Origin of the sequence: Staphylococcus sp. HMSC36A10, from assembly GCF_001838845.1 — a bacterium.
Taxonomy (GTDB): Bacteria; Bacillota; Bacilli; order Staphylococcales; family Staphylococcaceae; genus Staphylococcus; species Staphylococcus aureus.
Genome location: NZ_KV839117.1, coordinates 151,746 through 209,031, shown reverse-complemented (window position 1 = coordinate 209,031; position 57,286 = coordinate 151,746). Strand labels below are relative to the sequence as shown.

The window sequence follows — 57,286 nt, the reverse complement described above, 5'->3', positions numbered from 1 at the left end:
TACTGCTGTTTATTAGGGATTTATGTCCCAGCCTTAACATAATTCTAACCTAGACAATTAAGATTAGATTGAATCGCATGATTCATTTATTTAGCTTTGTAACCAATCATATTGATTAAATCTTTAGGGTGGCTATATGGTGGTGCATAAGCCACTTCAAACTCAGTTAACTCATCTACAGTTAGATGGTTCATCATTGCCATCGATAGTACATCAATACGTTTATCTGCACCTTCTTTTCCTACTGCAGCTGCTCTTAAAATCTGACGGTTTGAAGTGTCATAATATACCCTTAAGTGTAAAGGGGAATTTCCTGGGTAATAATTCGCGTGTGCACCTTGAGTGACTTCTACCATTTTATAGTCAAATTGCTTTAGTTCATTTGGTTTAACGCCGACACTCGCAAATGTATAATCAAAGAACTTCACAATATTGTTGCCTAAGAAGCCTTTGAATTCAATAGTGTCATTTCCAGCAATTTGTTCGGCAACAATACTTGCTGCACGGTGAGCGCCCCAAGCTAAAGGAACACTAGCCGGTAGATCGACATGTCGATAATGTGATGTTGCAATATCGCCTATTGCATAAATGTTTGGAACATTTGTTTCAAATTTATCGTTTACCGGTATGAAACCTTTTCGATCAAGTTTGATATTTGAACTTTCGATAAATTTTGAATTGGGGTGAGTACCGACACCTTCAATAATCATATCGTAATGTTCAACTTTTCCTGATTTAAATGTAATTTCATTTCCATTGATAGCATCAATTTCCTCATTTAAACGGTATGGAATCTCCCGCTTATCTAATTCATCAAGTATAGGTTGATTCATGTCAGCATCCATTAATTTATTTATCTTATCAGATCGATGAATTAAAGTAGGGTGTAAACCACGTTCGTAAAGATTTTCAAGAACTTCTAATGAAACATACCCTGCACCTACAACTAATACTTTATCAACTTGATTTGCTTTGATGAATTGATCGATAGCATCAGTGTCTTCTAAATTTCTAAGTGTAAATGTAATATCACTTTCAAAGCCAAGGCTATTTGCACTTGCACCAGGGCTTAAAATGAGTTTATCGTAAGATTCTTCAAATTGTTCGTTGGTCTTTCTATTTAATACAGTTACAGTTTGTCTTTCATCATTGATTGCAATAACTTCATGATAAGTTTTTACTGTAATTTGCTTTCTATCATAAAATTTTTCAGGTGTATACGCTAAAGCATATTTTCTATCTTCAACAACTTCGCCAATGACATAAGGCAATGCACAATTAGCAAAGCTCATATCACGATCTTTTTCAAAAATAATAATGTCACTTTCTTTATCTAAACGTCGAATTTGGCTGGCACATGTTGCACCGCCAGCGACTGCTCCGACTACGACTATTTTGGGCATCGTAACTTACCTCCTATTGTTTTAAAATATTATAAAATGATTAGTTATAAATTAACAGTAATATCTAATATTTAAATTAAAGAAATCATTCAAATATCGACCAATGCCATCTTCATTATTGTTGAATGTAATATTGTTCGCTACATCTTTAAGTTCTTGCAAACCATTTTCCATAGCAACACCATGGCGGGCGTACTCAATCATTTCAATATCATTATCTTCATCACCGAATGCAATAATATTATTTCGGTCAATATTTAAAAATTGTCTAACTTGCTCAATGCCTCTTGCTTTATTAATACCAAGTTTTACAATTTCAATGACAGGGAATGGTGCGCCCCAGCGTCGATGCTCAATATGATCGGCATAAAAATGAGTAAGCATATTTTTGATTTCAGGTATTTTACTTTCTTCGGCTTCAATTAAAATTGAGGTAGGGGATTCTTTCAAGTGGACAAGTAAATTACCAGTTTGAATTCTTGGATTACCCATTGAAAAACCTTCAAATAATCTTGGATCATGATTGTTAATGAAAACATAATCTTTCACTTCTGCTATAATATTCGATACTTGATATTGTTGTAATCCTTGAATAATGTTTTGTGCGATGCCTAAATCTAAAATTTCATGGCAAGTTTTGAAGTTTTTATCTTTAGGGTGATGTACGTAAGCGCCATTAAAATTAACAATTGGTGTCGTTAAATTTAATTCATGATAATACATTTGACTTGCACGATAAGGTCTGCCAGTCGCAATCATAATTTGGTGTCCACGTTGTTGTAATTCATTTAATACTTGTTTAGTATATGATGAAATTTCTTTGTTATCGTTTAATAATGTTCCGTCTAAGTCTAGACATATTAAATGTGGTTGCATATCTCTCTCCTCATAAGTTGCTTAGTTCATATAGATACATCATAGCATTTTATTGGCGTTTTGTCGGATATTTGATATATTATGAATAATATGACATTAAAGAGGTGATATGGATGGAAGAGGCATTGAAAGATAGTATCTTAGGTGCATTAGAAATGGTAATTGACCCTGAATTAGGAATTGATATCGTTAATTTAGGTTTAGTATACAAAGTGAATGTTGATGATGAAGGCGTATGTACAGTTGATATGACTTTAACATCAATGGGATGTCCAATGGGACCTCAAATTATTGATCAAGTTAAAACAGTATTAGCAGAGATTCCTGAAATTCAGGATACTGAAGTGAATATCGTATGGAGTCCACCTTGGACAAAAGATATGATGTCACGTTACGCTAAGATTGCACTTGGTGTGAGCTAACATAAACGTGCATTGCCTGTAGAATTTCTTTTAGAAATTCTCTGTGTTGGGTCCCCGCAGTCAATATAACATTGTAGAGTATAATTCATTGTGAATAAGCTCCCTTCAAAGTAGACATTGAAAAATGAAAATTTTGAAGGGAGCCTTATTTATGTTCTAGGTTCTGATTTCATTTTGAAAATTTATATCTAACTTGTTTCAAAAAATATGAATTAAGACAGTGACTTGCACTTCCAAGAGTGCACAATTCATTTTCTAGTTGAATATTTTCTTGAAAATTTTTATAATAAATTGAATTTATATTACAGTTATATTACAATACATAATACTTCATAGTTTTTAAGTTGCCGAGTTGCATTACAAATTGGATTTCGAAGTAAGAATCATCATTGGTAATTTTTTTAATTTAACAGTATTTTAGTCAATATGATTTTGATGATGTCGTAATTCAATAATATACATATGCATTTCAATATTCTTTTAAACAGCATAACTAAATTTAATTAAGCATCTAAGAAGAACAGTTTTAAAAGGGAAGAATGCAAAAATGAACAAAACAAAGGGTTTTACAAAGTATAAGAAAATGAGATATATGCCAGGGCTCGATGGTTTGAGGGCAATCGCTGTTCTAGGAATTATTATTTACCACTTAAACAAGCAATGGTTGACAGGTGGCTTTTTAGGTGTGGATACATTTTTTGTGATCTCTGGTTATTTAATTACAAGCTTATTACTCAAAGAGTATGATGACACAGGTATCATTAAATTGAAAAGCTTTTGGATACGTCGTTTAAAACGTTTATTACCAGCAGTCATAGTTTTATTAATGGTTGTAGGGACAGCAACCTTATTATTAAAATCAGATAATATCATTAGGGTTAAACATGATATTATTGCTGCGATATTTTATGTATCAAACTGGTGGTATATAGCAAAAGATGTTAATTATTTTGAGCAATTTTCATTTATGCCATTAAAGCATTTATGGTCTTTAGCAATTGAAGAACAGTTTTACATATTTTTCCCAGTTATTTTGGTTACATTATTGTTAACAATTAAAAAGCGATACAAAATAGGATTTATTTTTTGGGGAGTATCAATAATTTCTTTAGGGTTAATGATGTTTATCTACAGTATTAATGGGGATCATTCACGAGTGTATTTTGGTACAGATACTAGATTACAGACATTGTTACTGGGTGTTATTTTAGCTTTTTTATGGCCACCGTTTAAATTGAAAAATGATCCACCTAAAGTTGTAAAATATGTTATTGATAGCATAGGTAGTTTATCATTTATAGTACTTATATTATTATTTTTCATTATTAATGATGAGACGAATTGGATATATGATGGTGGTTTCTATTTAATATCCATATTAACGTTATTTATTATTGCCAGTGTCGTTCATCCATCTACATGGATAGCGAAGATATTTTCAAATCCAGTGTTAGTATTTATCGGGAAAAGGTCTTATAGTTTATATTTATGGCATTTTGCAGTAATTAGTTTCGTACATAGTTACTATGTAGATGGACAGATACCTGTATATGTGTACTTTATAGATATAAGTTTAACAATTATATTTGCAGAGCTATCATATCGCTTTATAGAAACTCCATTTAGAAAAGAAGGTATTAAAGCTTTAAATTGGCGACCTTCTTATATACCACAATTTATAAGAATGGCAATTGTAGTAACCTTGTTAATTCCATTTATGTTGATTTTAGTAGGTGCATTCAATAAATATGGTAAAGACATTATTGGAGAAAAAGCGAATAGCTTTGATACCACTATTGAAGATAATTATTTAATGCGGATAGCACCAATTGATAACATTCACATTGATGGCTTAGTAAGTGAGAAGAAAAAGGAATCTTCCGACGTATATAATAATATTAAACCTCTTTTAATCGGTGATTCAGTAATGGTTGATATCGGTGAGTCATTTAAGTCATCAGTTCCTAAGTCTAGAATTGATGGAAAAGTAGGGCGTCAATTGTATCAAACCTTACCTTTAGTTAAAGCGAATTATTCACAATATAAAAAATCATCTGATCAAGTCGTATTAGAATTAGGTACAAATGGCGACTTTACTGTCAAACAGCTCGACGATTTACTTAATCAATTTGGAAAAGCCAAGATTTATTTAGTTAATACACGTGTTCCAAGAATTTATGAGGCAAATGTAAATCGATTATTAGCTGACGCGGCGAAACGAAAGTCCAATGTCACATTAATTGATTGGAATAAGCGATCACAAGGACATAGTGAATATTTTGCACCAGACGGTGTACATTTAGAGTACAAAGGAGTCCTAGCTTTAAAAGATGAAATATTAAAAGCACTTAAAAAGAAATAACATATGTTTAATAAGTCTAGTTAATGTGTAACGTAACATTAGCTAGATTTTTTTATTCAAAAAAATATTTACAAATATTAGGAAATTTAAGTGTAAAAGAGTTGATAAATGATTATATTGGGACTATAATATAATTAAGGTCAAAGAAAGTCAAAGTCAAAAGTGCAACTTGACCAACTCTACAAATTAGAGGTGAAATTATATGGATATAAATAAAATGACATATGCTGTTCAAAGTGCTTTACAACAAGCAGTTGAACTGAGTCAGCAACATAAATTACAAAATATAGAAATTGAGGCAATTTTAAGCGCTGCCTTAAATGAAAGTGAAAGCTTATATAAAAGTATTTTAGAACGAGCAAATATTGAGGTAGATCAATTAAACAAAGCTTATGAAGACAAACTAAACACGTATGCATCTGTAGAAGGTGACAATATACAATATGGTCAATATATTAGCCAACAAGCAAACCAATTGATAACTAAGGCTGAATCATACATGAAAGAATATGAAGATGAATATATTTCAATGGAGCATATTTTACGTTCGGCAATGGACATTGATCAAACAACAAAACATTATATAAATAATAAAGTAGAAGTTATCAAAGAAATTATTAAAAAAGTAAGAGGGGGAAATCACGTGACATCACAAAATCCAGAAGTTAATTACGAAGCATTAGCTAAATATGGCCGCGACTTAGTAGAAGAAGTTAGACAAGGTAAAATGGATCCTGTTATAGGAAGAGATGAAGAAATTCGAAATACGATTCGTATTTTAAGTCGTAAAACTAAAAACAACCCTGTGCTCATTGGTGAACCAGGTGTTGGTAAAACTGCAATTGTTGAAGGATTAGCGCAACGTATAGTTAAGAAAGATGTGCCAGAATCATTATTAGATAAAACTGTTTTTGAGTTAGATTTAAGCGCATTAGTAGCGGGCGCTAAATATCGTGGTGAATTTGAAGAGAGATTAAAAGCAGTCCTAAAAGAAGTTAAAGAGTCTGATGGTAGAATTATATTATTTATTGATGAAATCCATATGCTTGTAGGTGCTGGTAAAACAGATGGTGCCATGGATGCAGGCAACATGCTAAAACCAATGTTAGCACGAGGAGAGTTACATTGTATTGGTGCAACAACTTTAAATGAATATCGAGAATATATTGAAAAAGATTCGGCATTAGAGCGTCGTTTCCAAAAAGTAGCAGTTAGTGAGCCTGATGTTGAAGATACAATTTCAATTTTACGTGGTTTAAAAGAACGATATGAAGTGTATCATGGTGTGCGTATTCAAGATAGAGCCTTAGTTGCTGCCGCTGAATTGTCTGATCGTTACATCACTGATCGTTTTTTACCAGATAAAGCGATTGATTTAGTTGACCAAGCATGTGCAACAATTCGTACGGAAATGGGATCAAATCCAACTGAATTGGATCAAGTTAATAGACGTGTCATGCAATTAGAAATTGAAGAAAGCGCACTTAAAAATGAATCTGACAATGCGAGCAAACAGAGATTACAAGAACTACAAGAAGAGCTTGCCAATGAAAAAGAGAAACAAGCAGCACTTCAATCTCGTGTAGAATCAGAAAAAGAAAAAATAGCAAATTTACAAGAAAAACGTGCGCAACTAGATGAAAGTAGACAAGCGTTGGAAGATGCACAAACAAATAACAATTTAGAAAAAGCTGCTGAACTACAATATGGAACAATTCCTCAATTGGAAAAAGAACTTAGAGAATTAGAGGATAATTTCCAAGATGAGCAAGGTGAAGATACAGATCGAATGATTCGTGAAGTTGTAACAGACGAAGAAATTGGCGATATTGTCAGCCAATGGACAGGCATACCAGTTTCAAAATTAGTTGAAACAGAACGTGAAAAATTACTTCACTTAAGTGACATCTTGCATAAACGTGTTGTAGGTCAAGATAAAGCGGTTGACCTGGTTTCAGATGCAGTAGTTAGAGCAAGAGCAGGTATTAAAGATCCAAACAGACCTATTGGTAGTTTCTTATTCCTAGGTCCAACTGGAGTAGGTAAAACTGAATTAGCTAAATCATTAGCTGCATCATTATTTGATTCTGAAAAACATATGATTCGTATTGATATGAGTGAATATATGGAAAAACATGCAGTATCAAGATTGATAGGGGCACCTCCAGGATATATTGGACATGATGAAGGGGGTCAATTAACTGAAGCGGTTCGTCGTAATCCATACTCAGTTATTTTATTAGATGAGGTTGAAAAAGCGCATACTGACGTCTTTAATGTATTATTGCAAATTTTAGATGAAGGCCGTTTAACTGATTCTAAAGGACGCAGCGTTGATTTTAAAAATACTATTATTATTATGACAAGTAATATTGGATCTCAAGTTTTATTAGAAAACGTAAAAGAGACTGGTGAAATTACAGAATCAACAGAAAAAGCTGTTATGACAAGTTTAAATGCATATTTCAAACCAGAAATTTTGAATCGTATGGATGATATCGTATTATTTAAACCATTATCTATTGATGACATGAGTATGATTGTAGATAAAATCTTAACGCAATTAAATATAAGATTATTAGAACAACGAATCTCAATTGAAGTTTCTGATGATGCTAAAGCTTGGCTAGGTCAAGAAGCTTATGAACCTCAATACGGTGCAAGACCATTAAAACGTTTTGTACAACGCCAAATTGAAACACCATTAGCACGTATGATGATTAAAGAGGGATTCCCAGAAGGTACAACGATTAAAGTTAATTTAAATTCAGACAATAACTTAACGTTTAATGTTGAAAAAATTCATGAATAAAATTGAACCAAGAATGTGATGATTAATCGCATTCTTGGTTTTTTAGATTTGAAATTTATTATAATTGTTCATTGGCAATATACTTTTTAAATGATTTAATAAACACCAATATTTCTGGGCTTTCTTTTTTGCTGTATATATATGTAAATGAAATAGGTGCTTGTAAAATTTTCGTGTTAATAACCGAAATATTGTAATCACTATTTGTTGTTATATAAAGAGGCAGGAATGATATACCTTGATTCATTTCGATTAATTTAATTGAAGTATGCACATCATTGATAGATAGAAATTGTGCTTTTTCATAAATATTTAAAATATTATTTTTAAGTGATGACCAATATTCTGGATGGTTATCACTTATTATTTTGTATTTTTCAAATAAAGATGCCTCAGTTAGAAGATGATTATTCTCTTTATTGGGAGCAATCAATACAATTTTACCTTCGCATACTTTTTCAGAATGAACTTCTCTTAGTTTAGGTTGATTTCTGCTAATCCCGATGTCATACGTATGATTATTAATATCTTTTTCAATATTTTCATTTTTGACATGAAGAGAAACATCGATAAAAGGATGCTCGTTAAAGAAAGATTTTAAAAATTTGGGCATAATGAATGTCGCGATATATGAAGACACGACAACATTTAATTTCGATTGAAACATCGTTTTTTTAAGTTGGATATGTTTGATGCCACTTTCATATTGTTCAATAAAACTTTGCGCAATTGGAAGAAATGTATGACCATCTTCAGTCAAGATAATTTGATTTTTATAAGTTTCAAATAGTTTCACATTGAGATGCTGTTCTAAATTTTTAATTTGCTTATGTATAGAAGGTATAGTGAGATTAATTTCTTCACTAGCTAATCGATAGTTTAACGTCTTCGCTAAAATGACAAATGTATAGTACCAATCTAAATTCATGAACTTACCTCTTTCAAAAAAGTTAATAATTCATTAGATAATATTTAATTTTTATTGCATAAAAATAATATTAATATTATATCAGAGGTTATCGAGGGGGTGAAGTAATATGATTCGAATTCAAGATAATACAATAAGGGATGGTATGCAACAAAGTAATGTTCGAAAAAGTCTAATTATAAAAAAAGAAGTATTGAAACAAATTAACAAGTTAAATATAAATTCTGTTGAAGTAGGCATGTGTACAACTATCGAGGATGAATTTAATATTCATCAATTCAGAGACATTTTAAGTCCTGAAAAAGAATTAGTAGTATTGACTAGGCTTAATGAAAAAGAAATAAAAAAAATAGTCAAATTAAAAATTCATAATTTAGTGGTAAAAATACTATTGCCAATATCTGACTTGCATATAAAAGAAAAGCTTAATTTTTCAAATAAATATTATATTCAGAAAATCAAAGACTGCTTGGATATATTAAAGAAAGATAAAAAAAGGAGTAGATATTTGTTTTGAAGATGCAACAAGGACTTCTAGAGAAAAATTGAAGGAATACATGGAAATTATTTCAAAATATCAAGTTAGAACAGTTACCTTTGCGGACACTGTAGGATGTTCGACACCATTAGAATACGGAGATATTTTTAATTACTTTGTAAAAAAATATTCTAACATAATTTTTTCTGCTCATTGTCATAACGATCTAGGGTTGGCTACTGCAAATACATTAGCTGCAATTTTAAATGGTGCGAAACAAATAGAAACTACATTTTTGGGAATTGGTGAGAGAGCGGCTAATGCTCCTATTGAGGAAATAATTACTATTTTGACAAAAAAACAAATAAAAAGTACGGAATTCACTTTACCCGACGTATATAAAACTAGTATTAATATTTCTAAAATTCTCGATTTTCAAATATCAGAAAACAAACCTATAATTGGTGAAAATATATTTAAACATGAATCAGGAATTCATCAAGATGGTACTAAAAAAAATATAAATATGTATCAATATTTAGTTCCTAGTGATTTAGGATTGAAAAATTCACAAGTTGTTCAGTTTCCAATAAGTAATATTTCTAGTAAGAAAATCTTGCACAATAAATTTAAATCAATAGTTAACACTGAAGAAATTGATGAAAATATTTCTTTCTATAAACTTGTGAACAAGTTTTCACCTGAAGTAGCACCTGAAGATACAGTGGATTTACTTCAGATAATAAAAAGGAGGAGTAAAGATGGAAATTTTAAATGATTCTGTAAAAAGTTTTGAAAAACTTTATTTACAATTACAAGATGGTTTTCCAGTGATTGTTCCTACTGATACTAATTATAATTTATGTAGTTTACCTAACAACGATCTTTGTATCGATAAAATATTTGAATATAAAAAGCGATCGAAAGATAAGCCATTATCATTATTTATTGATAAGCCAGAGGATTGGAAATTGTATGGAGATAATCAAAATACGGAAATAGTTGATAAACTAGTTGAAATATTTTGGCCTGGACCATTAAATATTATTTTAAAAAATAAAACAAGCTATAATTATATGCTCAATAATTCAGATAGTATAGCTATAGGATGTGTACAAAATAAAACGATGAGAAGATTTATTTCATATATTAATTCACCTATAGCAATTACTTCAGCAAATATATCTGGAACTGCCGATGATATTTTAATAACTGAAAATGAAGCAATTAAGCACATGGGCGAAAATGTAAGATATATGCTAAGAAGTCAAAATAAAACTAACTATAAAACATCTAGTACGATTATTAAAGTGACAGATAATAAAATTGAATTATTAAGAGAAGGAGATATAAAGTTTGAAGAAATAAAAGAAAGACTAGGTACAGGTATTATTTATGAATAAGTTAATACTTGGGATTTATTTATACCGAATTTTTTCACGAGCATACTTTTATTTACCGTTTTTATTAATTTACTTTTTGATTCAAGGTTATTCCATAATACAATTAGAAATATTAATGGCGTCTTATGGCATTGCAGCATTTTTATTCTCTCTATACAAAGAGAAGTGTTTTAAAATTTGTAACTTAAAAGATTCTAATAAATTAGTTGTTAGTGAAATATTCAAAATCATCGGTTTATTGTTGTTATTATATCAAAATCAATATTTAATTTTAGTAGTGGCACAAATATTATTAGGGTTAAGTTACTCAATGATGGCGGGTGTTGATACCGCAATAATTAAAAGAAATATAACAAATGAGAAATACGTACAAAATAAGTCAAATAGCTATATGTTCCTATCATTATTAATTTCAGGGATTATAGGTAGTTATCTTTATGGAATAAATATTAAATGGCCTATAATAATGACTGGTATATTTTCAATTCTAACAATTATAATTATTCGATGCACATTAGTTGAAAATAGGGAATTAAATTTAATAGGAGAAACAAAGGGAAAGATAAAGAAATTTCTACCAGAAGAGAAGTTTTGGATATTGCATTATTCTTTTTTAAGAGCGTTAATATTAGGATTTTTTATAGGATTTATTCCAATTAATATATATAATGATTTAAAACTGAATAATTTACAATTTATTTCAGTATTAACTTGTTACACAGTTATGGGTTTTGTATCTTCACGTTATTTAACTAAATACTTGAATTATAAGTTTGTGTCAGAAATTTGTTTAGTAATATTTTTAATAATATATACATATCAAAGTTTCATAGCAGTTACTATTTCTATGATATTTTTAGGTATTTCTTCAGGGTTAACTCGTCCACAAACTATAAATAAACTTTCTAGCAGTAGTAACTTAAGAGTGATGCTTAATTATGCAGAAACGTTATATTTTATTTTTAATATCGCATTTTTACTTATGGGTGGTTACTTATATACAATAGGAACTATTCAATACTTAATATTATTTATTTCGTTATTAATTTTTATATATTTAATAATAATATTTTATTTTACAAGGAGAGAGCAACATGAAAATAAAAACTGAATTTAAAGGGAACAATATACCATATGAATACGCAGCAGGTGCAGATGTGAGTGATTCTATTAACGGGAATCCAATTAAGTCATTTCCATTTGAAGTAATTGAATTACCGGAAGGGACTAAATATCTTGCTTGGTCTTTAATTGACTATGATGCAATTCCTGTGTGTGGCTTTGCATGGATTCATTGGAGTGTTGCTAATGTAAGTGTTAGTGGCAATTCAATTTCTATAAAAGCAGATTTATCAAGAACAAAGGGTGACTATGTACAAGGTAAAAATAGCTTTACTAGTGGGTTATTGGCTGAAGATTTTTCAGAAATAGAAAATCACTATGTAGGACCTACACCACCTGATCAAGATCATCAATATGAATTAACAGTTTATGCGTTAGATCATTCTTTAAATTTGAAGAATGGGTTCTACTTGAATGAATTTTTAAAAGAAGTAAATCAACATAAAATTGATCAAACAAGTATTAACCTTATAGGAAGAAAAATTTAATACTAAATATCTCATCAATATAAAAATGTTCAATTAAAAGTACAAAGAAACAAAGGTTTTAATTTATATATTAGGTACGGCGTTCGCTATAATGCAAAGAAGTAATTAAATTTAAGAAATGTAAACTTAGTTATTGTAATGTGAATTTATTTGAAAAAATAGAAAGTATTAACAATTATAGCTTTTACATTAATTAAAATTTATTTTTAAAAACAAGTAAACAATTTACATACTTATAATTTTTGAAACTTTTCAATTTGTGTTATATTGATTTTGTAAGATACTTTAACTCACAAAGGAGAGAGATTATATGAAATTAAAATCATTTATAACTGTAACTTTGGCACTGGGCATGATCGCAACGACTGGCGCTACTGTGGCAGGTAATGAGGTATCTGCAGCAGAAAAGGACAAACTACCGGCAACTCAAAAAGCTAAAGAAATGCAAAATGTTCCATATACAATTGCAGTAGATGGCATTATGGCTTTCAATCAATCTTACTTAAATTTACCAAAAGATAGCCAATTATCATATTTAGATTTAGGAAATAAAGTTAAAGCTTTATTATATGATGAACGCGGTGTAACACCTGAGAAGATTCGAAATGCAAAATCTGCCGTTTACACGATTACTTGGAAAGATGGCAGTAAAAAAGAAGTGGATTTAAAGAAAGATAGTTATACAGCAAACTTGTTTGATTCAAATTCAATTAAACAAATTGATATTAATGTAAAAACTAAATAAACACTTAAAATTATCAAATTCATCATGAAGCATTTAATTTTACAGTGATGATTATAAAATAATTGCCTTGATACAAAGATTACTCGTAAATGACATCTTTGTATTAAGGCTTTTTCTAAATTTAAAAGTGATGGGTTAGAGGTCATTGAGCTTTAAAATATTCAAAATACAAAACATTAATGGCCAAAAATAAAAGCCGCCTTTATCTGGGCAGCTTCAATAATAAGAAAGACATATTTCATTTTATACTAAATAGTTATTGTGATGAATCTTTCGGCGGTTTAATTACTGCAGCAAAAATTGCTGTGAAAATCGTGAACAATACTGCCATGATAATTGGATTCACTACATTTAAGCTGTCTCCACCTACTAGGCTATTAAGTACAAAGTTAACCATTTGCATTAATAATAATGCCCAAAAGAATGTTACGAGGTGTTTCATGTCATTCTACCTCCACTTTAATTATATATATTTTATTTTAAGTGAAAGTTAGAAATTTGTATAGTAACATCTCATATATTTTGACCATATTATACAGTTTAAATAAATGATTTTATCTGAATGGCTATTCTAATTTAAGCGCATTAAAACCAATTTCATACTGAAATTTGACGATAATAAAGCATTAAAATTTTATTAACTAGTCAATATTCCTACCTCTGACTTGAGTTTAAAAAGTAATCTATGTTAAATTAATACCTGGTATTAAAAATTTTATTAAGAAGGTGTTCAACTATGAACGTGGGTATTAAAGGTTTTGGTGCATATGCACCAGAAAAGATTATTGACAATGCCTATTTTGAGCAATTTTTAGATACATCTGATGAATGGATTTCTAAGATGACTGGAATTAAAGAAAGACATTGGGCAGATGACGATCAAGATACTTCAGATTTAGCATATGAAGCAAGTGTAAAAGCAATCGCTGACGCTGGTATTCAGCCCGAAGATATAGATATGATAATTGTTGCCACAGCAACTGGAGATATGCCATTTCCAACTGTCGCAAATATGTTGCAAGAACGTTTAGGGACGGGCAAAGTTGCCTCTATGGATCAACTTGCAGCATGTTCTGGATTTATGTATTCAATGATTACAGCTAAACAATATGTTCAATCTGGAGATTATCATAATATTTTAGTTGTCGGTGCAGATAAATTATCTAAAATAACAGATTTAACTGACCGTTCTACTGCAGTTCTATTTGGAGATGGTGCAGGTGCGGTTATCATCGGTGAAGTTTCAGAAGGCAGAGGTATTATAAGTTATGAAATGGGTTCTGATGGCACTGGTGGTAAACATTTATATTTAGATAAAGATACTGGTAAACTGAAAATGAATGGTCGAGAAGTATTTAAATTTGCTGTTAGAATTATGGGTGATGCATCAACACGTGTAGTTGAAAAAGCGAATTTAACATCAGATGATATAGATTTATTTATTCCTCATCAAGCTAATATTAGAATTATGGAATCAGCTAGAGAACGCTTAGGTATTTCAAAAGACAAAATGAGTGTTTCTGTAAATAAATATGGAAATACTTCAGCTGCGTCAATACCTTTAAGTATCGATCAAGAATTAAAAAATGGTAAACTCAAAGATGATGATACAATTGTTCTTGTCGGATTCGGTGGCGGCCTAACTTGGGGCGCAATGACAATAAAATGGGGAAAATAGGAGGATAACGAATGAGTCAAAATAAAAGAGTAGTTATTACAGGTATGGGAGCCCTTTCTCCAATCGGTAATGATGTCAAAACAACATGGGAGAATGCTCTAAAAGGCGTAAATGGTATCGATAAAATTACACGTATCGATACTGAACCTTATAGCGTTCACTTAGCAGGAGAACTTAAAAACTTTAATATTGAAGATCATATCGACAAAAAAGAAGCGCGTCGTATGGATAGATTTACTCAATATGCAATTGTAGCAGCTAGAGAGGCTGTTAAAGATGCGCAATTAGATATCAATGAAAATACTGCAGATCGAATCGGTGTATGGATTGGTTCTGGTATCGGTGGTATGGAAACATTTGAAATTGCACATAAACAATTAATGGATAAAGGCCCAAGACGTGTGAGTCCATTTTTCGTACCAATGTTAATTCCTGATATGGCAACTGGGCAAGTATCAATTGACTTAGGTGCAAAAGGACCAAATGGTGCAACAGTTACAGCATGTGCAACAGGTACAAATTCAATCGGAGAAGCATTTAAAATTGTGCAACGCGGTGATGCAGATGCAATGATTACTGGTGGTACAGAAGCACCAATTACTCATATGGCAATTGCAGGTTTCAGTGCAAGTCGAGCGCTTTCTACAAATGATGACATTGAAACAGCATGTCGTCCATTCCAAGAAGGTAGAGACGGTTTTGTTATGGGTGAAGGTGCTGGTATTTTAGTAATCGAATCTTTAGAATCAGCACAAGCTCGAGGTGCCAATATTTATGCTGAGATAGTTGGCTATGGTACTACAGGTGATGCTTATCATATTACAGCGCCAGCTCCAGAAGGTGAAGGCGGTTCTAGAGCAATGCAAGCAGCTATGGATGATGCTGGTATTGAACCTAAAGATGTACAATACTTAAATGCCCATGGTACAAGTACTCCTGTTGGTGACTTAAATGAAGTTAAAGCTATTAAAAATACATTTGGTGAAGCAGCTAAACACTTAAAAGTTAGCTCAACAAAATCAATGACTGGTCACTTACTTGGTGCAACAGGTGGAATTGAAGCAATCTTCTCAGCGCTTTCAATTAAAGACTCTAAAGTCGCACCGACAATTCATGCGGTAACACCAGATCCAGAATGTGATTTGGATATTGTTCCAAATGAAGCGCAAGACCTTGATATTACTTATGCAATGAGTAATAGCTTAGGATTCGGTGGACATAACGCAGTATTAGTATTCAAGAAATTTGAAGCATAACTATAAAAATCTTCAGTAACGTTGTTTTAGTTACTGAAGATTTTTTCAGTTTCTTTATACTAAGATGAGCGACAGCACAATCGTCATAATAAAATATAAAATATTTATTAATAATAAGGGGATTATCCATGTAGAAACAAAGTAATGCTCTTTTTTTACCTCTTGTGGGTTGAAAAATGGATCATCAGAGATAGACTTCTTCTTTTTCGAAGATGACATTTGATACTTTAATCTTCTAAAACCATAACTTGTCGCATCAAAAATGCCTTCTTGTACAAGTAAAATCAAAAATATGCTAATAAAAATAATTAATGAAACATAAAACAATATATTTAAATATGTAATGATAGTATGGCTATTAAAAAGCCATATAATAAACGTTAATATTGGCGTTATTAGTGCCATTCCAAGCCATTTTTTCAACATTTGATCACTCCCACTTATAGAAAACTCTTACGCATAGTTTACATTAAAATCAGACATTGAGGAATGATTTTTTAATTTCTTCAGCTTTATTGAAATTCTAAAATCAATCATTCTTCATTAGTTTAAAGCAAAAAAATATTGATATATAGTAAATATTGTATATATAATATTAGTTAAGATTTCAGAAAATTTTGAAGGGAATGGAAATTTAGAAATCGGAATTTGTTAGAGGAGGGGATTAGATGGGGAAATATATTTTCAAACGATTTATTTATATGCTTATTTCTTTATTTATTATTATTACAATTACATTTTTCTTAATGAAATTAATGCCAGGTTCGCCATTTAACGATGCTAAATTAAATGCTGAACAAAAAGAAATTTTAAATGAAAAATATGGATTAAATGATCCTGTAGCTACGCAGTATTTACATTATTTAAAAAATGTTGTTACAGGCGATTTTGGTAATTCATTCCAGTATCATAATCAACCTGTGTGGGATTTGATTAAACCGAGACTACTACCTTCTTTTGAAATGGGTCTTACAGCAATGTTCATCGGTGTGATACTGGGACTTATTTTAGGTGTTGCAGCAGCTACTAAACAAAATTCTTGGGTTGACTATACAACTACAGTTATTTCAGTTATTGCAGTATCTGTACCATCTTTTGTACTTGCTGTACTTTTACAATATGTATTTGCAGTTAAATTAAGATGGTTCCCAGTAGCTGGATGGGAAGGTTTTTCGACCGCGGTATTACCGTCACTTGCATTATCTGCAGCTGTTTTAGCAACTGTCGCCAGATACATAAGAGCAGAGATGATAGAGGTATTAAGTTCAGACTATATTTTATTAGCGAGAGCTAAAGGTAATTCGACAATGCGTGTACTTTTTGGACATGCACTTAGAAATGCTTTAATTCCAATTATTACAATTATCGTTCCCATGTTAGCAAGTATTTTAACAGGCACTTTAACAATTGAAAATATTTTTGGGGTTCCTGGATTAGGGGATCAATTCGTACGTTCAATTACAACAAATGATTTCTCAGTAATCATGGCAATCACACTATTATTTAGCACACTGTTTATCGTTTCTATTTTTATTGTAGATATTTTGTACGGTGTGATAGATCCACGAATTCGTGTTCAAGGAGGTAAAAAATAATGGCTGAAAATAAAAACAATTTGTCGATTAACGACGATCATTCTAATGCAGCTATGACGCATACCTCTGACGCTATCGCATCATCTGATTTTATTATTAGAGAATTAGATTTGAATCAGGAACCTGAAATGCAACGAGAAAGCAAAAACTTTTGGCAAGATGCTTGGGCTCAGTTAAAACGAAATAAGTTAGCTGTTGTCGGTATGATAGGTTTAATTATCATTGTAATATTTGCTTTTATCGGTCCAGTTATAAATAAACATGATTATGCTGAACAAAATGTAGAACATAGAAATCTTCCGGCAAAAATACCTGTATTAGACAAAGTTCCATTTTTACCTTTTGATGGTAAAGATGCAGATGGCAAGGATGCTTATAAAGCAGCAAATGCTAAAGAAAATTATTGGTTTGGTACTGATCAGTTGGGTCGAGATTTATGGACAAGAACATGGAAAGGTGCTCAAATTTCATTGTTTATCGGTGTTGTTGCAGCGATGTTAGATATTTTTATTGGCGTTGTATATGGTGCGATTTCTGGATTCTTCGGTGGACGTGTCGATACGATTATGCAACGTATACTTGAAGTCATAGCATCTATTCCGAATTTAATTGTCGTAATTTTATTTGTATTAATTTTTGAACCATCCATTTGGACAATTATATTGGCTATGTCTATCACAGGCTGGTTAGGCATGAGCAGAGTTGTACGTGGAGAATTTTTAAAATTAAAAAATCAAGAGTTTGTCATGGCTTCGAAAACATTGGGGGCTTCAAAATTCAAATTGATATTTAAGCATATTTTACCTAATACATTAGGTGCTATCGTGGTTACATCAATGTTTACAGTACCTAGTGCTATTTTCTTCGAAGCATTTTTAAGTTTCATTGGTATAGGTGTACCCGCACCTCAAACATCGTTAGGGTCATTAGTAAATGATGGGCGAGCAATGTTATTAATTTATCCACATGAATTATTTATACCAGCAATGATTTTAAGTTTATTAATTCTATTCTTTTACTTATTTAGTGATGGATTACGTGATGCATTTGATCCGAAAATGCGTAAATAAAAGGGGGCATAGCATATGACTGAAAGAATATTAGAAGTAAATGATTTGCATGTTTCCTTTGATATTACAGCAGGGGAAGTGCAGGCAGTGAGAGGTGTAGATTTTTATTTAAACAAGGGGGAAACATTGGCAATTGTTGGTGAATCAGGTTCAGGTAAATCTGTAACAACAAAAGCAATTACAAAATTATTCCAAGGGGACACAGGAAGAATTAAAAAGGGAGAAATTTTATTTTTAGGGGAAGATTTAGCAAAAAAACCTGAAAATGAGTTAATTAAATTACGTGGCAAAGATATTTCAATGATCTTTCAAGATCCAATGACATCTTTAAACCCAACGATGCAAATTGGTAAACAAGTCATGGAACCATTAATTAAGCACAAAAATTATAGTAAAGCACAAGCTAAAAAGCGCGCATTGGAAATACTAAATCTTGTAGGTTTACCAAATGCAGAAAAAAGATTTAAAGCATATCCACATCAATTTTCAGGTGGACAAAGGCAAAGAATTGTTATTGCAACCGCATTAGCTTGTGAACCTAAAGTGCTCATTGCTGATGAACCAACGACTGCATTAGACGTAACGATGCAGGCACAAATTTTAGATTTAATGAAAGAACTACAACAAAAAATCGATACAGCAATTATTTTTATAACGCATGATTTAGGGGTTGTTGCGAATATTGCTGATAGAGTGGCAGTTATGTATGGTGGTCAAATGGTTGAAACAGGAGATGTTAACGAAATATTTTATGATCCAAAGCATCCATATACATGGGGATTATTATCGTCAATGCCTGATTTATCAACAACAAATGACACACCATTACTAGCGATTCCTGGAGCGCCACCTGATTTATTACACCCACCTAAAGGTGATGCATTTGCGAGACGTAGTCAATATGCATTAGATATTGATTTTAAAGTAGAACCACCGTGGTTTAAAGTTTCACCGACACATTTTGTGAAATCTTGGTTATTAGACGCACGTGCACCAAAAGTTGAACTACCCGAGCTGGTAAAACAACGTATGAAACCGATGCCTAATAATTATGAAAAACCACTCAAGGTAGAAAGGGTGTCGTTCAATGAAAAATGATGAAGTGCTATTATCCATTAAAAATTTAAAGCAATATTTTAACGCAGGAAAGAAAAACGAAGTGAGAGCGATTGAAAATATTTCGTTTGATATATACAAAGGGGAAACATTAGGTTTAGTAGGAGAATCGGGGTGTGGTAAATCTACAACTGGTAAATCAATTATTAAACTTAATGATATTACAAGTGGAGAAATTTTGTATGAGGGTATTGATATACAAAAGATTCGTAAACGTAAAGATTTGCTTAAATTTAATAAAAAGATACAGATGATTTTTCAAGACCCATATGCGTCTTTAAATCCTAGGTTAAAAGTAATGGATATAGTAGCTGAAGGTATTGATATCCATCATTTAGCAACTGATAAGCGTGACCGAAAAAAACGTGTCTATGATTTACTTGAAACTGTTGGATTAAGTAAAGAACATGCCAATCGCTATCCTCATGAATTTTCAGGTGGACAACGCCAACGTATTGGAATTGCCCGTGCATTAGCCGTTGAACCAGAATTCATTATCGCGGACGAACCAATATCGGCATTGGATGTTTCAATCCAAGCTCAAGTAGTTAATTTATTATTAAAATTACAACGTGAAAGAGGGATTACGTTCCTATTTATAGCTCATGATCTATCAATGGTGAAGTATATTTCAGATCGTATTGCAGTCATGCATTTTGGGAAAATAGTTGAAATTGGACCGGCAGAAGAAATTTATCAAAATCCATTACACGATTATACTAAGTCTTTATTATCAGCCATTCCACAACCTGATCCTGAATCAGAACGCAGTCGCAAACGATTTAGTTATATTGATGATGAAGCAAATAATCATTTAAGACAATTACATGAAATAAGACCACAGCATTTTGTCTTTAGTACTGAAGAAGAAGCGGCACAACTACGAGAAAATAAATTGGTGACACAAAATTAAGGGGAAGGGGGAAATACAATGACGAGAAAATTTAGAACACTTATTTTAATTTTGATTGCTACAATTGCATTAAGTGGTTGTGCTAATGATGATGGTATTTATTCAGATAAAGGTCAAGTATTCAGAAAAATTTTGTCATCAGACTTAACATCCCTTGATACATCATTAATAACGGATGAAATATCTTCTGAAGTGACTGCGCAAACATTCGAAGGTTTATACACATTAGGAAAAGGTGACAAACCGGTGTTAGGTGTTGCGAAAGCTTTTCCTGAAAAGAGTAAAGATGGTAAAACTTTAAAGGTTAAATTAAGAAGCGATGCTAAATGGAGCAATGGTGACAAAGTGACTGCGCAAGATTTTGTTTATGCTTGGAGAAAAACAGTTGACCCTAAAACAGGTTCTGAATTTGCATACATTATGGGGGACATTAAAAATGCGAGTGATATTAGTACTGGTAAGAAACCTGTAGAGCAATTAGGTATCAAAGCATTAGATGATGAAACATTACAAATTGATTTAGAAAAGCCGGTTCCATATATTAATCAATTATTAGCACTTAATACCTTTGCACCTCAAAATGAAAAAGTTGCCAAAAAATATGGTAAAAATTACGGTACGGCAGCTGATAGAGCGGTATACAATGGTCCATTTAAAGTTGATGATTGGAAACAAGAAGATAAAACCTTACTATCTAAAAATCAGTATTATTGGGATAAAAAGAATGTAAAATTAGATAAAGTGAATTATAAAGTTATTAAAGACTTACAAGCCGGTGCATCATTGTATGATACTGAATCAGTAGATGACGCAGTTATTACTGCAGATCAAGTAAATAAATATAAAGATAACAAAGGATTAAACTTTGTGTTAACGACTGGGACATTTTTTGTAAAAATGAATGAAAAACAATATCCTGATTTTAAAAACAAAAATTTAAGACTGGCTATCGCACAAGCAATAGATAAAAAAGGATACGTTGATTCAGTGAAAAACAATGGCTCAATTCCTTCCGATACACTAACAGCCAAAGGAATTGCGAAAGCGCCTAATGGCAAAGATTATGCGAGTACCATGAATTCGCCTTTAAAATATAATCCTAAAGAAGCAAGAGCACACTGGGACAAAGCTAAAAAAGAGTTAGGTAAAAATGAAGTGACATTTTCAATGAACACAGAAGATACACCAGATGCAAAAATATCTGCTGAATATATCAAATCGCAAGTTGAGAAAAATTTACCAGGAGTTACTTTGAAAATTAAGCAATTACCGTTTAAACAAAGAGTATCACTAGAACTGAGTAACAATTTTGAAGCATCACTTAGTGGTTGGTCTGCAGATTACCCTGATCCTATGGCTTATTTAGAAACAATGACCACAGGTAGCGCACAAAATAATACAGACTGGGGTAATAAAGAATATGATCAATTACTTAAAGTAGCAAGAACCAAATTGGCACTTCAACCGAACGAACGATATGAAAACTTGAAAAAAGCAGAAGAAATGTTCCTAGGAGATGCACCGGTAGCACCAATTTATCAAAAAGGTGTTGCACATTTAACAAATCCTCAAGTAAAAGGATTAATTTACCATAAATTTGGTCCAAATAACTCACTTAAACATGTATATATTGATAAATCGATAGATAAAGAAACAGGTAAGAAGAAAAAATAATATGCTTTGTAAATTAGGCTGGAGACATATCTCCAGTCTTTTTGTGTTGGATAAAAACTTTGGGAATAAAAATTTAAAATAAGTCGTTTTTTAAATTACTGAAATTGATTAAATGCATAAATAACTGAATATTCTAAAAATAAACTTGTAATAATTTTTTCTATGAGTAAACTAAAAAGAAAAAATTAGATTGAAAGTAGGAGGCATATGTATGGGGAAGCTAATTAAATATATTTCAATACTTCTTATTGTCGTTTTAGTGTTGAGTGCTTGCGGAAAAAGCAGTAATAAAGATGAAGGAGTAAAAGATGCTACTAAAACGGAAACCTCAAAACATAAAGGTGGTACCTTAAATGTAGCATTAACAGCACCGCCAAGTGGTGTTTATTCTTCGTTATTAAATAGTACACATGCAGATTCTGTAGTTGAAGGATATTTTAACGAAAGCTTATTAGCAACTGATAAAAAAATACGTCCTAAGGCATATATTGCTTCATGGAAGGACATCGAGCCGGCTAAGAAAATAGAATTTAAAATTAAAAAAGGTATTAAATGGCATGATGGTAATGAATTGAAAATTGATGATTGGATTTATTCAATTGAAGTCTTAGCTAACAAGGACTACGAAGGTGCTTATTATCCAAGTGTAGAAAATATCCAAGGTGCGAAAGATTATCATGAAGGAAAAACTGATCATATTAGCGGATTGAAGAAAATAGATGACTACACTATGCAGGTTACATTTGATAAAAAACAAGAAAATTACTTAACAGGATTTATTACTGGACCTTTATTAAGTAAAAAATATTTATCAGATGTACCAATTAAAGATTTAGCGAAATCAGATAAAATCCGAAAATATCCTATTGGTATTGGACCGTATAAAGTTAAGAAAATCGTTCCAGGTGAGGCTGTTCAACTCGTTAAATTTGATGATTATTGGCAAGGTAAGCCTGCACTAGACAAAATCAATTTAAAAGTTATTGATCAAGCGCAAATTATTAAGGCAATGGAAAAAGGCGATATTGATGTTGCGAATGATGCTACCGGTGCAATGGCAAAAGATGCTAAGTCATCTAATGCTGGTCTCAAGGTATTATCTGCGCCAAGCTTAGACTACGGTTTAATAGGATTCGTATCTCATGATTACGATAAAAAAGCTAATAAAACTGGTAAAGTGAGACCAAAATATGAAGACAAAGAATTACGTAAAGCAATGCTTTATGCAATTGATAGAGAAAAATGGATCAAAGCGTTTTTCAATGGTTACGCTAGTGAAATCAATAGTTTTGTACCATCTATGCATTGGATAGCAGCCAATCCTAAGGACCTAAATGATTACAAATATGATCCTGAAAAAGCTAAAAAAATCTTAGATAAGTTAGGTTATAAAGATAGAGATGGTGACGGATTTAGAGAAGATCCTAAAGGTAATAAATTTGAGATTAACTTTAAACATTATTCAGGTTCTAATCCTACTTTTGAACCAAGAACTGCTGCGATAAAAGATTTCTGGGAAAAAGTTGGCTTGAAAACAAATGTGAAGTTAGTAGAATTCGGTAAATATAATGAAGACTTAGCAAATGCATCTAAAGATATGGAAGTGTACTTCAGATCATGGGCAGGAGGTACAGATCCAGATCCATCAGATTTATACCACACTGATAGACCTCAAAATGAAATGAGAACAGTTTTACCAAAATCAGATCAATATTTAGATGATGCATTAGACTTCGAAAAAGTAGGCATTGATGAAAAGAAACGTAAAGATATTTATGTTAAATGGCAAAAATATATGAATGATGAATTACCTGGATTACCAATGTTCCAAGGTAAATCGATAACTATTGTTAACGATAAAGTACGAAACTTAGACATTGAAATTGGAACTGATCAAAGTTTATATAATTTAACTAAAGAAGCTTAGTAATGTAACCTCGACGATTTTGTCAAGGTTTACTTATATGGGGGGATGTTATGAATAATGTATTGTTAGAGGTTAAAGATTTAGAAACATCATTAAAAATAAATAATGAATGGTTAGCAACTGTTGAAAATATTTCTTTTGAATTATCTAAAGGAGAAGTTTTGGGTATAGTAGGGGAATCTGGTTGCGGTAAGTCCATATTAAGTAAGTCAATTATTAAATTATTACCAGAAAAGATATCTAAACTAAGTAATGGAGAAGTTATATTTGATGGTAAACGAATCGATACGCTCAATGAGAAGCAATTGCTAGATATTCGAGGAAATGATATTGCTATGATTTTTCAAGAACCTATGACTGCTTTAAATCCTGTATTTACCATAAAAAATCAACTTGTGGAATCTATAAAATCACATAAAAAAATTTCTAAAAAAGAAGCAAATAACTTAGCAAAAGATTTACTAAAAAAAGTTGGAATTGCTAGACAAGATGAAATATTAAATAGCTATCCTCATCAATTATCTGGTGGTATGAGACAAAGAGTAATGATTGCAATGGCCATTTCATGTTCTCCTAAATTATTAATTGCTGATGAACCTACAACAGCATTGGATGTCACGATTCAAGCGCAAATATTAGACTTATTAAAAGAATTGCAAAAGGAAACGCAAATGGCAATTATGATGATTACACATGATTTGAGTGTAGTTGCTGAGTTTTGCGATAAAGTCTTAGTTATGTATGCAGGTCAAATTGTAGAAATTGGAGGCATAAAAGAAATACTACACAATCCGAAACATCCTTATACCCAAAAATTATTATCAACAATTCCAAAACTTAAAGAAGAGCAGAAACGACTTGAAACGATAGAAGGAATTGTGCCATCAATCCAAGCATTTCACGTTAATAAGTGCAGATTTGCAAATAGATGTAACAAAAAACTGGATATTTGTAATAATCAATCTCCTAAAATGCATGTTTGTGAAGACGTCATTGTACGTTGTCATTTGTACAAAAATGAATATAAGGAGATATAAGAATGGAAAATATTTTAGAAGTCAACCAAATAAAAAAATACTACAAAATTAAAACTGGATTATTACAAAAAACTCAGTACGTTAAAGCTGTTGATGACGTATCGTTTTCAATAAAAAAAGGACAAACTTTTGGATTAGTAGGAGAATCGGGTTGTGGTAAGTCAACGTTAGGTAAAGTGATTATCAGGCTTGAAGATGCAACTTCAGGCTCAATAATTGTTAATGGTGAAGATATAACAAGATTACAAGGTAAAAAACTCAGAAAATCACGACAACAATATCAGATGATATTTCAAGATCCGTATGCATCATTGAATCCGATGCAAATGGTTGGAGATATCATTTCAGAACCTATTTTAAATTATAAAAAATTGCCAAAAGAAGAAATAAAAAAAGAAGTACTATATTTATTAAAATGTGTTGGCCTAAGTGAAGATACATATTATAAATATGCACATGAATTTTCAGGTGGACAGAGACAAAGAGTGGGAATTGCAAGAGCATTGGCTTTGCGTCCGAGTTTAATTGTTGCTGATGAGCCTGTAAGTGCATTAGATGTATCTGTTCAATCTCAAGTACTGAATTTATTAAAAGATTTACAAGAACAATTTAACTTAAGCTATTTATTTATCGCACATGATTTAAGTGTAGTAAAACATATAAGTGATGTCATTGGAGTTATGTATTTAGGTCATATAGTTGAAATCGCATCTGATAAAGAAATTTATGAAAATCCCAAACATCCATATACAAAAGCGTTGATTTCATCAATACCACAAATTGATAAACATAATAACAATAGAATTATATTAAAAGGAGAATTACCTTCGCCAAGTAATCCGCCGCAAGGTTGTCCTTTTCATACAAGATGTCCGATTGCAAAAGATAAATGTAAAGAAAATATACCACAATTAAAGGACATTGGTGATGAACATCAAGTTGCTTGTTTTTATGTAAATAAAGTAGGTGATTTAAATGGTTAAATTAATATTAAAGAGATTAGGTTTAATGATTCCGTTACTAATTTTAATTTCTATTGTTGTATTTTCATTAGCTATCATTCAACCAGGAGATCCATTTTCAGATTTACAAAACGGAAAAATAAAACAAGAAGCGATAAATGCACAAAGGGAAAAGTTAGGCCTCAACGACTCTATATCACATCAATACATTAGATGGGTCAATCATGTTATACATGGTGATTTAGGGGAGTCAATCAAATATAAAAGGCCGGTAATTGATGTTATTGAGGAAAGAATTCCAAATACAATATTACTCGGTGCTATGTCATTAATTATTACTTATATTATCTCATTTGCTTTAGGAATAACGTCAGGTAGATATTCTTACAGTTTGACTGATTATACTGTGCAAATATTTAATTATTTGATGTTAGCTATTCCATCTTTTATTGCGGGAGTATTTGCAATTTTTATTTTTTCTTTTGAATTACAATGGTTTCCGTTTCAAGGTTCTGTTGATATTAACCTTAAAGAAGGTACTTTTGAATATTATATGAGTAAAATTTATCATACATTTTTGCCTGCATTAACTTTAGGATTATTATCTACTGCTGGTTATATTCAATATTTACGTAATGATATTATTGAAAATTCTAAAAAAGATTATGTATTGACGGCAAGGTCAAAAGGATTATCTATGAATAAAATTTATAATAAACATATATTGAGAAATTCTTTAATACCTATTATTACATTTTTAGGTGCGGATATTGTAAGTATTTTAGGTGGAGCTGTGATTACTGAGACTATCTTTTCATATAACGGTATCGGTAAATTATTTTTAGAATCGGTAATAGGTCAAGACTATCCATTAATGATGGCATTAACGTTGTTTTTCTCATTTTTAGGTTTACTGGGTAATTTGATTTCTGATATTACTTATGGATTTATAGATCCAAGAATTAGAAGTAACTAGGGGGGATTGGAATGCAAAATAAGTCAAAATCGCCTTTTAAAATTGCATTGTCTAGATTTATTCATAATAAAATTGCAATGTTATCGATTATTTTTTTATTAATCATAACTATTATATCAATTATAGCGCCATTAATAGCTCCTTTTCCAGTGAACCAACAAGATTTATTAAATATAAAAGGTGAAATGACAGCACAAAACATTCTTGGTACAGACTCTGGTGGTAGGGATAACTTTAGTCGTTTGTTATATGCAGGTCGTATTTCATTATCCATTGGAATTACATCTACAATAGGAATGCTTTTGATTGGAATTACAGTTGGAGTGATTTCTGGTTATTTTGGAGGTATTGTTGATACATTATTAATGAGAATAACCGAATTTGTTATGTTATTTCCATTTTTAATATTTGCAATTGTATTAAATGCTGCACTTGGAGATAAAATTAAAAATCCTTATGGATCTGCCATAATTCTTGTTCTAGTTATTATCGTATTAAGTTGGGGAGGTATTGCAAGACTTGTTCGTGGTAAAGTACTTCAAGAAAAAGAAAATGAATACTTTTTGGCAGCAAAATCAATTGGTACACCCACATATAAAATTATTTTGAAACATCTTTTGCCGAATATATTAAGTGTAGTTATCGTACAAGCAACATTGTTATTTGCCGGTATGATTGTAGTGGAATCAGGATTGAGCTTTTTAGGATTCGGAATTAGTAAAGCAATACCATCTTGGGGTAATATGTTGAGTGATGCTCAAGAAGGGGATGTTATAAGTGGTAAACCGTGGATATGGATGCCACCTGCTATAATGATTACATTAACTATATTAAGTATAAACTTTGTAGGGGAAGGGCTTAAAGATGCTTTTAATCCTAGAGGTAGACGTTAAATAATAAAAGAGGCACTAGTTAATTCTAGTACCTCTTTATTTTATCTCTTACGTCCTAATCCCATCGCTTTTTCCATTTTCTTCACTGTTTTAAATGAAACTTTGTGCGCTTTGTCTCTACCTTGATCTAAAATATCATCAAGTTTATCTGAGTTATAGAAACTTTCGTATTTTTCTTGGAATTCTACTAAAAATGCTTTAACTATTTCAGCAAGGTCACCTTTAAATTTACCATAACCTTCCCCTTCATATTTTGCCTCAATATCTTTAATTGGCATGTCGGTTAATCCAGCGTATATTGAAATTAAATTTGTTATACCTGGCTTGTTGTCACGATCAAATTTAATAATACCATCTGAATCAGTTACTGCGCTTTTAATTTTTTTAGCTGCAACATTCGGCTCGTCCAATAATGAAATGAAGTTTTTAGCATTATCATCACTCTTACTCATTTTTCTTGTTGGATCTTGTAAACTCATGACACGTCCACCAACTTTAGGCATACGAATTTCAGGTTTCACAAGCACATCATTATAGCGACTATTAAATCTATCTACAAGGTTACGAGTCAATTCGATATGCTGCTTTTGGTCATCTCCAACTGGAACGATATTAGTATTGTAAAGAACAATATCAGCTGCCATTAAAGGTGGATATGTTAATAGACCAGCAGGTATACCTTCAACTGCTTTCTGAGCTTTATCTTTGTATTGTGTCATACGCTCTAATTCTCCAACAGAAGCAATCGTAGTTAACATCCATCCTGCTTGTACGTGTGCAGGGACTTCAGATTGTATGAACAATGTTGCTTTGTCTGGATCTATACCAGAAGCTAAATAAATCGCTGCTAATTGTCTGGTCTGTTTACGTAATTTTAAACGATCTTGTGGCATTGTAATTGCATGTTGATCTACGATACAGAAATAACAATCATAGTCATTTTGCACATCAACAAATTGTTTTAGTGCGCCAATATAATTTCCAATAGTAGGAATTCCACTAGGTTGGATGCCTGAAAATAATGTCTCCATTTAAATGCCTACTTTCTTAGTAATATTTTAATAATTATCATTATAACAGTATTTCTTAAAAATGTAAGATGTGTTAGAATATACGTATAACTTACTACTAACAAAGGGATTAATAATCTTTTTTATAAGTGTAGAAACTTATCTGAAAAATTAGGTTTTTCTCATTTAATTTTAATGTTAGATAGTTATAATAAATAGTAACGATTAAGAATTTTAGAAAAAAATGTTTTTTCTTGATCTATAACTAAATTTTAAGCAATGAATTTTATTCATTCAAATAGGAGAGTGAGATGTATGGTAACATTATTTACTTCACCAAGTTGCACATCTTGCCGTAAAGCGAAAGCATGGTTACAAGAACATGACATTCCGTATACGGAGCGTAATATTTTTTCTGAACATTTAACAATTGATGAAATTAAGCAAATATTAAAAATGACTGAAGACGGTACTGATGAAATCATTTCTACACGTTCTAAAACATACCAAAAATTAAATGTTGATATTGATTCACTACCATTACAAGACTTATATTCAATCATTCAAGATAATCCTGGCTTATTACGTCGTCCAATTATTTTAGATAATAAACGACTACAAGTTGGTTATAATGAGGACGAGATTCGACGTTTCTTACCTAGAAAAGTTCGTACGTTCCAATTACAAGAAGCACAACGTATGGTTGACTAATAACCATTTAACTATGTGTCATTACTTTACTAAAAGATATGTCAAGCAACACTATTTCTATAGTGTTGCTTTTTTGGTTTTAATTTTACAATAATTGCTTAGTATCTTTTAAATCAAATGTGCAATTGTTAATATAGCTCTATATTAGAGTGTTTTGGGTGAAACATTTGCTATGATAAGGTAAAATTAAATTAAGAAAGTGCTTTAATGCTTTAACTGTATAAATCATTTAAATAGTTTTGCTACAACGAATATGTTATTATAAGTTACCAAAATATTTTAGAGAAAGAAATCAAACAAATAAATTGTATTTTGTTTGATGCTTTAATACAATGTGGATACTATTCATCGACTGTAAGGAGTGAGATGATATGAGAATAGAACGAGTAGATGATACAACTGTAAAATTGTTTATAACATATAGCGATATCGAGGCCCGTGGATTTAGTCGTGAAGATTTATGGACAAATCGCAAACGTGGCGAAGAATTCTTTTGGTCAATGATGGATGAAATTAACGAAGAAGAAGATTTTGTTGTAGAAGGTCCATTATGGATTCAAGTACATGCCTTTGAAAAAGGTGTCGAAGTCACAATTTCTAAATCTAAAAATGAAGATATGATGAATATGTCTGATGATGATGCAACTGATCAATTTGATGAACAAGTTCAAGAATTGTTAGCTCAAACATTAGAAGGTGAAGATCAATTAGAAGAATTATTCGAGCAACGAACAAAAGAAAAAGAAGCTCAAGGTTCTAAACGTCAAAAGTCTTCAGCACGTAAAAATACAAGAACAATCATTGTGAAATTTAACGATTTAGAAGATGTTATTAATTATGCATATCATAGCAATCCAATAACTACAGAGTTTGAAGATTTGTTATATATGGTTGATGGTACTTATTATTATGCTGTACATTTTGATAGTCATGTTGATCAAGAAGTCATTAATGATAGTTACAGTCAATTGCTTGAATTTGCTTATCCAACAGACAGAACAAAAGTTTATTTAAATGACTATGCTAAAATAATTATGAGTCATAACGTAACAGCTCAAGTTCGACGTTATTTTCCAGAGACAACTGAATAACGATATTAATTAAGCAACGCACTATGAAAGGAGACTCTTTGGAGTCTCTTTTTTTATTGATTTCAAAAGCTGAAAAAGTAATAGTAGTTAAACTTACGTGTAATATTTTGAGGTGAAGATATGTTAGTAGCTTTAAATGAAGAAAAGGAACGTGTGTTAGCAACTACTGCATTGAGAAAGACACAATATTTTTGTCCGGTGTGTGGCAAGCAAGTTATTTTAAAGCGTGGGCTCAAAGTAATTAGTCATTTTGCACATAAACATTTAGCGGAACAAAAATGTTTTAATAATGAAACGATTAAACATTATAAAAGTAAATTGATTTTAGCACAGATGATACAGCAACAAGGATGTAAAGTAGAGATAGAGCCATTTTTAAAAGAAATAAAACAAATTCCGGATATTTTGATTAATAATAAATATGTTATTGAGCTACAGTATTCGCCAATTCCTTATAAACAGATTCTTCAACGAACGGAAGGTTTAAAGAAAATGGGATATAAAGTAAGTTGGTTATTAAATGATGTTGATTATTGTCATAATAAAGTGAAGTTCAATCATTTTCAAAGTATGTTTATTAATCCATTCACTCGAAAACTTCATACGTTCAATTTAGAGAAAAAACAAATAATGATGTTTCAACAAATACAATATTTAGGCGGGCACAAATATGTCGCTGAAAAAAGAAATGCCAAAATTAGTGAGTTGTTTAATGAGGCGCCTTGTGATTATCATGCTGTTTATAAATTATCAAAGTTCACAATTAATCAATATATCAAATATTGTCGCTGGCAAAATTCTGTTTTAGAACCCACTTTAAGTGCAATGTATCAATTACAGTTAACTGATCAAGAAGTAGTGCACAATTATGGTTATATTTTTCCAGAGCAAATTTATATTGAAAATCATCCAATTGAGTGGCAATTACAAGTTGATTTATGGTTAAAGAATGGAAAAAGCAAATTAGTAAATGACAACCTTAATTATTTTAAACTGAAAAAATTTATTGTTGCTCTAGAAAGTAAAACAGCAATTATAGAAAAACTTATTAACAATTATTTAAATATTTGTTCAGATAGAGGTAATGACGTGCAAATTTTGTTCTAAAATGAGAAAATTATATCAATTATATTTTATTAGGAGGTTTACTACATATGAGTCAACAATTATCGAGAGAAGAACAGGAACGTAAATATCCTGAATATACATGGGACTTAACAACAATTTTCAAAGATGATGAAGCTTTTGAGGCTGCATTTAAAGAAGTTGAAAATGAGTTAGGCAAAGAAGAACAATTTAAAGGACACATTGGTGATAGTGCTGAGACATTATACAATGCGTTAGAATTAGAAGATACATTAGGTACTAAATTAGAAAAAGTATATGTATACGCGCACCTAAAACAAGACCAAGATACAACGAACGACAAGTATACTGGTATGGAGTCAAGAGCACATCAATTAATTATTAAATTTAGCTCGGCATGGAGTTTCTTAGTGCCAGAGATTTTACAAATTGATGAAGATAAAATTCAATCATTTGTAAATTCATATGATAAATTACAAAAATTCGCTTTTGATTTGAAGTTGATTAATGAAAAACGTCCTCATATTTTAGATGCTGAAACTGAAAAGTTATTAACAGAAGCGCAGGACGCGTTATCAACGCCATCAAATGTATACGGTATGTTTAGCAACGCTGATTTAGTATTTGAAGATGCGATTGATAAAGATGGAAATGCACACCCGTTAACACAAGGTACATTTATTAAGTATTTAGAATCAGATGATCGCAAACTAAGAGAAAGTGCTTTTAGAAATGTATATAAAGCATATGGTGCTCATAATAATACGCTTGGCGCTACGCTAGCAGGTGAAGTGAAGAAAAATGTATTTAATGCTCGTACACACAATTACAAAACTGCAAGAGAAAAAGCATTGAGTAATAATCATATTCCAGAAAATGTATATGACAATCTAGTAAAAACTGTACATAAATATTTACCATTGCTACATAGATATACTGAATTGCGCAAAGAATTGCTAGGTTTAGATGACTTGAAAATGTATGATTTATATACACCATTAATTAAAGATATTAAGTTTGAAATGCCTTATGAAGAAGCTAAAGAGTGGATGTTAAAAGCTTTAGAACCAATGGGTGAAGAATATTTAAATGTAGTTAAAGAAGGCTTAAACAATCGTTGGGTCGATGTCTATGAGAATAAAGGTAAACGTTCAGGTGGCTATTCATCAGGTGCACATTTAACTAATCCATTTATTCTACTTAACTGGTCTAATACTATTTCAGACTTATACACATTAGTTCATGAATTTGGACATTCAGCACATAGTTACTTCAGTAGAAAATTCCAACCGTCAAATTCTAGTGACTACACTATTTTTGTCGCTGAAGTTGCATCAACTTGTAACGAAGCACTTTTAAGTGATTATATGGATAAACATCTTGATGATGAAAAACGCTTATTATTATTAAACCAAGAATTAGAACGTTTCAGAGCTACATTATTCCGACAAACAATGTTCGCAGAATTTGAGCATAAAATTCATGCAATTGAAGAAGCAGGTGAACCATTAACGCCAACTAGAATGAATGAAGAATATGCCAAATTAAATAAATTATACTTCGGTGATTCTGTAGAAACTGATGAAGATATTAGTAAGGAATGGTCACGTATTCCACACTTCTATATGAATTATTATGTATATCAATACGCAACTGGTTACAGTGCAGCTCAAAGCTTAAGTCATCAAATTTTAACAGAAGGTAAGCCAGCAGTAGATAGATATATTAATGAATTCTTGAAAAAAGGTAGCTCAAATTATCCAATTGAGATATTAAAAAATGCTGGTGTAGATATGACAACACCTGAACCAATTGAACAAGCTTGTGAAGTTTTTGAACAAAAATTGAACGCTTTTGAAAAATTAATGAAAGCTTAGTACTATTGTATTCGCTTACATTATGAACAGATTGTGACAATTTAAATTAAGTACTATTAAAAGGTTGAAATGGTAGAGATAGCATGTTATATTATGAACATGAAATTAATCACATAACAAACATACCCCTTTGTTTGAAGTGAAAAATTTCTCCCATCCCCTTTGTTTAGCGTCGTGTATTCAGACACGACGTTTTTTTATGTTCTTTTTTAATAAGAGGGAAGTGAAGTTGTATAAAAATGTATTAAATATGCACTTTTTATACATTAACGATTAATATAAGTCTATTATGTACCAAATTTATAATTTGTATAATTTTCGAACTGGTTAAATTCGAAAAACATCACTAATATATTTAGATCGATGTGTAACATTACGTTCTAATAATTTAATGTTGCAAAATTAAGAGTCAGTAAAAAGACCTCGTTACATTTATGGTGTACGAGGTCTTTAATTTATTTATTTTAATTTGATTTTAGGCATTTTAGATTTCCAGAAATCGCCATCTGGATATTTAAGTTTTTCAATTTTTTGTTGAATGGCTAACTTCTTTAACTCTTTGTTTAAAAGTTTTTCTGGCCATTCATAAATAGTAAGTAATTCTTCCATCGTTACAAGTTGTTGTTGCTGTATATAAGTTTCTAATTTAGGAGGAAGATTCTTTTCGATAGGTTTACCCATCAATTCATTAATTATATAAGTATAGATGTGATATGGGTATAATCCTTCGACTTTTAAACCTTCTTCATGAACATCTTCACTAAAGAAAACGAGAGAAGGGGCTTGTTCGATTTCCATTTCTCTTGCAATATGCAAATCAATTTTCAAGCTTTCGGTTAATTTACTTTTTTGTAAGTCGTCTTTAAATACTTCTAAATCAATACCTGCATTTTGAATACAGTCACAAATCATTGATTCTGTAATAATATCTCTTTTAGGTATGATTTCATTTTGCATTAAATGTATAAATCGTTCGGCACGTACACGACCTTGTAACTCAGCTGCTTTATAAGCTAGGGCGATGTTATCAAAGTTGGATGTACTTTGAGCTTGGCATTTCGTTAATACTTTTAACGAAGGATTTAATATATGTCTGATACGTATATATTGATTATATTCAATTCTTAATTTGGATAAGATTGCTGATAATTTGAAGCAATCGGAGCTAAATGGATCGAAAAATGAATAAATTTCGATTTTACTTACAGGTGATAGATTAATATCTTCACGACTCTTATTTTCCATTATTCGTAATTCTCCAGCCATGTTTATTCACCTACAATTAATTTTAGGAATTCACCATATGATTAGCAGTTAATCTTAAGCGCTCAAATAAATAATCTCCAACACCTTGTGGAAACGCAGCGCGATTAATTGCTGTCTGCATATTTTCTAACCATGCATCTCTTTCAAATTCAGTGATTGTAAAATCCATATGTCTTTTTCTTAGCATAGGATGTCCGTGTTCTTCGGTATAAATGTTTGGACCGCCCAAAAACTGTGTTAAAAATTGTTTTTGTTTACGACTTGTTTCTGCAAAATCTCCTGGAAACAGGTGATTAAGTCGTTCATCTTTTTCTACAAGGGTGTAAAAATAATCAATCATATCGTATAACGCTTCTTTACCAATGATGTCATATGGTGTTGTTGTCATTTAATCACCCATTTTCAAAAATTTACTATTACGAACTTAAGTTAATATATAACTAATATAACATGATTTTAAACATTTGAAAGAAATATGCATATTTGCCAATTTAATTTATATTGTTTGAAAGTGTTTCTTTTTTCTTGAAAAAACGTTGAACTTTATTTAAAGGTTGATGATGTTCGAGGTTTAGTTCGTTTAATAAAGATTGGAACTTTTGTAAACCTTGATTATAGTCTTTAACTTCGAACTCTAACTCATAATCCGCAGTATCGAAATACTCACTTTTATCTAAAACGAGTAAATCACCTTTATATTTAGTTTCTTGGCGATATGTCGTTAATGCACCAAGTATTGATAAAGTTGTATCTTTTACACCAAACTGTTCAACTATAATTTGACGAATGTCATCTGGAAGATTGTCGTTTGAAATAATCAAGTTCATCTCTGGTTTAATGTCGACGATATAGTTGTATTCTAATAGACCAACCTTTGCTGGTGTCTTTAAAGTCATTTCATATTGATTGTCTTTAACTCTTATGCGTAGTGCAGAGCGATGTTCCTTTAATTTGAAATCGGGTGTATCAATATAGTAATTGACTTGCTTAAAAAGCACACTGTCTTTAAAATATTTCTCTTGCAATTTATTATAGATTGATGCAGTTATCATTTGTTTAAATTCTATTTCATGATTTGTTGCCATGATATGTATACACCTCGTATCAAATTCAATTTATCTTAACTATATTATGAATGACAAAGTTGAATTTTAAAAGTAATTTCCTTTATCTATTATCAATGTTAATTTGACCATTAAAAATAGTGTTCGTAAGTGTTTTGTATTATTGAATTGTGTTAAAATGTTATGGAATAAGAGGAGGATTAAGCATGCGTTTATATATTAATGAAATTAAAATTAAAGATGACATACTTTATTGTTATACAGAAGATTCTATTAAAGGATTATCTGAAGTAGGACAAATGCTCGTTGATAGTGATAATTATGCCTTTGCGTATACATTAGATGATGGTAAAGCGTATGCTTATCTCATTTTCGTACAAGAAACATGGACGATGTTGCATGAAAACATGACTAAAAAAATTATTATCAATGATGAACTAGAATTGACTGAATTCCACCAAGAACTTACTTATATTTTAGACAACATAAAAGGGAATAATAATTATGGTAAGGAATTTGTTGCAACCGTTGAAGAAACATTCGACATTGAATAAAGCGGGGTGAAGCACTATGAATCAATGGGATCAGTTCTTAACACCTTATAAGCAAGCGGTTGATGAGTTGAAAGTGAAACTTAAAGGCATGCGCAAACAATATGAAGTTGGTGAACAAGCGTCGCCAATAGAATTTGTTACTGGTCGTGTTAAACCAATCGCTAGTATTATAGATAAGGCAAACAAACGACAAATACCATTTGATAGGTTAAGAGAAGAAATGTACGATATCGCTGGTTTAAGAATGATGTGCCAATTTGTTGAAGATATTGATGTTGTCGTCAATATTTTAAGACAAAGAAAAGATTTTAAAGTAATTGAAGAACGAGATTATATTCGTAACACTAAAGAAAGTGGTTACCGCTCGTATCATGTCATTATTGAATATCCAATTGAAACATTACAAGGCCAAAAATTTATATTGGCTGAGATTCAGATTCGTACATTAGCAATGAATTTCTGGGCAACGATTGAACATACTTTACGATATAAATATGATGGTGCTTATCCGGATGAAATTCAACATCGTTTGGAAAGAGCGGCAGAAGCAGCGTATTTACTTGATGAAGAGATGTCTGAAATTAAAGATGAAATTCAGGAAGCTCAAAAATATTACACGCAAAAACGTTCTAAAAAACATGAAAATGATTAACGAGGTGTTATAAATCATGCGTTATACAATTTTAACTAAAGGTGACTCCAAGTCTAATGCCTTAAAGCATAAAATGATGAACTATATGAAAGATTTTCGCATGATTGAGGATAGTGAAAATCCTGAAATTGTTATTTCAGTTGGTGGTGACGGTACATTACTACAAGCATTCCATCAGTATAGCCACATGTTATCAAAAGTGGCATTTGTTGGAGTTCATACAGGTCATTTAGGATTTTATGCGGATTGGTTACCTCATGAAGTTGAAAAATTAATCATCGAAATTAATAATTCAGAGTTTCAGGTCATTGAATATCCATTGCTTGAAATTATTATGAGATACAACGACAACGGCTATGAAACAAGGTATTTAGCATTAAATGAAGCAACGATGAAAACTGAAAATGGCTCAACACTTGTTGTGGATGTTAACTTAAGAGGGAAACACTTTGAGCGATTTAGAGGCGATGGATTATGTGTATCAACACCTTCGGGTTCAACGGCTTATAACAAAGCGCTAGGTGGCGCACTGATACATCCTTCACTTGAAGCAATGCAAATTACAGAAATTGCCTCGATAAATAATCGTGTGTTTAGAACGGTAGGATCACCACTTGTATTACCAAAGCATCATACATGTTTAATATCACCAGTTAATCATGATACCATTAGAATGACGATAGATCATGTTAGTATCAAACATAAAAATGTTAATTCAATACAATACCGTGTAGCAAATGAAAAAGTGAGGTTTGCACGTTTTAGACCATTCCCATTCTGGAAACGTGTACACGATTCTTTCATATCAAGTGATGAAGAACGATGAAATTTAAGTATCATATATCACAACAAGAAACTGTTAAAACTTTTTTAGCACGACATGATTTTTCTAAGAAGACAGTGAGCGCCATTAAAAATAATGGCGCTTTAATTGTTAATGATGAACCAGTCACAGTGCGTAAGCAATTAATGACAAATGATATATTAGAAATTCATTTACCGCGAGAAATACCGAGTGTTAATTTAATACCTTATGCTCGTAAGCTAGAAGTATTGTATGAAGATGCTTTTATCATCATAGTTACTAAACCAAACAATCAAAATTGTACGCCTTCGAGAGAACATCCTCATGAAAGTTTAATCGAACAAGTACTATATCATTGTCAGGAACATGGTGAAAATATTAACCCACATATTGTTACGCGTCTAGATCGTAATACAACTGGTATTGTGATATTCGCTAAATATGGACATATCCATCATTTATTTTCTAAAGTAAACTTGAAAAAAATATATACTTGCCTTGTATATGGTAAAACCCATACATCTGGTATTATTGAAGCTAATATTAGACGGTCAAAGGATAGTATTATAACTAGAGAAGTTGCCTCGGATGGTAAATACGCTAAAACATCTTATGAAGTAATAAATCAGAATGATAAATACAGTTTATGCAAAGTTCATTTGCATACGGGACGTACACATCAAATTCGTGTACATTTTCAACATATTGGGCATCCAATTGTGGGAGATTCTTTGTATGATGGTTTTCATGACAAAATTCATGGTCAAGTACTGCAATGTACGCAAATATATTTTGTTCATCCAATCAATAAGAACAATATTTATATTACAATTGATTATAAGCAATTACTTAAATTATTCAATCAACTCTAATTCACACAGGGGGTGTAAGTATGTCAATGAACACAGATGAAAAAGAGCGTGTTCAAGAGGAATTATACGACCAAACTTTATTAGATCAATATTTAGAAAATGATGATATTGATCAATTTAGAGATGAATTTCTAGCATTACACACATATGAACAAAGTGAGTATTTTGAAGATACTACCGATGAAAATAGACAAAAGATTTTTCAATATTTATCACCTGAAGAAGTTGCAAATTTCTTTGATCAATTAGATATTGATGACGATGAATATGAGTTGCTATTTGATAAGATGAATGCGACATACGCAAGTCACATATTAGAAGAAATGTCATACGACAATGCAGTAGATATTTTAAATGAGTTGACTAAACCAAAAGTTGCTAGTCTTTTAACATTGATGAATAAAGATGACGCGAATGAAATCAAAGCATTACTTCACTATGATGAGGATACGGCCGGCGGTATTATGACGACGGAGTATTTATCACTTAAAGCGCATACGCCTGTTAAAGAAGCATTATTATTGGTCAAAGCGCAAGCACCAGACGCAGAAACAATATATGTTATATTTGTCGTTGATGATGATGGTAAATTAGTAGGTGTTTTATCGCTAAGAGATTTAATTGTAGCTGAAAATGATGCTTATATTGAAGATATTATGAATGAACGTGTCATTAGTGTGAATGTAGCAGACGACCAAGAAGATGTTGCTCAAGTTATGAGAGACTATGATTTCATGGCTGTACCTGTTATAGATTACCAAGAACATTTGCTTGGTATCATCACGATTGATGATATTTTAGACGTTATGGATGAAGAGGCTAGTGAAGACTACTCTCGTTTAGCCGGGGTATCAGATATCGATTCGACTAATGATTCAATCATTAAAACAGCATTAAAACGTTTACCATGGTTGATTATTTTAACATTTTTAGGAATGATTACTGCGACAATTTTAGGGAGATTCGAAAAAACATTAGAAAATGTAGCGCTACTCGCAGCGTTTATTCCTATTATTAGTGGTATGTCAGGAAATTCAGGTACACAATCTTTAGCCGTTTCAGTTCGTAACATTACGACAGGGGAAATTAATGAGCAAAGTAAATTTAGAATTGCATTAAGAGAAGCAGGAAGTGGTGTATTATCGGGTGTTGTATGTTCAACAATATTATTTACAATTATTGTTGCAATATATCATCAGCCACTTTTAGCATTAATCGTTGCAGGAAGTTTAACTTGTGCGATGACGGTGGGGACGTTTGTAGGTTCGATGATTCCATTATTGATGAATAAATTAAATATCGATCCAGCAGTGGCTAGTGGACCATTTATTACAACAATTAATGATATTATTAGTATGTTGATTTATTTTGGTTTAGCTACATCATTTATGGCTTACTTAATTTAAGGAGGAGTTATGGAGTTTTTATCTTTAGTTATTGTTGTTTTAGCAGCGTTTTTAACTCCAATAATTGTCAATCGATTAAATATTAATTTCTTGCCAGTTGTTGTTGCAGAAATTTTGATGGGGATTGTGATTGGAAATTCATTTCTAAATATAGTAGAAAGGGATTCAATTCTAAATATTTTATCAACGTTAGGCTTTATCTTTTTAATGTTTTTAAGTGGTTTAGAAATTGATTTTAAAGCTTTTAAAAAAGATAAACGCGCACGTCAAGGACAAAATGATGATGAATCCTCAATTCCAGGGCATCTTAATCTAGCGTTAACTGTATTTGCATTTATTATGATTATTTCGATTCTTTTAGCGTATGTATTTAAATGGCTTGGATTAGTGGATGATGTGTTATTAATGGTCATTATCATTTCAACTATTTCCTTAGGCGTAGTTGTTCCAACTTTAAAAGAAATGAATATTATGAGAACAACTATAGGGCAATTTATCCTATTAGTAGCAGTACTTGCGGACTTAGTAACTATGATTTTATTAACGGTCTATGGCGCAATCAATGGTCAAGGCGGCAGTACAATATGGTTAATAGGTATATTAGTTGTTTTCACAGCAATTTCATATATTTTAGGTGTTCAATTTAAAAGAATGTCATTTTTACAAAAATTGATGGATGGTACGACGCAAATCGGTATTCGTGCGGTATTTGCATTAATAATATTATTAGTAGCCCTAGCAGAGGGAGTTGGCGCAGAAAATATATTAGGTGCATTCTTAGCAGGTGTCGTTGTTTCATTATTAAATCCAGATGAAGAAATGGTTGAAAAGTTAGACTCATTTGGTTATGGGTTCTTTATTCCTATTTTCTTTATAATGGTTGGTGTAGATTTAAACATACCTTCATTAATTAAAGAACCGAAATTACTAATTATCATACCGATTTTAATCGTTGCATTTATCATTTCAAAATTAATTCCAGTCATGTTTATTCGACGTTGGTTTGATATGAAAACAACGATTGCATCAGCATTTTTATTAACATCAACATTATCGCTCGTGATAGCTGCAGCCAAAATTTCAGAAAGATTAAATGCTATTTCAGCTGAAACGTCAGGTATATTAATTTTAAGCGCAGTCATTACATGTGTATTCGTTCCGATTATTTTCAAAAAACTGTTTCCAGTTCCAGATGAGTTTAACCGTAAAATTGAAGTTAGTTTAATTGGTAAAAATCAATTAACGATTCCTATAGCGCAAAATTTAACATCTCAGTTATATGACGTGACATTATATTATCGCAAAGACTTGAGTGATCGTCGTCAATTGTCAGATGATATCACGATGATAGAAATTGCTGATTATGAACAAGATGTTTTAGAACGACTAGGTCTGTTTGACCGAGACATAGTTGTTTGTGCTACGAATGACGATGATATTAACCGAAAAGTTGCTAAATTAGCCAAAGCACATCAAGTTGAGCGTGTCATTTGCAGACTTGAAAGCACAACGGACGATACAGAGTTAGTTGATTCAGGTATTGAAATTTTCAGTAGCTACTTAAGTAATAAAATCTTATTAAAAGGTTTAATTGAAACACCTAACATGTTGAATTTATTAAGTAATGTTGAAACGTCACTATATGAAATTCAAATGTTAAATTATAAATATGAAAATATTCAATTACGTAATTTCCCATTCGGAGGAGACATCATCTTCGTGCGTATTATCCGTAATAATGAGTCGATTGTTCCGCATGGAGATACACAATTGCGATATGGAGATCGCTTAATTGTTACCGGTGCTAAAGAATACGTTGATGAATTGAAGCAAGAGTTAGAATTTTATTTTTAACAATAATGATATTAAAATGCAGACGTATTTTAGTACGACGTAAAATTAATGATTTTAAAATGCTAGTATGTATATGATTTTGATAAATAAATGCTTTTTACGTAAATCAAGTTTGATACAGAAAGGACTAAATCAAACATTTATCGTTGTAATACGTTTAAATAACTTTATTAAAAAGTCATAATAGTGTTAAAATGTATTGACGAATAAAAAGTTAGTTAAAACTGGGATTAGATATTCTATTCGTTAAATTAATTATTATAAGGAGTTATCTTACATGTTAAATCTTGAAAACAAAACATATGTCATTATGGGAATCGCTAATAAGCGTAGTATTGCTTTTGGTGTCGCTAAAGTTTTAGATCAATTAGGTGCTAAATTAGTATTTACTTACCGTAAAGAACGTAGCCGTAAAGAGCTTGAAAAATTATTAGAACAATTAAATCAACCAGAAGCGCACTTATATCAAATTGATGTTCAAAGCGATGAAGAGGTTATTAATGGTTTTGAGCAAATTGGTAAAGATGTTGGCAATATTGATGGTGTATATCATTCAATCGCATTTGCTAATATGGAAGACTTACGCGGACGCTTTTCTGAAACTTCACGTGAAGGTTTCTTGTTAGCTCAAGACATTAGTTCTTACTCACTAACTATCGTTGCTCATGAAGCTAAAAAATTAATGCCAGAAGGTGGTAGCATTGTTGCAACAACATATTTAGGTGGCGAATTCGCAGTTCAAAACTATAATGTGATGGGTGTTGCTAAAGCGAGCTTAGAAGCAAATGTTAAATATTTAGCATTAGACTTAGGTCCAGATAATATTCGCGTTAATGCAATTTCAGCTGGTCCAATCCGTACATTAAGTGCAAAAGGTGTGGGTGGTTTCAATACAATTCTTAAAGAAATCGAAGAGCGTGCACCTTTAAAACGTAATGTTGATCAAGTAGAAGTAGGTAAAACTGCGGCTTACTTATTAAGTGATTTATCAAGTGGCGTTACAGGTGAAAATATTCATGTAGATAGCGGATTCCACGCAATTAAATAATATCATTCAACAGCTTTGTTCACGTTATTATATATGTGAGCAAAGCTTTTTTGCTTTTATAATAATCGGACTGATGGAAAATTATTTGATATTTCATTTGACTGATTTTTTATGCACAAAAAAATCGCCTCAAAAGCTGTAGTTTCAACTTTTGATGCGATAGTATCTTATATTCTTAAAAGACATCCACAGAATTAGTCCTTAACATTACTGTTTGCTTTATCAATAATGCGTTGGCGGTATTTGAAAATATTACTAACAACCGTTTTAAGTACAGCATATAATGGCACTGCAATCAGAACTAATGTAAAGCCACCTAAATCTCCTGCTGCTAAAATAACAACGATAATTGTTAAAGGATGGATACTTAAAGATTTACCCATTACATTTGGTGTAATGATATTACCTTCAAGTTGATGTGCAATTAATGTAATGATACAAACCCATATAAATGTAGTAGGACTATCTATAATACCGAGTATTGCTGCAGGTGCAAATGATAACCATGAACCTAAGAAAGGAATTAAGTTTGCGACACCAGCAAATAGTACTAATAAAGGAATATATGGTAAGTCAATAATTGAATAACCGATATATAAGAATATACCTAAAATAACACTGACAGTTACTTGACCTTGAATGTAAGATTTTAATGTAAAGTTTAAATCAGTTAATAAATCTACGAAAAATACTTTACGTTCACCTTTGAAAAATTTAGCAACAGCTGGGATAAATTTTTCATGGTCTTTTAACATATAAATTAAGAAGAATGGAACCATAATCAATAAGAAGATGGTTGAAATTAATGATGTAATGTACTGTAATGAATTAGATAAAATATTAGTAACGCCATCACCCATTGATTTAACCATATTTGTAATTCTACTTGTTACATCTTCAGGTAATTTATCCATTTGAGCTAGTGCGAATTTAATAATTTGCTCTGCTTCTTTTTGTAGGGCAGGTGTCTGACTAATTAAATTGTTGATATTTGAAATGATGATTGGTGCAACAAACGCAACAATTAAGCCGATAATAGCAAACAAAGCTAACATGATTGTTGTTATACTAGCCCATCTTGGAAAACCGACTTTTTCAAGTAAGTTTTGAAAAGGTAGACAGATATAAAATAAAAAACCACTAATTAAAAATGGAAGAAATACAGAACCGATGATTGTAGCTATTGGAGTAAATACTTCGTGCACTTCCATAAATAGTTTGATGAGAATGAACAGCATAATCAGAGCGATGCCAGTTCGGAACCAAACCTTGTTTAACATAAACGATGTTCCTCCTATTTTTCTAAACTTAGTTATTATTTAGTATATCCTAAATAGCAGTGCTTAAAAAGGTTAATATTTTTTAAATATACTTAAATTAACCATTCACTTTCTATTTTAAGATATTTACTTTCAATAGTTTGTGAGACTTTTCAATGACTCGTAAGTCTGCAATTGGATCAAACAGCACCAGTTTATATGAATAACTTATTTTAATATTAAACGTGTTTAAATAGTGAAATGATCATATTAATATTTATAAGAATATTCTGAAAAATATATTGAAGTGTCTCGTGCTTAATCGTATAATATTTTTATGTTTAAACAATAGGGGGAATCTTATGATTGAAAAATTAGTAACCTTTTTAAATGAGGTTGTTTGGAGTAAGCCATTAGTTTATGGTTTGCTAATTACTGGTGTGCTATTTACATTGCGTATGCGATTTTTTCAAGTTAGACATTTTAAAGAAATGATTCGATTAATGTTTCAAGGAGAGAAGTCTCCTAATGGTATTTCAAGTTTTCAAGCGATAGCCATGTCTTTAGCAGGCAGGGTTGGTACAGGTAATATTGTCGGTGTATCTACTGCAATATTTATAGGAGGACCTGGTGCAGTATTTTGGATGTGGATTACTGCGTTTTTAGGTGCAAGTAGTGCTTTTATTGAATCTACACTTGGTCAAATATTCAAGAGAGTTGAAAATAATGAATACCGTGGTGGACCAGCGTATTATATTGAATATGGTATTGGTGGTAAATTTGGTAAAATTTACGGAATTATCTTTGCTATTGTTACGATTATCTCAGTAGGTCTATTGCTTCCTGGTGTGCAATCTAACGCTATAGCAAGTTCTATGCATAATGCGATTCATGTTCCACAATGGTTAATGGGTGCTATTGTTGTAGTTATTTTGGGATTAATTATTTTTGGTGGTGTACGTAGTATTGCCAATGTTGCAACAGCCGTTGTACCATTTATGGCAATTATTTACATACTGATGGCTGTCATTATCATTTGTATCAATATACAAGAAGTGCCAGCGTTATTTGCATTAATTTTCAAATCAGCATTTGGATTACAATCTGCTTTTGGTGGTATCGTTGGCGCAATGATAGAGATTGGTGTTAAACGTGGATTATACTCAAATGAGGCTGGTCAAGGTACAGGTCCACACGCAGCAGCGGCAGCAGAAGTATCACATCCAAGTAAACAAGGTCTAGTACAAGCATTTTCAGTTTATATTGATACATTATTTGTATGTACTGCAACTGCTCTGATTATACTTATTTCTGGTACATATAATGTGACTGATGGTACGGTTAATGCGAATGGCACACCGCATTTAATTAAAGATGGCGGTATTTATGTTGAAAATGCAACAGGTAAAGATTATTCAGGTACTGCGATGTATGCACAAGCCGGCATTGATAAAGCGTTCCATGGCAGTGGTTATCAATTTGATCCTACTTTCTCTGGCGTAGGTTCGTACTTTATTGCATTTGCTTTATTCTTCTTTGCATTTACTACAATTTTGTCGTACTACTACATTACAGAAACAAATGTTGCTTATTTAACGCGTAATCAAAATAATCAAGTTTCATCGATATTTATTAATATTGCTCGTGTGATTATTTTGTTCGCTACATTTTACGGTGCAGTTAAAACAGCTGATGTAGCATGGGCATTCGGTGATTTAGGTGTAGGTCTAATGGCTTGGTTAAATATCATTGCGATTTGGATTTTACATAATCCTGCCGTAAATGCTTTAAAAGATTATGAAATTCAAAAGAAACGTTTAGGCAACGGTTATAATGCAGTTTATCAACCTGATCCGAATAAATTACCTAATGCTGTCTTTTGGTTGAAGACGTATCCAGAACGTTTAAAACAAGCACGTGCCAAAAAGTAATCTACTTTTGTTTATAGTATATGTAGTGATCATTTGATAAAAAAGAAAAGTATTGAGAATTTTAGGTGCTCAGAAATTTGAATTTTAAAAATATAGTGTCTCTTGGTACAATAACAATACAACTACTAGGGGGCACTTTTTTATGTCAGAATTTAAAACTGGTAAGATTAATAAACATGTTTTATATAGTAATATTTTAAATAGAGATGTCACGTTAAGTATTTATTTACCAGAATCTTATAATCAACTTGTTAAATATAATGTCATTCTTTGCTTTGACGGATTAGATTTTTTACGTTTCGGGAGAATACAACGTACATATGAATCGTTAATCAAAGAAGCGCGTATTGATGATGCGATCATTGTTGGATTCCATTATGAAGACGTTGATAAGCGTAGAGAGGAATTTCATCCACAAGGAAGTCGTTCTCATTTAACTATTCAATCAGTCGGTAAAGAAATATTGCCATTTATTGACTCGACGTTTTCTACACTGAAAGTAGGTAATGCAAGGTTATTAGTAGGGGATAGTTTAGCGGGTAGTATTGCCTTATTAACGGCGTTGACCTATCCAACGATTTTTAGTCGTGTAGCAATGTTAAGTCCACATTCAGATGAAAAAGTATTAGATAAGCTAAATCAATGTGCAAATAAAGAACAATTGACAATTTGGCATGTCATTGGTCTAGATGAAAAAGATTTTACTTTACCAACAAATGGTAAGCGTGCCGATTTCTTAACACCGAATAGAGAATTAGCTGAACAAATTAAGAAATATAATATAACTTATTATTACGATGAATTTGATGGTGGTCACCAATGGAAAGATTGGAAACCATTGCTGTCAGATATATTATTGTATTTTTTAAGTAAAAACACAGATGATCAACTTTATGAATAATTTACATTAGTAGATTTAGTATGAATTGTCTTCATATAGTCTGGTCTATAATATAATTTATAAAAGATTTTACTGTTTAATTTAATTTAAATTTGACGAAATTGCAAAAGATGTATAATGAATTATTTTTAATGTAACGGTTTTCAAAGAAATTTGATATAATAGCAATAGGTTAAACAAAGGAGGAATTCAGATGATTTTAGGATTAGCATTAATTCCATCAAAGTCATTTCAAGAAGCGGTGGATTCTTACCGTAAAAGATATGATAAACAGTATTCACGAATTAAACCACATGTGACAATTAAAGCGCCATTTGAAATTAAAGATGGTGATTTAGATTCTGTCATTGAACAGGTTAGAGCTCGTATTAATGGTATACCAGCAGTAGAAGTTCATGCTACAAAAGCTTCTAGCTTCAAACCAACGAACAATGTGATTTACTTTAAAGTTGCGAAGACGGACGACTTAGAAGAATTGTTTAATCGCTTTAATGGAGAAGATTTCTATGGAGAAGCTGAACATGTTTTTGTGCCACACTTTACAATAGCACAAGGACTATCTAGCCAAGAATTCGAAGATATTTTTGGTCAAGTAGCATTAGCTGGGGTAGACCATAAAGAAATTATCGATGAATTAACTTTGTTACGTTTTGACGATGACGAAGATAAATGGAAAGTTATTGAAACGTTTAAATTAGCTTAAGTAACATAATAGTATTGTTAATCGTAGTATGTTTGAATTAATAAGAAAATGGTCATTTTTATTGAATGTAATAAAAATGACCATTTTCTTTATTTTAAAATACGTTTTAACCTTACTTAGCTTTTTCTCTATTTACTATAAAGTAGCTTCCATAAAATACAGCTAAGACTAAAAAGATTAATGCCGAGAAATAAAATGTATTGTTTAAATTGTTGGTAAATTGTGTAATTAATCCGCCAAATAATGGCCCTATCATTGAGCCGAATCCTTGGATACTATTAAAAACACCCCAAGTTTCTTCTTGTTCATCTGATTTGATAAATCGTGCCATAAAGGTATTCCATGCTGGTAATAAGATGCCATACATTAGACCGATAGCTAAAGCGATAATCCACACGATGTGAATATTAACAATCATAGATAGAGTAAAAATTAATATCATGTATAAAATAAATCCGCTTAGAATAACACCATACATAAAGTTTCTGCTGCGGTTATCTATTAGTTTCGATAAAAATAGCATCGAAACTGCACAGCCGATACCACCAATAATGATTGCAACAGTATATTCAATTGTGCTTACGTTAATAACCTTAGTAGCATATGTTGGTAATATAGGAACTAGGGCAGCAATTGCGGCACCTTGTAAAAGAATACCAGGGAACAACAATAAATGGCGCTTTGTCACATCAACAATTTGTCTCAATTGAGCTTTAACTGGACGAGTATTATAATTTGTTAACTTTACATCGACAAAATAATATAATATCCATGCAATTAAAACGACTAAAGACATCATGAAGGCAAAGCGTGTTGGGTGCACTTTGATAAGTAGATTCATAAAAACCATACCTACCAATAGGCCTAACAACCATGAAAAATAAACATAGCCCATTTGTTTGCCACGTTTATCTTCTTCAACACTGGATAACATAATGACCCAAATAGGACTAACTGCAATACCGAGCATCATAGCACTAAATATGATTACAAAAGGTGATGCTGGAAACCAAATAACTAAAAATAAACTTGTAAATGCTAAAATAAATCCAGTCGTTAAAACGATTTTTGTGCCGAATTTTTTCAGTAAAAATCCTATAACAAAGTTTGTAGATGCATCAGCAATAAAATGTATTGAAAATGCTAGAGACGTTATTGCTACAGCAATGGATGTAACTGTTGGCAAGAAATTAATATAGCTTAGGATATACATGCCTCTCGCAAATTCCATTAAAAATAAGATAATAAGCATTAAAATGAAATTTTTATGATTAGCGTAATTATTTAACGAAGAATCTTGCATATAAAGGAACCTTTCCATAAATCTCTTGTGGTTGTGATGAATGACCGATTAAATCAAGTAAGTCTCGACATATTGTCTGTGTAGCATACTTAATTTTATCTTGTTCCATTGTACTAATCATGTTAGTTAATTGCTCATTACCGTTCGTTAAACTTGCTACAATTTTTATTGCTTCTTCTGGAGTATCAGCGATTTTACCAAAACCTTTTTCTTCAAAGTAAAGGGCATTTTCAAGCTCTTGACCAGGTGCAGGATTTAGGAAAATCATTGGAATACAACGGGCGAAACCTTCAGTTATTGTGATACCACCAGGTTTCGTAATCATAAGTTGACTTGATGCCATCCATTCATTCATGTGTTTGGTATAACCTAGAATCAATACATTCTCGTTAGATTTAAACTTAGCTATTAAAGAACGCTTTAGCTCTTTGCTCTTACCACAAATCATAACTACTTGTGCATTTGCACTTTTCGCTAATATATCAGTAATCATCGTGTCAAAACCTTTAGATACACCAAATGCACCAGCTGACATTAAAATAGTTTGCTTATCTGGATCTAAGTTGTTGTCTATTAACCACTGCTTTTGATTAATAGGCGTTTCAAATTTGTTATCAATAGGAATACCTGTCACTTTAACTGTTGAAGGATCAATACCTACGTCTATGAAGTCTTGTTTCGTTTCTTTTGTTGCCACATAATATCTTGTTGAATACGGCGTAATCCAGTTTTTATGTAAGCGATAGTCTGTCATCACTGTAGCAACTGGAATATTAATGTTAAATTGCTCAGTTAGTACCGACATAACTGGTGTAGGAAACGTTAATAATATTAAATCTGGCTTTTCTTTTATCAATAAATTAATTAACTTATTAAGTCCATAGTATTTGTAAAAACATTTGTCTAGTTTATCTGGGCGGCTGTAATAAAACCCTTTGTACATATTTCTAAAATATTTAAAGCTATTGATATACCATTTTTTACAAATAGAAGTCAAAATTGGATGAGCTTCCATAAATAAATCGTGCTCAATGACGCTTAAATGGTCTAGATTCATATCATTAAGTTGATTAACGATACTCTGTGTAACTTGCATATGACCGTTACCGAATGAGCCAGTAATAATCAATATCTTTTTATTTTGAGTAACCATTAATAGCCACCCTCCGTTAGTTTGAAAATTTTATTTAAGTGTAACTTATTTTACGGCATTATAAAAGAAATAAAGACGCAAAGTCGTTACATTTATAGCAATTTTAATCAATAGATGAATTGATACAAAATAAAACGTTATTTTATAAAGCAATTTATTGTTCTATGTTTTATTTGTATATTTAAAATTATCCAGTATACAATTATAGCATATTTTTGGAAACAATTATGATATTATACCAAGTTACAAGATGGTTTTAATAATTTAAGATGAGCCATAATTGTAAAACTAATTCATAATACCGTATGTTTTATTTTTAATAGTAGAAATTAGAAAATGCTGATTAGTAGGATATAACAGTGAAATTATAAATTTATTAACATCAACAAAACGTGTATAATAAACATATTGTAGAAAAAGGAGCGGTTCAGTTTGGATGCAAGTACGTTGTTTAAGAAAGTAAAAGTAAAGCGTGTATTGGGTTCTTTAGAACAACAAATAGATGATATCACTACTGATTCACGTACAGCGAGAGAAGGTAGCATTTTTGTCGCTTCAGTTGGATATACTGTAGACAGTCATAAGTTCTGTCAAAATGTAGCTGATCAAGGGTGTAAGTTGGTAGTGGTCAATAAAGAACAATCATTACCAGCTAACGTAACACAAGTGGTTGTGCCGGACACATTAAGAGTAGCTAGTATTCTAGCACACACATTATATGATTATCCGAGTCATCAGTTAGTGACATTTGGTGTAACGGGTACAAATGGTAAAACTTCTATTGCGACGATGATTCATTTAATTCAAAGAAAGTTACAAAAAAATAGTGCATATTTAGGAACTAATGGTTTCCAAATTAATGAAACAAAGACAAAAGGTGCAAATACGACACCAGAAACAGTTTCTTTAACTAAGAAAATTAAAGAAGCAGTTGATGCAGGCGCTGAATCTATGACATTAGAAGTATCAAGCCATGGCTTAGTATTAGGACGACTGCGAGGCGTTGAATTTGACGTTGCAATATTTTCAAATTTAACACAAGACCATTTAGATTTTCATGGCACAATGGAAGCATACGGACACGCGAAGTCTTTATTGTTTAGTCAATTAGGTGAAGATTTGTCGAAAGAAAAGTATGTCGTGTTAAACAATGACGATTCATTTTCTGAGTATTTAAGAACAGTGACGCCTTATGAAGTATTTAGTTATGGAATTGATGAGGAAGCCCAATTTATGGCTAAAAATATTCAAGAATCTTTACAAGGTGTCAGCTTTGATTTTGTAACGCCTTTTGGAACTTACCCAGTAAAGTCGCCTTATGTTGGTAAGTTTAATATTTCTAATATTATGGCGGCAATGATTGCGGTGTGGAGTAAAGGTACATCTTTAGAAACGATTATTAAAGCTGTTGAAAATTTAGAACCTGTTGAAGGGCGATTAGAAGTTTTAGATCCTTCGTTACCTATTGATTTAATTATCGATTATGCACATACAGCTGATGGTATGAACAAATTAATCGATGCAGTACAGCCTTTTGTAAAGCAAAAGTTGATATTTTTAGTTGGTATGGCAGGCGAACGTGATTTAACTAAAACGCCTGAAATGGGGCGAGTTGCCTGTCGTGCAGATTATGTCATTTTCACACCGGATAATCCGGCAAATGATGACCCGAAAATGTTAACGGCAGAATTAGCCAAAGGTGCAACACATCAAAACTATATTGAATTTGATGATCGTGCAGAAGGGATAAAACATGCAATTGACATAGCTGAGCCTGGGGATACTGTCGTTTTAGCATCAAAAGGAAGAGAACCATATCAAATCATGCCAGGGCATATTAAGGTGCCACATCGAGATGATTTAATTGGCCTTGAAGCAGCTTACAAAAAGTTCGGTGGTGGCCCTGTTGATCAATAAAAGATTTATTGATGAAGGTAAAACTATTGATGTTTATTTATTCGAAGCATTAAATAACCAGATAATCATTGCTATACCAGATTGGTTTTGGTCATATCAGATGGCAATGACATTAGATGAAGAAACTTGTTTTGAAGCAATACTCATGCAATTGTTTGTTTTTAAAGAAGAGGAAGAGGCAGAATCGATTGCATCACAACTAACAGATTGGATAGAAACATATAAAAAGGAGAAAGACTAATGAACTTAAAGCAAGAAGTTGAGTCTAGAAAGACTTTTGCGATTATTTCACATCCCGATGCAGGGAAAACAACGTTAACTGAAAAACTATTGTACTTCAGTGGTGCTATTCGTGAAGCGGGTACAGTTAAAGGGAAGAAGACTGGTAAATTTGCGACAAGTGACTGGATGAAAGTTGAACAAGAGCGTGGTATTTCTGTAACTAGTTCAGTAATGCAATTTGATTACGATGATTATAAAATCAATATCTTAGATACACCAGGACATGAAGACTTTTCAGAAGATACGTATAGAACATTAATGGCAGTTGACAGTGCTGTCATGGTCATAGACTGTGCAAAAGGTATTGAACCACAAACATTGAAGTTATTTAAAGTTTGTAAAATGCGTGGTATTCCAATCTTTACATTCATTAATAAATTAGACCGAGTAGGTAAAGAACCATTTGAATTATTAGATGAAATCGAAGAGACATTAAATATTGAAACATACCCTATGAATTGGCCAATTGGTATGGGACAAAGTTTCTTTGGCATCATTGATAGAAAGTCTAAAACAATTGAACCATTTAGAGATGAAGAAAATATATTACATTTGAATGATGATTTTGAGTTGGAAGAAGATCATGCAATTACAAATGATAGTGCTTTTGAACAAGCGATTGAAGAATTAATGTTGGTTGAAGAAGCGGGTGAAGCCTTTGATAATGACGCGCTGTTGAGTGGAGACTTAACACCTGTATTTTTCGGTTCAGCTTTAGCTAACTTTGGTGTACAAAATTTCTTAAATGCATATGTTGATTTTGCGCCAATGCCAAATGCGAGACAAACAAAAGAAGACGTTGAAGTAAGCCCGTTTGATGATTCATTTTCAGGATTTATCTTTAAAATTCAAGCCAACATGGACCCTAAACACCGTGATAGAATTGCCTTTATGCGTGTCGTTAGTGGTGCATTTGAACGTGGTATGGATGTTACTTTGCAACGTACTAATAAAAAGCAAAAGATCACACGTTCAACGTCATTTATGGCAGACGATAAAGAAACTGTGAATCATGCTGTAGCAGGCGATATCATTGGACTATATGATACTGGTAATTATCAAATTGGAGATACTTTAGTTGGTGGAAAACAAACCTACAGTTTCCAAGATTTACCACAATTTACGCCAGAAATTTTTATGAAAGTTTCTGCTAAAAACGTCATGAAACAGAAGCATTTCCATAAAGGTATTGAACAATTAGTACAAGAAGGTGCGATTCAATACTATAAAACATTACACACAAACCAAATTATTTTAGGTGCTGTTGGTCAGTTACAATTTGAAGTTTTCGAACATAGAATGAAAAATGAATATAATGTTGATGTTGTTATGGAGCCAGTAGGCCGTAAAATTGCACGTTGGATTGAAAATGAAGACCAAATTACAGATAAGATGAACACATCAAGATCGATTTTAGTGAAAGATAGATATGACGATTTAGTATTCTTATTTGAAAATGAATTTGCAACAAGATGGTTTGAAGAGAAATTCCCTGAAATTAAATTGTATAGTTTACTTTAACAGCTCAATTGTATAATCGAATTTGTTACATTAAAAATAATTGTTTCGTTGAAGAAAAATAAATTGTATATTTTAAAAGAAAAAGGTATACTATGATGTATCAAATGAATAACCTATGGCATTTTGTCAGAGGGGAGTAACTTAAGAATCATGACCGTATAAATGATTCGACACTTTATCGTCATTACGAAGATATCTTCCGGTAAAGTGGGCAATTTAAATTGCTTAGTGAGACCTTTGCTATTTATTTAGCATAGGTCTTTTTGTTTGTACTTAACTTATTTATTTAAAGGAGTTGTACATGTTAATGGATCCAAGTTTGATCTTACCTTATTTATGGGTACTTGTCGTTTTAGTATTTTTAGAAGGCTTATTAGCAGCAGATAACGCGATTGTTATGGCTGTAATGGTTAAGCACTTACCACCCGAACAGCGTAAAAAAGCTTTGTTTTACGGTTTGTTAGGTGCATTTGTATTTAGATTTTTAGCATTATTCTTAATTAGTATTATCGCGAACTTTTGGTTTATTCAAGCTGCAGGAGCGGTTTACTTAATTTATATGTCAATCAAAAATCTGTGGCAGTTCTTTAAACACCCAGAAATTGAAAGTCCTGAAGCTGGAGATGATCATCATTATGATGAATCTGGTGAAGAGATTAAAGCAAGTAACAAATCATTCTGGGGAACTGTGTTGAAAATAGAATTTGCAGATATCGCATTTGCCATTGATTCTATGCTTGCTGCTTTAGCTATTGCTGTAACACTTCCTAAAGTTGGTATTCACTTTGGTGGTATGGACTTAGGTCAGTTCGTAGTCATGTTCCTAGGTGGAATGATTGGTGTTATTCTAATGCGTTATGCAGCAACATGGTTTGTAGAGCTATTAAACAAATATCCAGGACTTGAAGGTGCAGCCTTCGCAATCGTTGGTTGGGTAGGTGTTAAATTAGTTGTCATGGTATTAGCGCACCCAGACATCGCTGTATTGCCTGAGCACTTCCCACATGGCGTATTATGGCAATCTATTTTCTGGACAGTACTAATTGGATTAGTAATTATCGGTTGGTTAGGTTCAGTTGTTAAAAATAAAAAATCGCATAAATAATTGATGTGAAGCGGACAATCTTAATTTAGTTTAAGGTTGTCCTTTTTCATTTAATTGAGTGATTTATGAAAAATGGATTTTGAAGAATGTGAATCAAAAGATGCGATATAGTATTAAGAATATGTGCCTTTTATATTTAGCATTTTTTCAATAGAAATTATATAGATTTTAAAGCAAATTAAGTGTTAATGTGTCATAATGATAAGTGATTTTATTGAATGGAGTGGACATTAGTGGATATTGGTAAAAAACATGTAATTCCTAAAAGTCAGTACCGACGTAAGCGTCGTGAATTCTTCCACAACGAAGACAGAGAAGAAAATTTAAATCAACATCAAGATAAACAAAATATAGATAATACAACATCAAAAAAAGCAGATAAGCAAATACATAAAGATTCAATTGATAAGCACGAACGTTTTAAAAATAGTTTATCATCGCATTTAGAACAGAGAAACCGTGATGTTAATGAGAATAAAGCTGAAGAAAGTAAAAGTAAACAGGATAGTAAGTCAGCATATAACAGAGATCATTATTTAACAGACGATGTATCTAAAAAACAAAATTCATTAGATTCAGTGGACCAAGATACAGAGAAATCAAAATATTATGAGCAAAATTCTGAAGCGACTTTATCAACTAAATCAACCGATAAAGTAGAATCAACTGAAATGAGAAAGCTAAGTTCAGATAAAAACAAAGTTGGTCATGAAGAGCAACATGTACTTTCTAAACCTTCAGAACATGATAAAGAGACTAGAATTGATTCTGAGTCTTCAAGAACTGATTCAGACAGCTCGATGCAGACAGAGAAAATAAAAAAAGACAGTTCAGATGGAAATAAAAGTAGTAATCTGAAATCTGAAGTAATATCAGACAAATCAAATACAGTACCAAAATTGTCGGAATCTGATGATGAAGTAAATAATCAGAAGCCATTAACTTTACCGGAAGAACAGAAATTGAAAAGACAGCAAAGTCAAAATGAGCAAACAAAAACCTATACATATGGTGATAGCGAACAAAATGACAAGTCTAATCATGAAAATGATTTAAGTCATCATACACCATCGATAAGTGATGATAAAGATAACGTTATGAGAGAAAATCATATTGTTGACGATAATCCTGATAATGATATCAATGCACCATCATTATCAAAAACAGATGACGATCGAAAACTTGATGAAAAAATTCATGTTGAAGATAAACATAAACAAAATGCAGACTCGTCTGAAACGGTGGGATATCAAAGTCAGTCAACTGCATCTCATCGTAGCACTGAAAAAAGAAATATTTCTATTAATGACCATGATAAATTAAACGGTCAAAAAACAAATACAAAGACATCGGCAAATAATAATCAAAAAAAGGCTACATCAAAATTGAACAAAGGGCGCGCTACGAATAATAATTATAGTGACATTTTGAAAAAGTTTTGGATGATGTATTGGCCTAAATTAGTTATTCTAATGGGTATTATTATTCTAATTGTTATTTTGAATGCCATTTTTAATAATGTGAACAAAAATGATCGCATGAATGATAATAATGATGCAAATGCTCAAAAATATACGACAACGATGAAAAATGCCAATAACACAGTTAAATCGGTCGTTACAGTTGAAAATGAAACATCAAAAGATTCATCATTACCTAAAGATAAAGCATCTCAAGACGAAGTAGGATCAGGTGTTGTATATAAAAAATCTGGAGATACGTTATATATTGTTACGAATGCACACGTTGTCGGTGATAAAGAAAATCAAAAAATAACTT

50 protein-coding genes, 1 pseudogene and 1 riboswitch (1 of these 52 running past the window's edge) are annotated in these 57,286 nt (G+C 31.6%); of the genes and pseudogenes, 39 read left to right on the top strand and 12 right to left on the bottom strand.

Annotation, left to right across the window (positions count from 1 at the left end; all coding sequences use genetic code 11):
* Positions 1-86: 86 nt before the first annotated feature.
* Both HMPREF3247_RS08720 and HMPREF3247_RS08715 read right to left on the bottom strand, forming a co-directional pair.
* Entirely contained in the window at positions 87-1,403 is a 1,317-nt protein-coding gene (locus tag HMPREF3247_RS08720; RefSeq protein WP_001124510.1) for a CoA-disulfide reductase, read from the bottom strand.
* Between the two features lie 51 nt (positions 1,404-1,454).
* Complete coding sequence (locus tag HMPREF3247_RS08715) at positions 1,455-2,279, bottom strand: Cof-type HAD-IIB family hydrolase (RefSeq protein ID WP_001182436.1); 825 nt, start codon at positions 2,277-2,279, stop codon at positions 1,455-1,457.
* A 113-nt stretch (positions 2,280-2,392) separates the two neighbouring features.
* On the opposite strand from HMPREF3247_RS08715, the gene HMPREF3247_RS08710 reads away from it, so the two are divergent.
* The 3 genes from HMPREF3247_RS08710 (at position 2,393) to clpB (ending at position 7,875) form a co-directional block, all read left to right on the top strand.
* Entirely contained in the window at positions 2,393-2,701 is a 309-nt protein-coding gene (locus HMPREF3247_RS08710; RefSeq protein ID WP_000390575.1) for a metal-sulfur cluster assembly factor, read from the top strand.
* Between the two features lie 547 nt (positions 2,702-3,248).
* Positions 3,249-5,063, top strand: a complete 1,815-nt coding sequence (locus HMPREF3247_RS08705) for an acyltransferase family protein (RefSeq protein ID WP_001044230.1) — start codon at positions 3,249-3,251, stop codon at positions 5,061-5,063.
* A 202-nt stretch (positions 5,064-5,265) separates the two neighbouring features.
* Positions 5,266-7,875, top strand: coding sequence for an ATP-dependent chaperone ClpB (clpB, locus tag HMPREF3247_RS08700; protein ID WP_000353955.1), 2,610 nt, complete (start codon positions 5,266-5,268; stop codon positions 7,873-7,875).
* Positions 7,876-7,933: 58 nt separating this feature from the next.
* Here the strand turns inward: clpB and HMPREF3247_RS08695 are convergent, their stop codons facing one another.
* On the bottom strand, positions 7,934-8,803 hold the full coding sequence (locus HMPREF3247_RS08695) for a LysR family transcriptional regulator (RefSeq protein WP_001047066.1): 870 nt from the start codon (positions 8,801-8,803) through the stop codon (positions 7,934-7,936).
* A gap of 109 nt (positions 8,804-8,912) precedes the next feature.
* Here HMPREF3247_RS08695 and HMPREF3247_RS08690 point away from each other — a divergent pair.
* The 5 genes and pseudogenes from HMPREF3247_RS08690 (at position 8,913) to HMPREF3247_RS08670 (ending at position 13,039) form a co-directional block, all read left to right on the top strand.
* Positions 8,913-10,059 (top strand): annotated as a pseudogene (locus HMPREF3247_RS08690) (LeuA family protein).
* Positions 10,043-10,684 (top strand): L-threonylcarbamoyladenylate synthase, encoded by a 642-nt coding sequence (locus tag HMPREF3247_RS08685; RefSeq protein WP_000404422.1) that lies wholly within the window; start codon positions 10,043-10,045, stop codon positions 10,682-10,684. Before HMPREF3247_RS08690 ends, HMPREF3247_RS08685 begins: the two are co-directional and overlap by 17 nt.
* On the top strand, positions 10,677-11,795 hold the full coding sequence (locus tag HMPREF3247_RS08680; protein ID WP_001037436.1) for an MFS transporter: 1,119 nt from the start codon (positions 10,677-10,679) through the stop codon (positions 11,793-11,795). The genes HMPREF3247_RS08685 and HMPREF3247_RS08680 overlap by 8 nt, the downstream gene beginning before the upstream one ends.
* Positions 11,779-12,294 carry a YbhB/YbcL family Raf kinase inhibitor-like protein gene (locus HMPREF3247_RS08675; RefSeq protein ID WP_000695342.1) on the top strand — a complete coding sequence of 172 codons (516 nt, stop codon included), beginning with the start codon at positions 11,779-11,781 and terminating at the stop codon, positions 12,292-12,294. Before HMPREF3247_RS08680 ends, HMPREF3247_RS08675 begins: the two co-directional genes overlap by 17 nt.
* A gap of 310 nt (positions 12,295-12,604) precedes the next feature.
* A complete protein-coding gene (locus tag HMPREF3247_RS08670) occupies positions 12,605-13,039 on the top strand; it encodes an MAP domain-containing protein (RefSeq protein ID WP_000769689.1) in 435 nt (144 codons plus the stop codon).
* A gap of 256 nt (positions 13,040-13,295) precedes the next feature.
* On the opposite strand, the gene HMPREF3247_RS08665 is transcribed toward HMPREF3247_RS08670, so the two are convergent.
* Positions 13,296-13,481 (bottom strand): YjzD family protein, encoded by a 186-nt coding sequence (locus HMPREF3247_RS08665; RefSeq protein ID WP_000682089.1) that lies wholly within the window; start codon positions 13,479-13,481, stop codon positions 13,296-13,298.
* A 294-nt stretch (positions 13,482-13,775) separates the two neighbouring features.
* Here HMPREF3247_RS08665 and HMPREF3247_RS08660 point away from each other — a divergent pair, with 294 nt between their 5' ends.
* Both HMPREF3247_RS08660 and fabF read left to right on the top strand, forming a co-directional pair.
* Positions 13,776-14,717 carry a beta-ketoacyl-ACP synthase III gene (locus tag HMPREF3247_RS08660; protein ID WP_001100526.1) on the top strand — a complete coding sequence of 314 codons (942 nt, stop codon included), beginning with the start codon at positions 13,776-13,778 and terminating at the stop codon, positions 14,715-14,717.
* A gap of 11 nt (positions 14,718-14,728) precedes the next feature.
* Complete coding sequence (fabF, locus tag HMPREF3247_RS08655) at positions 14,729-15,973, top strand: beta-ketoacyl-ACP synthase II (protein WP_000081240.1); 1,245 nt, start codon at positions 14,729-14,731, stop codon at positions 15,971-15,973.
* Between the two features lie 54 nt (positions 15,974-16,027).
* Here fabF and HMPREF3247_RS08650 read toward each other — a convergent pair whose 3' ends face one another.
* The gene (locus HMPREF3247_RS08650; protein ID WP_000915155.1) at positions 16,028-16,399 is read right to left on the bottom strand and encodes a DUF3899 domain-containing protein; all 372 of its coding nucleotides are present in this window, start codon (positions 16,397-16,399) and stop codon (positions 16,028-16,030) included.
* A gap of 242 nt (positions 16,400-16,641) precedes the next feature.
* Here HMPREF3247_RS08650 and opp3b point away from each other — a divergent pair, with 242 nt between their 5' ends.
* The 10 genes from opp3b to opp4C all read left to right on the top strand — a co-directional run bounded on the left by opp3b (position 16,642) and on the right by opp4C (position 28,136).
* The gene (opp3b, locus tag HMPREF3247_RS08645; protein WP_000521533.1) at positions 16,642-17,568 is read left to right on the top strand and encodes an oligopeptide ABC transporter permease; all 927 of its coding nucleotides are present in this window, start codon (positions 16,642-16,644) and stop codon (positions 17,566-17,568) included.
* Complete coding sequence (gene opp3C, locus HMPREF3247_RS08640) at positions 17,568-18,638, top strand: oligopeptide ABC transporter permease (protein WP_000829632.1); 1,071 nt, start codon at positions 17,568-17,570, stop codon at positions 18,636-18,638. Before opp3b ends, opp3C begins: the two co-directional genes overlap by 1 nt.
* 15 nt (positions 18,639-18,653) lie before the next feature.
* Complete coding sequence (locus HMPREF3247_RS08635) at positions 18,654-19,736, top strand: ABC transporter ATP-binding protein (RefSeq protein WP_000140050.1); 1,083 nt, start codon at positions 18,654-18,656, stop codon at positions 19,734-19,736.
* The gene (locus HMPREF3247_RS08630; RefSeq protein WP_000786735.1) at positions 19,726-20,667 is read left to right on the top strand and encodes an ABC transporter ATP-binding protein; all 942 of its coding nucleotides are present in this window, start codon (positions 19,726-19,728) and stop codon (positions 20,665-20,667) included. Before HMPREF3247_RS08635 ends, HMPREF3247_RS08630 begins: the two co-directional genes overlap by 11 nt.
* Before the next feature lie 18 nt (positions 20,668-20,685).
* A complete protein-coding gene (locus HMPREF3247_RS08625; protein ID WP_000197016.1) occupies positions 20,686-22,341 on the top strand; it encodes a peptide ABC transporter substrate-binding protein in 1,656 nt (551 codons plus the stop codon).
* A gap of 211 nt (positions 22,342-22,552) precedes the next feature.
* Positions 22,553-24,268, top strand: a complete 1,716-nt coding sequence (gene opp4A, locus HMPREF3247_RS08620) for an oligopeptide ABC transporter substrate-binding protein (RefSeq protein ID WP_000517187.1) — start codon at positions 22,553-22,555, stop codon at positions 24,266-24,268.
* A gap of 50 nt (positions 24,269-24,318) precedes the next feature.
* Positions 24,319-25,305: an ABC transporter ATP-binding protein gene (locus HMPREF3247_RS08615; RefSeq protein ID WP_001067044.1), complete on the top strand. Its 987-nt coding sequence runs from the start codon at positions 24,319-24,321 to the stop codon at positions 25,303-25,305.
* Between the two features lie 2 nt (positions 25,306-25,307).
* Entirely contained in the window at positions 25,308-26,288 is a 981-nt protein-coding gene (locus HMPREF3247_RS08610; protein WP_000427772.1) for an ABC transporter ATP-binding protein, read from the top strand.
* Positions 26,281-27,243 carry an oligopeptide ABC transporter permease gene (gene opp4B, locus HMPREF3247_RS08605; RefSeq protein WP_000239820.1) on the top strand — a complete coding sequence of 321 codons (963 nt, stop codon included), beginning with the start codon at positions 26,281-26,283 and terminating at the stop codon, positions 27,241-27,243. Before HMPREF3247_RS08610 ends, opp4B begins: the two co-directional genes overlap by 8 nt.
* 11 nt (positions 27,244-27,254) lie before the next feature.
* Positions 27,255-28,136, top strand: coding sequence for an oligopeptide ABC transporter permease (gene opp4C / locus HMPREF3247_RS08600; protein WP_001180274.1), 882 nt, complete (start codon positions 27,255-27,257; stop codon positions 28,134-28,136).
* A gap of 41 nt (positions 28,137-28,177) precedes the next feature.
* On the opposite strand, the gene trpS is transcribed toward opp4C, so the two are convergent.
* Positions 28,178-29,167: a tryptophan--tRNA ligase gene (gene trpS, locus HMPREF3247_RS08595; RefSeq protein WP_000448934.1), complete on the bottom strand. Its 990-nt coding sequence runs from the start codon at positions 29,165-29,167 to the stop codon at positions 28,178-28,180.
* 294 nt (positions 29,168-29,461) lie between these two features.
* Here trpS and spxA point away from each other — a divergent pair, with 294 nt between their 5' ends.
* The 4 genes from spxA (at position 29,462) to pepF (ending at position 33,911) form a co-directional block, all read left to right on the top strand.
* Positions 29,462-29,857, top strand: a complete 396-nt coding sequence (gene spxA / locus HMPREF3247_RS08590; RefSeq protein WP_000258003.1) for a transcriptional regulator SpxA — start codon at positions 29,462-29,464, stop codon at positions 29,855-29,857.
* A 371-nt stretch (positions 29,858-30,228) separates the two neighbouring features.
* Entirely contained in the window at positions 30,229-30,948 is a 720-nt protein-coding gene (gene mecA, locus HMPREF3247_RS08585) for an adaptor protein MecA (protein ID WP_064130006.1), read from the top strand.
* 120 nt (positions 30,949-31,068) lie between these two features.
* On the top strand, positions 31,069-32,055 hold the full coding sequence (locus HMPREF3247_RS08580) for a competence protein CoiA (protein ID WP_000959288.1): 987 nt from the start codon (positions 31,069-31,071) through the stop codon (positions 32,053-32,055).
* A 47-nt stretch (positions 32,056-32,102) separates the two neighbouring features.
* The gene (gene pepF, locus HMPREF3247_RS08575) at positions 32,103-33,911 is read left to right on the top strand and encodes an oligoendopeptidase F (RefSeq protein WP_000082725.1); all 1,809 of its coding nucleotides are present in this window, start codon (positions 32,103-32,105) and stop codon (positions 33,909-33,911) included.
* 459 nt (positions 33,912-34,370) lie between these two features.
* Here pepF and yjbH read toward each other — a convergent pair whose 3' ends face one another.
* From yjbH to HMPREF3247_RS08560, 3 genes are all read right to left on the bottom strand, one after another.
* On the bottom strand, positions 34,371-35,177 hold the full coding sequence (gene yjbH / locus HMPREF3247_RS08570; protein WP_000896696.1) for a protease adaptor protein YjbH: 807 nt from the start codon (positions 35,175-35,177) through the stop codon (positions 34,371-34,373).
* A 22-nt stretch (positions 35,178-35,199) separates the two neighbouring features.
* Positions 35,200-35,565, bottom strand: a complete 366-nt coding sequence (locus HMPREF3247_RS08565) for a truncated hemoglobin YjbI (protein WP_000214070.1) — start codon at positions 35,563-35,565, stop codon at positions 35,200-35,202.
* A 103-nt stretch (positions 35,566-35,668) separates the two neighbouring features.
* Positions 35,669-36,262, bottom strand: coding sequence for a CYTH domain-containing protein (locus tag HMPREF3247_RS08560; RefSeq protein ID WP_000224619.1), 594 nt, complete (start codon positions 36,260-36,262; stop codon positions 35,669-35,671).
* Positions 36,263-36,447: 185 nt separating this feature from the next.
* Between HMPREF3247_RS08560 and HMPREF3247_RS08555 the strand changes: the two genes are divergently transcribed.
* From HMPREF3247_RS08555 to fabI, 7 genes are all read left to right on the top strand, one after another.
* Positions 36,448-36,795, top strand: a complete 348-nt coding sequence (locus HMPREF3247_RS08555) for a UPF0738 family protein (protein ID WP_001242102.1) — start codon at positions 36,448-36,450, stop codon at positions 36,793-36,795.
* A gap of 16 nt (positions 36,796-36,811) precedes the next feature.
* Positions 36,812-37,447 carry a GTP diphosphokinase gene (locus HMPREF3247_RS08550; protein WP_001077683.1) on the top strand — a complete coding sequence of 212 codons (636 nt, stop codon included), beginning with the start codon at positions 36,812-36,814 and terminating at the stop codon, positions 37,445-37,447.
* A gap of 16 nt (positions 37,448-37,463) precedes the next feature.
* On the top strand, positions 37,464-38,273 hold the full coding sequence (locus HMPREF3247_RS08545; RefSeq protein ID WP_001270834.1) for an NAD kinase: 810 nt from the start codon (positions 37,464-37,466) through the stop codon (positions 38,271-38,273).
* Entirely contained in the window at positions 38,270-39,124 is an 855-nt protein-coding gene (locus HMPREF3247_RS08540) for an RluA family pseudouridine synthase (protein ID WP_000669941.1), read from the top strand. The genes HMPREF3247_RS08545 and HMPREF3247_RS08540 overlap by 4 nt, the downstream gene beginning before the upstream one ends.
* A 20-nt stretch (positions 39,125-39,144) precedes the next feature.
* Positions 39,145-40,530 (top strand): magnesium transporter, encoded by a 1,386-nt coding sequence (gene mgtE, locus HMPREF3247_RS08535; RefSeq protein ID WP_000062417.1) that lies wholly within the window; start codon positions 39,145-39,147, stop codon positions 40,528-40,530.
* A 9-nt stretch (positions 40,531-40,539) separates the two neighbouring features.
* Complete coding sequence (locus HMPREF3247_RS08530) at positions 40,540-42,384, top strand: monovalent cation:proton antiporter family protein (protein WP_000395153.1); 1,845 nt, start codon at positions 40,540-40,542, stop codon at positions 42,382-42,384.
* 277 nt (positions 42,385-42,661) lie between these two features.
* Positions 42,662-43,432: an enoyl-ACP reductase FabI gene (fabI, locus tag HMPREF3247_RS08525; RefSeq protein WP_000933195.1), complete on the top strand. Its 771-nt coding sequence runs from the start codon at positions 42,662-42,664 to the stop codon at positions 43,430-43,432.
* Between the two features lie 194 nt (positions 43,433-43,626).
* Here fabI and cozEa read toward each other — a convergent pair whose 3' ends face one another.
* Complete coding sequence (gene cozEa, locus HMPREF3247_RS08520) at positions 43,627-44,712, bottom strand: lipoteichoic acid biosynthesis protein CozEa (protein ID WP_000933105.1); 1,086 nt, start codon at positions 44,710-44,712, stop codon at positions 43,627-43,629.
* 341 nt (positions 44,713-45,053) lie between these two features.
* Between cozEa and HMPREF3247_RS08515 the strand changes: the two genes are divergently transcribed.
* The 3 genes from HMPREF3247_RS08515 (at position 45,054) to HMPREF3247_RS08505 (ending at position 48,226) form a co-directional block, all read left to right on the top strand.
* Entirely contained in the window at positions 45,054-46,622 is a 1,569-nt protein-coding gene (locus HMPREF3247_RS08515; RefSeq protein ID WP_000570689.1) for an alanine/glycine:cation symporter family protein, read from the top strand.
* A 142-nt stretch (positions 46,623-46,764) separates the two neighbouring features.
* On the top strand, positions 46,765-47,523 hold the full coding sequence (locus HMPREF3247_RS08510; RefSeq protein WP_001288681.1) for an esterase family protein: 759 nt from the start codon (positions 46,765-46,767) through the stop codon (positions 47,521-47,523).
* Positions 47,524-47,716: 193 nt separating this feature from the next.
* A complete protein-coding gene (locus HMPREF3247_RS08505; protein ID WP_000600392.1) occupies positions 47,717-48,226 on the top strand; it encodes a YjcG family protein in 510 nt (169 codons plus the stop codon).
* 112 nt (positions 48,227-48,338) lie between these two features.
* Here the strand turns inward: HMPREF3247_RS08505 and ltaA are convergent, their stop codons facing one another.
* Positions 48,339-49,529 carry a lipoteichoic acid biosynthesis MFS flippase LtaA gene (gene ltaA / locus HMPREF3247_RS08500; RefSeq protein WP_001154225.1) on the bottom strand — a complete coding sequence of 397 codons (1,191 nt, stop codon included), beginning with the start codon at positions 49,527-49,529 and terminating at the stop codon, positions 48,339-48,341.
* Complete coding sequence (locus tag HMPREF3247_RS08495) at positions 49,507-50,682, bottom strand: diglucosyl diacylglycerol synthase (protein WP_000258645.1); 1,176 nt, start codon at positions 50,680-50,682, stop codon at positions 49,507-49,509. The genes ltaA and HMPREF3247_RS08495 overlap by 23 nt, the downstream gene beginning before the upstream one ends.
* Before the next feature lie 432 nt (positions 50,683-51,114).
* Between HMPREF3247_RS08495 and HMPREF3247_RS08490 the strand changes: the two genes are divergently transcribed.
* The 5 genes from HMPREF3247_RS08490 to HMPREF3247_RS08470 form a co-directional block, all read left to right on the top strand.
* Positions 51,115-52,599, top strand: a complete 1,485-nt coding sequence (locus HMPREF3247_RS08490) for a UDP-N-acetylmuramoyl-L-alanyl-D-glutamate--L-lysine ligase (RefSeq protein ID WP_000340119.1) — start codon at positions 51,115-51,117, stop codon at positions 52,597-52,599.
* On the top strand, positions 52,589-52,840 hold the full coding sequence (locus HMPREF3247_RS08485) for a YueH family protein (RefSeq protein WP_000608862.1): 252 nt from the start codon (positions 52,589-52,591) through the stop codon (positions 52,838-52,840). Before HMPREF3247_RS08490 ends, HMPREF3247_RS08485 begins: the two co-directional genes overlap by 11 nt.
* Entirely contained in the window at positions 52,840-54,402 is a 1,563-nt protein-coding gene (locus tag HMPREF3247_RS08480; RefSeq protein WP_001049951.1) for a peptide chain release factor 3, read from the top strand. Before HMPREF3247_RS08485 ends, HMPREF3247_RS08480 begins: the two co-directional genes overlap by 1 nt.
* 119 nt (positions 54,403-54,521) lie before the next feature.
* Positions 54,522-54,628, top strand: a riboswitch (yybP-ykoY riboswitch).
* A gap of 75 nt (positions 54,629-54,703) precedes the next feature.
* Positions 54,704-55,507: a TerC family protein gene (locus HMPREF3247_RS08475; protein WP_000928413.1), complete on the top strand. Its 804-nt coding sequence runs from the start codon at positions 54,704-54,706 to the stop codon at positions 55,505-55,507.
* Between the two features lie 218 nt (positions 55,508-55,725).
* A protein-coding gene (locus HMPREF3247_RS08470) for a S1C family serine protease (protein ID WP_072467399.1) crosses the window boundary here: on the top strand, positions 55,726-57,286 show its 5' portion. It continues 764 nt past the right edge of the window; the window shows 1,561 of its 2,325 coding nt (coding positions 1-1,561); its start codon is at positions 55,726-55,728; its stop codon lies off the right edge, out of view.

Coding starts and splice junctions, on each gene's coding strand:
- HMPREF3247_RS08720 (WP_001124510.1), bottom strand. CDS start 1,403: ATGCCCAAAATAGTCGTAGTCGGAGCAGTCGCTGGCGGTGCAACATGT.
- HMPREF3247_RS08715 (WP_001182436.1), bottom strand. CDS start 2,279: ATGCAACCACATTTAATATGTCTAGACTTAGACGGAACATTATTAAAC.
- HMPREF3247_RS08710 (WP_000390575.1), top strand. CDS start 2,393: ATGGAAGAGGCATTGAAAGATAGTATCTTAGGTGCATTAGAAATGGTA.
- HMPREF3247_RS08705 (WP_001044230.1), top strand. CDS start 3,249: ATGAACAAAACAAAGGGTTTTACAAAGTATAAGAAAATGAGATATATG.
- clpB (WP_000353955.1), top strand. CDS start 5,266: ATGGATATAAATAAAATGACATATGCTGTTCAAAGTGCTTTACAACAA.
- HMPREF3247_RS08695 (WP_001047066.1), bottom strand. CDS start 8,803: ATGAATTTAGATTGGTACTATACATTTGTCATTTTAGCGAAGACGTTA.
- HMPREF3247_RS08685 (WP_000404422.1), top strand. CDS start 10,043: ATGGAAATTTTAAATGATTCTGTAAAAAGTTTTGAAAAACTTTATTTA.
- HMPREF3247_RS08680 (WP_001037436.1), top strand. CDS start 10,677: ATGAATAAGTTAATACTTGGGATTTATTTATACCGAATTTTTTCACGA.
- HMPREF3247_RS08675 (WP_000695342.1), top strand. CDS start 11,779: ATGAAAATAAAAACTGAATTTAAAGGGAACAATATACCATATGAATAC.
- HMPREF3247_RS08670 (WP_000769689.1), top strand. CDS start 12,605: ATGAAATTAAAATCATTTATAACTGTAACTTTGGCACTGGGCATGATC.
- HMPREF3247_RS08665 (WP_000682089.1), bottom strand. CDS start 13,481: ATGAAACACCTCGTAACATTCTTTTGGGCATTATTATTAATGCAAATG.
- HMPREF3247_RS08660 (WP_001100526.1), top strand. CDS start 13,776: ATGAACGTGGGTATTAAAGGTTTTGGTGCATATGCACCAGAAAAGATT.
- fabF (WP_000081240.1), top strand. CDS start 14,729: ATGAGTCAAAATAAAAGAGTAGTTATTACAGGTATGGGAGCCCTTTCT.
- HMPREF3247_RS08650 (WP_000915155.1), bottom strand. CDS start 16,399: ATGTTGAAAAAATGGCTTGGAATGGCACTAATAACGCCAATATTAACG.
- opp3b (WP_000521533.1), top strand. CDS start 16,642: ATGGGGAAATATATTTTCAAACGATTTATTTATATGCTTATTTCTTTA.
- opp3C (WP_000829632.1), top strand. CDS start 17,568: ATGGCTGAAAATAAAAACAATTTGTCGATTAACGACGATCATTCTAAT.
- HMPREF3247_RS08635 (WP_000140050.1), top strand. CDS start 18,654: ATGACTGAAAGAATATTAGAAGTAAATGATTTGCATGTTTCCTTTGAT.
- HMPREF3247_RS08630 (WP_000786735.1), top strand. CDS start 19,726: ATGAAAAATGATGAAGTGCTATTATCCATTAAAAATTTAAAGCAATAT.
- HMPREF3247_RS08625 (WP_000197016.1), top strand. CDS start 20,686: ATGACGAGAAAATTTAGAACACTTATTTTAATTTTGATTGCTACAATT.
- opp4A (WP_000517187.1), top strand. CDS start 22,553: ATGGGGAAGCTAATTAAATATATTTCAATACTTCTTATTGTCGTTTTA.
- HMPREF3247_RS08615 (WP_001067044.1), top strand. CDS start 24,319: ATGAATAATGTATTGTTAGAGGTTAAAGATTTAGAAACATCATTAAAA.
- HMPREF3247_RS08610 (WP_000427772.1), top strand. CDS start 25,308: ATGGAAAATATTTTAGAAGTCAACCAAATAAAAAAATACTACAAAATT.
- opp4B (WP_000239820.1), top strand. CDS start 26,281: ATGGTTAAATTAATATTAAAGAGATTAGGTTTAATGATTCCGTTACTA.
- opp4C (WP_001180274.1), top strand. CDS start 27,255: ATGCAAAATAAGTCAAAATCGCCTTTTAAAATTGCATTGTCTAGATTT.
- trpS (WP_000448934.1), bottom strand. CDS start 29,167: ATGGAGACATTATTTTCAGGCATCCAACCTAGTGGAATTCCTACTATT.
- spxA (WP_000258003.1), top strand. CDS start 29,462: ATGGTAACATTATTTACTTCACCAAGTTGCACATCTTGCCGTAAAGCG.
- mecA (WP_064130006.1), top strand. CDS start 30,229: ATGAGAATAGAACGAGTAGATGATACAACTGTAAAATTGTTTATAACA.
- HMPREF3247_RS08580 (WP_000959288.1), top strand. CDS start 31,069: ATGTTAGTAGCTTTAAATGAAGAAAAGGAACGTGTGTTAGCAACTACT.
- pepF (WP_000082725.1), top strand. CDS start 32,103: ATGAGTCAACAATTATCGAGAGAAGAACAGGAACGTAAATATCCTGAA.
- yjbH (WP_000896696.1), bottom strand. CDS start 35,177: ATGGCTGGAGAATTACGAATAATGGAAAATAAGAGTCGTGAAGATATT.
- HMPREF3247_RS08565 (WP_000214070.1), bottom strand. CDS start 35,565: ATGACAACAACACCATATGACATCATTGGTAAAGAAGCGTTATACGAT.
- HMPREF3247_RS08560 (WP_000224619.1), bottom strand. CDS start 36,262: ATGGCAACAAATCATGAAATAGAATTTAAACAAATGATAACTGCATCA.
- HMPREF3247_RS08555 (WP_001242102.1), top strand. CDS start 36,448: ATGCGTTTATATATTAATGAAATTAAAATTAAAGATGACATACTTTAT.
- HMPREF3247_RS08550 (WP_001077683.1), top strand. CDS start 36,812: ATGAATCAATGGGATCAGTTCTTAACACCTTATAAGCAAGCGGTTGAT.
- HMPREF3247_RS08545 (WP_001270834.1), top strand. CDS start 37,464: ATGCGTTATACAATTTTAACTAAAGGTGACTCCAAGTCTAATGCCTTA.
- HMPREF3247_RS08540 (WP_000669941.1), top strand. CDS start 38,270: ATGAAATTTAAGTATCATATATCACAACAAGAAACTGTTAAAACTTTT.
- mgtE (WP_000062417.1), top strand. CDS start 39,145: ATGTCAATGAACACAGATGAAAAAGAGCGTGTTCAAGAGGAATTATAC.
- HMPREF3247_RS08530 (WP_000395153.1), top strand. CDS start 40,540: ATGGAGTTTTTATCTTTAGTTATTGTTGTTTTAGCAGCGTTTTTAACT.
- fabI (WP_000933195.1), top strand. CDS start 42,662: ATGTTAAATCTTGAAAACAAAACATATGTCATTATGGGAATCGCTAAT.
- cozEa (WP_000933105.1), bottom strand. CDS start 44,712: ATGTTAAACAAGGTTTGGTTCCGAACTGGCATCGCTCTGATTATGCTG.
- HMPREF3247_RS08515 (WP_000570689.1), top strand. CDS start 45,054: ATGATTGAAAAATTAGTAACCTTTTTAAATGAGGTTGTTTGGAGTAAG.
- HMPREF3247_RS08510 (WP_001288681.1), top strand. CDS start 46,765: ATGTCAGAATTTAAAACTGGTAAGATTAATAAACATGTTTTATATAGT.
- HMPREF3247_RS08505 (WP_000600392.1), top strand. CDS start 47,717: ATGATTTTAGGATTAGCATTAATTCCATCAAAGTCATTTCAAGAAGCG.
- ltaA (WP_001154225.1), bottom strand. CDS start 49,529: ATGCAAGATTCTTCGTTAAATAATTACGCTAATCATAAAAATTTCATT.
- HMPREF3247_RS08495 (WP_000258645.1), bottom strand. CDS start 50,682: ATGGTTACTCAAAATAAAAAGATATTGATTATTACTGGCTCATTCGGT.
- HMPREF3247_RS08480 (WP_001049951.1), top strand. CDS start 52,840: ATGAACTTAAAGCAAGAAGTTGAGTCTAGAAAGACTTTTGCGATTATT.
- HMPREF3247_RS08475 (WP_000928413.1), top strand. CDS start 54,704: ATGTTAATGGATCCAAGTTTGATCTTACCTTATTTATGGGTACTTGTC.